46 protein-coding genes, 3 tRNA genes and 1 riboswitch are annotated in these 57,671 nt (G+C 29.4%); of the genes, 36 read left to right on the plus strand and 13 right to left on the minus strand.

The window, feature by feature from the left end; all coding sequences use genetic code 11:
* The first annotated feature begins 1 nt into the window (after window position 1).
* The 7 genes from BLS77_RS11220 to BLS77_RS11250 all read left to right on the plus strand — a co-directional run bounded on the left by BLS77_RS11220 (window position 2) and on the right by BLS77_RS11250 (window position 9,686).
* Window positions 2-92: transfer RNA gene (locus BLS77_RS11220), tRNA-Ser, on the plus strand.
* 24 nt (window positions 93-116) lie between these two features.
* A tRNA-Ser gene (locus BLS77_RS11225) sits at window positions 117-207 on the plus strand.
* A gap of 140 nt (window positions 208-347) precedes the next feature.
* Window positions 348-1,292 (plus strand): ROK family protein, encoded by a 945-nt coding sequence (locus BLS77_RS11230; protein ID WP_089969578.1) that lies wholly within the window; start codon window positions 348-350, stop codon window positions 1,290-1,292.
* Window positions 1,293-1,559: 267 nt separating this feature from the next.
* The gene (locus tag BLS77_RS11235; protein WP_341423452.1) at window positions 1,560-2,045 is read left to right on the plus strand and encodes a GNAT family N-acetyltransferase; all 486 of its coding nucleotides are present in this window, start codon (window positions 1,560-1,562) and stop codon (window positions 2,043-2,045) included.
* A gap of 71 nt (window positions 2,046-2,116) precedes the next feature.
* Window positions 2,117-5,551: a helicase-exonuclease AddAB subunit AddB gene (gene addB, locus BLS77_RS11240; protein WP_089969586.1), complete on the plus strand. Its 3,435-nt coding sequence runs from the start codon at window positions 2,117-2,119 to the stop codon at window positions 5,549-5,551.
* Window positions 5,552-5,553: 2 nt separating this feature from the next.
* Window positions 5,554-9,309: a helicase-exonuclease AddAB subunit AddA gene (gene addA, locus BLS77_RS11245; RefSeq protein ID WP_089969588.1), complete on the plus strand. Its 3,756-nt coding sequence runs from the start codon at window positions 5,554-5,556 to the stop codon at window positions 9,307-9,309.
* A gap of 20 nt (window positions 9,310-9,329) precedes the next feature.
* On the plus strand, window positions 9,330-9,686 hold the full coding sequence (locus tag BLS77_RS11250) for a hypothetical protein (RefSeq protein ID WP_089969591.1): 357 nt from the start codon (window positions 9,330-9,332) through the stop codon (window positions 9,684-9,686).
* Window positions 9,687-9,785: 99 nt separating this feature from the next.
* On the opposite strand, the gene BLS77_RS11255 is transcribed toward BLS77_RS11250, so the two are convergent.
* Together BLS77_RS11255 and BLS77_RS11260 are read right to left on the minus strand one after the other, a co-directional pair.
* The gene (locus BLS77_RS11255; protein WP_089969594.1) at window positions 9,786-11,147 is read right to left on the minus strand and encodes a CCA tRNA nucleotidyltransferase; all 1,362 of its coding nucleotides are present in this window, start codon (window positions 11,145-11,147) and stop codon (window positions 9,786-9,788) included.
* Between the two features lie 197 nt (window positions 11,148-11,344).
* Complete coding sequence (locus BLS77_RS11260) at window positions 11,345-12,619, minus strand: L,D-transpeptidase (protein ID WP_089969597.1); 1,275 nt, start codon at window positions 12,617-12,619, stop codon at window positions 11,345-11,347.
* Between the two features lie 170 nt (window positions 12,620-12,789).
* On the opposite strand from BLS77_RS11260, the gene BLS77_RS11265 reads away from it, so the two are divergent.
* From BLS77_RS11265 to BLS77_RS11285, 5 genes are all read left to right on the plus strand, one after another.
* A complete protein-coding gene (locus BLS77_RS11265; RefSeq protein WP_167866973.1) occupies window positions 12,790-13,548 on the plus strand; it encodes a DUF1189 family protein in 759 nt (252 codons plus the stop codon).
* Window positions 13,549-13,744: 196 nt separating this feature from the next.
* On the plus strand, window positions 13,745-14,653 hold the full coding sequence (locus tag BLS77_RS11270) for a sensor histidine kinase (protein WP_242873972.1): 909 nt from the start codon (window positions 13,745-13,747) through the stop codon (window positions 14,651-14,653).
* 82 nt (window positions 14,654-14,735) lie between these two features.
* Window positions 14,736-14,812, plus strand: a tRNA-Arg gene (locus BLS77_RS11275).
* A 202-nt stretch (window positions 14,813-15,014) separates the two neighbouring features.
* Complete coding sequence (locus BLS77_RS11280; protein ID WP_207720435.1) at window positions 15,015-16,196, plus strand: Card1-like endonuclease domain-containing protein; 1,182 nt, start codon at window positions 15,015-15,017, stop codon at window positions 16,194-16,196.
* 166 nt (window positions 16,197-16,362) lie between these two features.
* Window positions 16,363-17,727, plus strand: coding sequence for a 6-phospho-beta-glucosidase (locus BLS77_RS11285; protein WP_089969605.1), 1,365 nt, complete (start codon window positions 16,363-16,365; stop codon window positions 17,725-17,727).
* Between the two features lie 48 nt (window positions 17,728-17,775).
* Here BLS77_RS11285 and BLS77_RS11290 read toward each other — a convergent pair whose 3' ends face one another.
* Complete coding sequence (locus BLS77_RS11290) at window positions 17,776-18,591, minus strand: MurR/RpiR family transcriptional regulator (RefSeq protein ID WP_089969610.1); 816 nt, start codon at window positions 18,589-18,591, stop codon at window positions 17,776-17,778.
* Between the two features lie 75 nt (window positions 18,592-18,666).
* Window positions 18,667-19,554: a phosphatidylserine decarboxylase gene (locus tag BLS77_RS11295; protein WP_089969613.1), complete on the minus strand. Its 888-nt coding sequence runs from the start codon at window positions 19,552-19,554 to the stop codon at window positions 18,667-18,669.
* Between the two features lie 338 nt (window positions 19,555-19,892).
* Between BLS77_RS11295 and BLS77_RS11300 the strand changes: the two genes are divergently transcribed.
* Together BLS77_RS11300 and BLS77_RS11305 are read left to right on the plus strand one after the other, a co-directional pair.
* Entirely contained in the window at window positions 19,893-21,623 is a 1,731-nt protein-coding gene (locus BLS77_RS11300) for a ferredoxin hydrogenase (protein ID WP_089969617.1), read from the plus strand.
* Window positions 21,624-21,764: 141 nt separating this feature from the next.
* Window positions 21,765-22,628, plus strand: a complete 864-nt coding sequence (locus tag BLS77_RS11305; protein ID WP_175490838.1) for a GNAT family N-acetyltransferase — start codon at window positions 21,765-21,767, stop codon at window positions 22,626-22,628.
* 107 nt (window positions 22,629-22,735) lie between these two features.
* On the opposite strand, the gene BLS77_RS11310 is transcribed toward BLS77_RS11305, so the two are convergent.
* Window positions 22,736-24,319, minus strand: coding sequence for an ABC-F family ATP-binding cassette domain-containing protein (locus BLS77_RS11310; RefSeq protein ID WP_089969624.1), 1,584 nt, complete (start codon window positions 24,317-24,319; stop codon window positions 22,736-22,738).
* Between the two features lie 454 nt (window positions 24,320-24,773).
* On the opposite strand from BLS77_RS11310, the gene BLS77_RS11315 reads away from it, so the two are divergent.
* From BLS77_RS11315 to BLS77_RS11345, 7 genes are all read left to right on the plus strand, one after another.
* Complete coding sequence (locus BLS77_RS11315; protein ID WP_089969627.1) at window positions 24,774-26,084, plus strand: sodium-dependent transporter; 1,311 nt, start codon at window positions 24,774-24,776, stop codon at window positions 26,082-26,084.
* Between the two features lie 347 nt (window positions 26,085-26,431).
* Entirely contained in the window at window positions 26,432-27,361 is a 930-nt protein-coding gene (locus tag BLS77_RS11320) for an ABC transporter substrate-binding protein (RefSeq protein ID WP_207721039.1), read from the plus strand.
* A gap of 86 nt (window positions 27,362-27,447) precedes the next feature.
* The gene (locus BLS77_RS11325) at window positions 27,448-28,419 is read left to right on the plus strand and encodes an ABC transporter substrate-binding protein (protein WP_089969634.1); all 972 of its coding nucleotides are present in this window, start codon (window positions 27,448-27,450) and stop codon (window positions 28,417-28,419) included.
* Window positions 28,420-28,430: 11 nt separating this feature from the next.
* Entirely contained in the window at window positions 28,431-29,462 is a 1,032-nt protein-coding gene (locus BLS77_RS11330; protein WP_089969637.1) for a FecCD family ABC transporter permease, read from the plus strand.
* Entirely contained in the window at window positions 29,459-30,472 is a 1,014-nt protein-coding gene (locus BLS77_RS11335) for a FecCD family ABC transporter permease (RefSeq protein ID WP_089969641.1), read from the plus strand. Before BLS77_RS11330 ends, BLS77_RS11335 begins: the two co-directional genes overlap by 4 nt.
* 13 nt (window positions 30,473-30,485) lie before the next feature.
* The gene (locus tag BLS77_RS11340; protein ID WP_089969644.1) at window positions 30,486-31,271 is read left to right on the plus strand and encodes an ABC transporter ATP-binding protein; all 786 of its coding nucleotides are present in this window, start codon (window positions 30,486-30,488) and stop codon (window positions 31,269-31,271) included.
* A gap of 17 nt (window positions 31,272-31,288) precedes the next feature.
* A complete protein-coding gene (locus tag BLS77_RS11345; protein ID WP_089969648.1) occupies window positions 31,289-33,013 on the plus strand; it encodes an ABC transporter ATP-binding protein in 1,725 nt (574 codons plus the stop codon).
* A gap of 75 nt (window positions 33,014-33,088) precedes the next feature.
* Here BLS77_RS11345 and BLS77_RS11350 read toward each other — a convergent pair whose 3' ends face one another.
* Together BLS77_RS11350 and trhA are read right to left on the minus strand one after the other, a co-directional pair.
* Window positions 33,089-35,083 carry a methyl-accepting chemotaxis protein gene (locus BLS77_RS11350; protein WP_089969651.1) on the minus strand — a complete coding sequence of 665 codons (1,995 nt, stop codon included), beginning with the start codon at window positions 35,081-35,083 and terminating at the stop codon, window positions 33,089-33,091.
* A gap of 369 nt (window positions 35,084-35,452) precedes the next feature.
* Complete coding sequence (trhA, locus tag BLS77_RS11355; RefSeq protein ID WP_089969654.1) at window positions 35,453-36,100, minus strand: PAQR family membrane homeostasis protein TrhA; 648 nt, start codon at window positions 36,098-36,100, stop codon at window positions 35,453-35,455.
* Window positions 36,101-36,316: 216 nt separating this feature from the next.
* Between trhA and BLS77_RS11360 the strand changes: the two genes are divergently transcribed.
* From BLS77_RS11360 to BLS77_RS11375, 4 genes are read left to right on the plus strand one after another with little or no spacing between them, the layout of a single operon-like run.
* Window positions 36,317-36,913: a DUF1836 domain-containing protein gene (locus BLS77_RS11360; protein ID WP_089969658.1), complete on the plus strand. Its 597-nt coding sequence runs from the start codon at window positions 36,317-36,319 to the stop codon at window positions 36,911-36,913.
* 15 nt (window positions 36,914-36,928) lie between these two features.
* Window positions 36,929-38,629: an ABC-ATPase domain-containing protein gene (locus BLS77_RS11365; RefSeq protein WP_089969662.1), complete on the plus strand. Its 1,701-nt coding sequence runs from the start codon at window positions 36,929-36,931 to the stop codon at window positions 38,627-38,629.
* 50 nt (window positions 38,630-38,679) lie between these two features.
* Window positions 38,680-39,087, plus strand: coding sequence for an acyl-CoA thioesterase (locus BLS77_RS11370; RefSeq protein WP_089969665.1), 408 nt, complete (start codon window positions 38,680-38,682; stop codon window positions 39,085-39,087).
* A 56-nt stretch (window positions 39,088-39,143) separates the two neighbouring features.
* Window positions 39,144-39,776, plus strand: a complete 633-nt coding sequence (locus BLS77_RS11375; RefSeq protein WP_089969668.1) for a YczE/YyaS/YitT family protein — start codon at window positions 39,144-39,146, stop codon at window positions 39,774-39,776.
* Between the two features lie 103 nt (window positions 39,777-39,879).
* On the opposite strand, the gene BLS77_RS11380 is transcribed toward BLS77_RS11375, so the two are convergent.
* Complete coding sequence (locus BLS77_RS11380) at window positions 39,880-41,265, minus strand: YjiH family protein (RefSeq protein ID WP_089969671.1); 1,386 nt, start codon at window positions 41,263-41,265, stop codon at window positions 39,880-39,882.
* Between the two features lie 252 nt (window positions 41,266-41,517).
* On the opposite strand from BLS77_RS11380, the gene BLS77_RS11385 reads away from it, so the two are divergent.
* The 8 genes from BLS77_RS11385 (at window position 41,518) to adc (ending at window position 50,699) form a co-directional block, all read left to right on the plus strand.
* Complete coding sequence (locus tag BLS77_RS11385) at window positions 41,518-42,585, plus strand: AI-2E family transporter (RefSeq protein ID WP_089969674.1); 1,068 nt, start codon at window positions 41,518-41,520, stop codon at window positions 42,583-42,585.
* 153 nt (window positions 42,586-42,738) lie between these two features.
* Window positions 42,739-44,301, plus strand: coding sequence for a GxxExxY protein (locus tag BLS77_RS11390; protein WP_089969678.1), 1,563 nt, complete (start codon window positions 42,739-42,741; stop codon window positions 44,299-44,301).
* 68 nt (window positions 44,302-44,369) lie between these two features.
* Complete coding sequence (proB, locus tag BLS77_RS11395) at window positions 44,370-45,179, plus strand: glutamate 5-kinase (protein WP_089969682.1); 810 nt, start codon at window positions 44,370-44,372, stop codon at window positions 45,177-45,179.
* A 21-nt stretch (window positions 45,180-45,200) separates the two neighbouring features.
* Complete coding sequence (locus tag BLS77_RS11400) at window positions 45,201-46,445, plus strand: glutamate-5-semialdehyde dehydrogenase (RefSeq protein ID WP_089969687.1); 1,245 nt, start codon at window positions 45,201-45,203, stop codon at window positions 46,443-46,445.
* Between the two features lie 586 nt (window positions 46,446-47,031).
* The gene (locus BLS77_RS11405) at window positions 47,032-48,462 is read left to right on the plus strand and encodes an aldehyde dehydrogenase family protein (RefSeq protein ID WP_089969691.1); all 1,431 of its coding nucleotides are present in this window, start codon (window positions 47,032-47,034) and stop codon (window positions 48,460-48,462) included.
* A gap of 93 nt (window positions 48,463-48,555) precedes the next feature.
* A complete protein-coding gene (gene ctfA, locus BLS77_RS11410) occupies window positions 48,556-49,209 on the plus strand; it encodes a butyrate--acetoacetate CoA-transferase subunit A (protein WP_089969696.1) in 654 nt (217 codons plus the stop codon).
* On the plus strand, window positions 49,210-49,875 hold the full coding sequence (gene ctfB, locus BLS77_RS11415; RefSeq protein ID WP_089969700.1) for a butyrate--acetoacetate CoA-transferase subunit B: 666 nt from the start codon (window positions 49,210-49,212) through the stop codon (window positions 49,873-49,875).
* A 77-nt stretch (window positions 49,876-49,952) separates the two neighbouring features.
* The gene (gene adc / locus BLS77_RS11420) at window positions 49,953-50,699 is read left to right on the plus strand and encodes an acetoacetate decarboxylase (RefSeq protein ID WP_089969704.1); all 747 of its coding nucleotides are present in this window, start codon (window positions 49,953-49,955) and stop codon (window positions 50,697-50,699) included.
* A 339-nt stretch (window positions 50,700-51,038) separates the two neighbouring features.
* On the opposite strand, the gene BLS77_RS11425 is transcribed toward adc, so the two are convergent.
* The 4 genes from BLS77_RS11425 to BLS77_RS11435 form a co-directional block, all read right to left on the minus strand.
* Entirely contained in the window at window positions 51,039-51,914 is an 876-nt protein-coding gene (locus tag BLS77_RS11425) for a hypothetical protein (protein ID WP_089969708.1), read from the minus strand.
* A 71-nt stretch (window positions 51,915-51,985) separates the two neighbouring features.
* Window positions 51,986-52,201: a hypothetical protein gene (locus tag BLS77_RS11430; RefSeq protein ID WP_089969711.1), complete on the minus strand. Its 216-nt coding sequence runs from the start codon at window positions 52,199-52,201 to the stop codon at window positions 51,986-51,988.
* A 244-nt stretch (window positions 52,202-52,445) separates the two neighbouring features.
* Window positions 52,446-52,637 (minus strand): ComC/BlpC family leader-containing pheromone/bacteriocin, encoded by a 192-nt coding sequence (locus BLS77_RS20770; RefSeq protein ID WP_423231033.1) that lies wholly within the window; start codon window positions 52,635-52,637, stop codon window positions 52,446-52,448.
* A 163-nt stretch (window positions 52,638-52,800) separates the two neighbouring features.
* Window positions 52,801-53,010 (minus strand): hypothetical protein, encoded by a 210-nt coding sequence (locus tag BLS77_RS11435; protein WP_089969715.1) that lies wholly within the window; start codon window positions 53,008-53,010, stop codon window positions 52,801-52,803.
* A gap of 1,282 nt (window positions 53,011-54,292) precedes the next feature.
* Between BLS77_RS11435 and BLS77_RS11440 the strand changes: the two genes are divergently transcribed.
* From BLS77_RS11440 to BLS77_RS11445, 3 genes are all read left to right on the plus strand, one after another.
* Window positions 54,293-54,556: a hypothetical protein gene (locus tag BLS77_RS11440; RefSeq protein ID WP_089969718.1), complete on the plus strand. Its 264-nt coding sequence runs from the start codon at window positions 54,293-54,295 to the stop codon at window positions 54,554-54,556.
* 390 nt (window positions 54,557-54,946) lie between these two features.
* A complete protein-coding gene (locus BLS77_RS20325) occupies window positions 54,947-55,066 on the plus strand; it encodes a DUF5412 domain-containing protein (RefSeq protein ID WP_242873973.1) in 120 nt (39 codons plus the stop codon).
* A 343-nt stretch (window positions 55,067-55,409) separates the two neighbouring features.
* A riboswitch (purine riboswitch) is annotated at window positions 55,410-55,510 on the plus strand.
* A 90-nt stretch (window positions 55,511-55,600) separates the two neighbouring features.
* The gene (locus BLS77_RS11445) at window positions 55,601-57,031 is read left to right on the plus strand and encodes an NCS2 family permease (protein ID WP_089969720.1); all 1,431 of its coding nucleotides are present in this window, start codon (window positions 55,601-55,603) and stop codon (window positions 57,029-57,031) included.
* A gap of 186 nt (window positions 57,032-57,217) precedes the next feature.
* On the opposite strand, the gene BLS77_RS11450 is transcribed toward BLS77_RS11445, so the two are convergent.
* Window positions 57,218-57,580 (minus strand): hypothetical protein, encoded by a 363-nt coding sequence (locus BLS77_RS11450; protein ID WP_089969723.1) that lies wholly within the window; start codon window positions 57,578-57,580, stop codon window positions 57,218-57,220.
* Between the last annotated feature and the right edge of the window lie 91 nt (window positions 57,581-57,671).

The following is a 57,671-nucleotide window of genomic DNA, read 5'->3' on the forward strand; positions in this document are numbered from 1 at the left end:
AGGAAGAATGGTCGAGTTGGTTTAAGGCACCGGTCTTGAAAACCGACGTGCGTGAAAGCGTACCGTGGGTTCGAATCCCACTTCTTCCTCCATTTTTTTATGTCCAGATATATTATGGAGAAGTACTCAAGTGGCTAAAGAGGCGCCCCTGCTAAGGGCGTAGGTTGGGTAACTGGCGCCGGGGTTCAAATCCCCGCTTCTCCGCCAAAAACATTTAACGAAAGTTAGATGTTTTTTTTGTTATAAAATACAAATCAAATTCGTTGTAAACATTTATATACAATGGTATACTAAAAATACATTTGAATAAAGTGAAAAAATAAAATTATTTATCTGGAGGGGACAAAATGGAAAAGAAATATGTTGTTGGTGTAGATTTAGGGGGAACTAAAATTTATACTGCATTAGTTGACTTAGAAGGTAATGTAAAGAATGAAATAGTAATTAAAACTGAAGCGGATCAAGGAGAAGTAGCAGTTTTAAATAAGATTTTAAATACAATAGATACTGTTTTAAATAATGTTGATATAAATGAAGTTGCAGCTATAGGAATAGGTTCACCAGGTCCATTAGACGTAGAAAACGGATTAATAGTGTACACGCCTAATCTACCATTTAAGAACTTTAATATAGTGAAGCCAATAAAGGAAAAATATAATGTACCTACTTATTTAGATAATGATGCAAATGTAGCTACATTAGGAGAATTTATGTTTGGTGCAGGAAAAGGTACTGAAAATATGGTTTTCGTTACTGCTAGTACAGGAATTGGTGGCGGTGCTATAATTAATGGAAAACTATTTAGAGGAAGTACAGGAAATGCTTTAGAAATTGGACATATGACTGTTATGAAGGGTGGTCCAAGATGTGGTTGTGGTAATGATGGCTGTGGTGAAAGCTTAGGCTCAGGAACAGCTATAATGAGAAGAGCCAATGAAGCTGTAAACAGTAATGCTGTAACATCATTAAAAGACTATAGTGAGGTTACTGCAAAAGAAGTGTTTGCAGAAGCTGAAAAGGGAGATAGAGTGGCTAATGAAATATTAACTAATGCTTTATCTTATTTAGGAATTACAGTAGCGAACATTGCTAATACTTTTGATCCTGATATGATAGTAATAGGTGGCGGAGTAGTTAATGGTGGAGACATTGTTTTAGAAACAATAAAACAAGAAGTTGAAAATAGATGCTTGAGAAGTATATCAAGCCATTGCAGAATAGAAAAAGCTATGTTAGATGGAAAAGCAGGAATGCTTGGAGCAGCAGCATTAGCAATATTAGAAACTAAATAAGGGCTCTGAAAAAAAATAATAGGCTAGTAAATTGGTCTATTATTTTTTAGAAAGTGCTTAATAGAATAGAAAAAATAGGTGGCTAATACTTAAATAAGCCACCTATTTTTTTATATATAAATATTATAAACAAATTAGTAATTTATATTGAAAAAGAGTATTATTTAAATATATATATATTTAGCAATAGTTGAAAAATTATAATATATATATATAAATTTAAGAATTAAAGAAGGTGTAGATATGCTTTATGGGAAAAAGGTATATTTGAGAGAGATAGTAAAAGCAGATATTAATATATTATATGATTTATGTACATCTAAAAATGTAATGAGATATAACGGTGGCCAAGGCTTTGTACCTAGTAGACATTATATTATTGAAAGTTTTACACATTTCAATAATCCTAATAAAAAGGCATTAGCAATAATTAATAATGAAATAGAAGTAGTAGGTTATATATACTTTAAGCAGAATAGCCATACTATAGATGTTTATACCATAGGGATAACTATAGGTGAAAAATATTGGGGACAAGCATATGGTGAAGATGCTATAAAAACGGTTATTAAATATTTATTTAATAAAAAAAATGCTCATAAAATCGAATTAGAAGTTGTGAGTCAAAATAGTAATGCTATTAATTGTTATAAGAAATGTGGATTTATACAAGAAGGTGTAAAACGTAGTAAATATTACTTAGAAGGTAAGTATATAGATACAATTATTATGGGATTATTATGGGATTATTAAAAATGGAATTTAAACCTTAAATAAGGGAATGATTTTAATATATAAGAAAAGTAATAAAGAGGAGGTTTAGTATGTCTATAAGGTTTGTTTTTGGAAGAGCAGGAAGTGGTAAAAGCCAATTTTGCTTAAACCAAATTAAGAAAAAGTTAGAAAATGATAAGAATAATAAATTAATATTGCTAGTTCCAGAGCAGTATACTTTTCATACTGAAAAAAAATTATTAGAAGTTGTTGGAGAAAGTGGTTTATTAAGAGCAGAAGTACTTAGCTTTAAGAGAATGGCTAGTAGAGTATTTAATGAATGTGGAGGGCGGACACTTACAAGAATGAATGATTCAGGTAAGAATATGCTTATTTATAAACTTCTTAAGGATAAGGGTGAAGAGTTAGAGTATTTTAATAGAATGGCAAAACAACAGGGATTCACAGGAATAGTATCCAAAACTATAACTGAATTTAAAAAATATAATATTTCCTCGGAAATGCTGGAAATAAAGAATGGTGATATAGAAGATGAGGAATTAAAAAAGAAATTAAAGGATTTAACTTTAATATTTAATGAATTTAATGAGACTCTTCATAAGAAATATATAGATTCAGAGGATGAACTTATTATTTTAGCAGAAAAATTAATAAATTGTTCTATATATGAAAATGCTGAAATATGGATAGATGAATTTACCACATTTACTCCACAACAGTTAGAAGTAATAAAAAGACTTGCTAAAACTAGTAAGACAATTAATATAACTTTATGCTCGGATAATTTAAGTGAAGGTGTACAGGGGGATGAAACTGATATATTTGATGCTATAAAGAACACCGAGAATAAGGTTTTAAGAATGATGCAAGATAATAATATAGGGTATATGGAACCTATAGATTTAAATAAGGGACATTCATATAGATTTAAAGATAGTAAAGAATTGCAGCATATAGAAAGTCATTTTTTCACTTACCCATTTAGAGAGTATAAGGGTGAAAATAAGGATATAAGATTATATAAGGCGAATAATAGCTATGAGGAAGTAGAAAATGTAGCTAAGGACATATTAAGGTTGGTTAGAGATGAGGGTTATAGATATAAAGACATCGCTATAGTGTGCAGAGATGTAGACAGTTATGAAAAAATTACATCAGTAATATTTAATGAATATAATATTCCTTATTTTATAGATAAAAAAAGAGAAGTGTTAAGTAATCCATTAATTATACTTATAATTTCTACTCTGGAAATATTAATAAGTAATTGGTCATATGAAAGTGTGTTTAAGTATCTTAAAAGTGGACTTATAGGAATTAAGACTGAGTATATTGATATTTTGGAAAACCATGTATTAGCGAATGGAATAAAGGGTTATAAATGGACAGGAGAATTATTATATAAGAGTAAAGAGGAAACAACTGAAAAAGATATATTAATAGCTGAAATTATGGAAGAAGTTAGATTGCCTTTAATTGAGTTAAATAAGAAATTAAGTGGTAAGAAGACATTAAAACAATTAGCTACAGGTTTATATGAGTTTTTAGTTAGATTAAAAGTATTTGATACTATGGAAGTTTGGCTTGATGAATTTAATGAAATTGGGCTTCAAGATAAAATAAAAGAATATAACCAAGTTCCAGCTATAGTTATGGAAATATTAGATCAAGCTGTTGATGTAATGGGAGAAGAAATAGTTGATATTAAAACTTTTTCTAAAATATTAGTTTCTGGTTTTGAAGAACAAGAAATAGGAGTTATTCCTATGGCTTTAGATCAGGTTAATATTGGTGATATAGCAAGAATTAAAGGTAGAGATGTTAAGGGATTATATATAGTAGGGGTAAACGATGGTGTATTGCCTTCTGCAAACAAAGAAGAAGGTATAATATCAGATAGAGAAAGAAATCTTCTAAGAGAAATAGGTGTTGAATTAGCTAGTGATACAAAGAGTAGAGCCTTCGAGGAACAGTTTATGGTTTATACCGCATTAACTATACCATCGGTTTATTTAATGGTTAGTTATCCTATGGCAGATTTTGAAGGTAAATCTTTAAGAGCATCTATTGTTATACCAAGACTTAAAAAGATATTACCTAACATGGAAGAAGAAAGTGAAATATATAATAAACAAAGTAAGACTGATAAGTTTAATAAAATTACAGCTCCAATTCCTACTTTTAATGAGCTTATAGGAGCTTTAAGAATGGAATTTGAAAAGGAAGAGGTTGAAGAGTATTGGGCGCAAACATTTAAGTGGTTTGAAAATAATGAAGATTTTAAAGAAAAGTCAAAGAGAATGTTTAAGGGATTAACATATACAAATTTAACAGAAAAGATGCCAAAATCAAAAATAAAGAAATTATATGCAACGGATAATGGAAAGTTAATGTTTGGGGTTTCTAGAATAGAAAAGTATGCACAATGCCCATTTGCATATTATATTCAGTATGGATTAAAAGCTAAAGACAGAAAGCTTTATGAATTTAATGCTCCGGATTTAGGATCGTTCATGCATGAAGTATTAGATTCTTTTACTAATAGAGTAAAAGATGAAAAAATAGATTGGTCTGATTTAAATAAAGAAAGATGCAAAAGTATGGTTGGAGAGTTAATAGAAAAGAAATTATTAGAAGACTCTAATTCTATATTAAATAGTAATAAGAGATATATGTATTTCGCAGATAGATTTAAAAGAACAATAACAAAATCGGTAATGGTTATTGCAGAGCAAATGAAGCGTGGAGAATTTGAAGTATTTAAAAATGAATTTGCTTTTGGAAGCTTTAAAGATGAAGACCCTATAAAAATAGAATTACCATCAAAGGAAACAGTTTATTTAGTAGGAAGAATAGATAGGATAGATACATTAGATATGGATGGAAACACATATCTAAAAATAGTTGATTATAAATCGGGAGCTAAGAAATTTGATTTAAATGAGCTTTATTATGGGTTGCAAATTCAACTGTTGGTATATTTAGATGCTTTAATTAAAAATTCACAGCATCTTTTGAATACGCAAGCAATTCCTGGCGCTATATTATATTTTAGAATTGATGATCCTATAATAAAATCTAAAAAAGAACTAGGAGAAGAAGAAGTTGAAAAGCAAGTTTTAGAAAAATTAAAAATGAATGGATTATTACTTAAGGATGCTAAATTAGTTAGGGCAATGGATAATGATATGGAAACTTATTCTTTAGTTATACCTGCAACTTTAAAAAAGGATGGAGATTTCTCAAGTAATAGTTCTGTTATTACAGAAGAACAATTTGATATATTAAGAAATTATGTTAATGAAAAAATGGTTGAGATATGCGAAGAGATGCTAAGTGGAGAGATAAAAATAGAACCGTGTAAATCACAAAAAACTACTTATTGCACTTATTGTGATTATTCATCAGTATGTCAGTTTGATACAGGAATTAAGGATAATAAATATAAAGTTATATTAAAGAAAGATAACGATACTTTATGGAGTGAAATGAAAGATAAAATTAAGAAGGTAGAGGAGGAATAATAATGGGGGATACTAAATGGACAAATGAGCAACTTCAAGCTATATCAACTAGAGGATGTAATCTATTGGTAGCAGCAGCTGCAGGTTCTGGAAAAACAGCAGTATTAGTTGAAAGAATAATAAGGATAATAAGTAATGAAGAAGCACCAGTTGATATTGATAGACTTTTAGTTGTTACATTTACAAGTGCGGCAGCCTCAGAAATGAGAGAAAGAATTGCAACTGCAATATCTAAGGCTTTAGAGAAATCCCCAAACTCTAAAACACTTCAAAGGCAGCTAACTCTTTTAAGTAGATCAAATATTACTACTATGCACTCATTTTGCTTAGACGTTATAAAAAATAATTTTCATACTATAGATTTGGACCCAAGTTTTAGAATATCTGATGAAACCGAAAATATATTGCTTAAGAGTGAAATAATAAATGAGGTTTTTGAAGATTACTATGAAGAGGATAATGAAGGTTTTAAGAAGCTAGTTGAGTCATATAGTGGTTCGCGTGATGATGAAAAATTAAAAGAAATTGTATTAAATTTATATAGATTTTCTATGAGTGGCCCTTGGCCAGAAAAATGGTTAAGTGATAAGGCTGAGGAGTTTAATATAGATACATTAGCTCAGTTAAATGCTACAGAGTGGATAAAGGTTTTAAAAGAAAGTTTAGAAGTTGAAATTCGTGGATATTTAAGTATGCTTAGAAAAGCCTTAAATATAATAAATGAAACTGATGGATTAGAACCATACTTAGAAGCTTTTAGTAGTGATATTGGATATTTAGAAAGAGTATATGCTTCATTAGATGGTGGGATAGAAGAACTTTTTGAAAGTCTTTCTACAGTAGAGTTCATAAAACTAAAAGTAGTTAGAAAAAACAAAGTTTCAGATGAAAATGCTCAAAGTATTGTAAAGAATATTAGAGATGGTGTGAAGAAAAAAATAGGGAAGCTAATAGAAGATAGTTTTTCTATGACTCCAGAGGAATCTCTTCAAGGTATTAAAAATGCATACCCTTATATGAGAATGCTTGGAGAAGTAACTTTGGAATTTGCAACAAGGTTTGCAGAGAAAAAGAAAGAAAAGAACATATTAGATTTTAATGATTTGGAGCATTTATGTCTGAAAATACTTATAAGTAAAGATGAAGATGGTAACATAAAACCATCAAAAGTAGCAGAAGGATTTAAGGAATACTTTGATGAAGTTTTAGTGGATGAATATCAAGATTCAAACAATGTGCAAGAAACAATTATAGAACTTGTATCTAGAAAAACTTCAGATAACCCTAATTTATTTATGGTTGGAGATGTTAAACAAAGTATATATAGATTTAGACAGGCAAAACCTGAACTGTTTATGCAAAAGTATAATGAGTATCCATTAGAAGAAGGCGGGTTAACAAGGAAGGTTCAATTATATAAAAATTTTAGAAGTAGAGATGAAGTAATTAGTGGAGTTAACTTTATATTTAAAAAAGTTATGTCCAATATAGTTGGGGAGTTAGAATATACGGATGAAGAAGCTCTAAACTTAGGAGCTAGTTATAAAGATGTTGAAGATAATGAAACACTATCAGCAGGTCCAATTGAGCTTCATATATTAGATAAATCGGGATTATATAATGATGATAGTAAGGGTGATCTTGAATCAGAGGGCGATAGCAGTTCAGATGAAGAAGAAAACTTAGATGCAATGACTTTAGAAGCTAGAATTGTTGCTAAAAGAATTAATGAACTTTTTAATCCTAAGGATGGAAAGACATACAAAGTAATAGATAAGGGAACCGGAGAGTATAGGTCTCTAAAATATAAGGATATAGTTATTCTTTTAAGAGCGACTAAAGGTTGGTCAGAAGTTTTCTTAGATGAATTAGGATGTAGAGGGATACCTGTATATGCAGATACAGGAGCTGGATATTTTGAATCAATTGAGATTAGAACAATTATGGCTATTTTGAAGATTATAGACAATCCAATGCAAGATGTACCTGTAATTTCGGTTTTAAGATCACCTATTATGGGATTTTCAGCGGAAGAGTTAGCGGATATTAGACTTTTAAACAAGGAAGACTATTTCTATGAAATTATAAAAAAAATATATATAAATGAATATGAAGTTTCCGAAGAATTGAAGAAAAAATGCGATTATGTTATTGAAAGCTTAAATAAGTGGAGAAAGAAAGCTATTTATACTCCAATAGATGAATTTATTTGGTATTTATATATGGATACTGCTTATTATGGATATGTTGGAGCAATGCCAAACGGAAAGATTAGACAAGCAAATTTAAAAATACTTTTTCAAAGAGCAAAACAATATGAGCAAACAAGCTTTAAAGGTCTATTTAATTTTATAAACTTTATAAATAAGCTAAGAAAATCTTCAGGAGATATGGGTAGTGCTAAAATATTAGGTGAAAATGAAGACGTAGTTAGAATTATGAGTATTCATAAAAGTAAGGGACTTGAATTTCCAGTAGTATTTACTTCTGGTGTTGGAAAACAGTTTAATCTTATGGATTTAAATAATTCAATTTTATATCATGATGAATTAGGGTTTGGACCTGAATATGTAGATTTAGAAAAGAGAAATTCATATAGTACTTTGCCAAAGGAATCTATAAAGAAAAGAATAAGACTTGAAACACTTTCAGAAGAAATGAGAATATTATATGTTGCCTTTACAAGAGCTAAGGAAAAATTAATTATTACTGGAGCAACAAGAAATTTAGAAAAAACTTTAAGTTCATGGACTTCTTCAGCTGCATTAGATGATGAAATAATTTTACCTTCAGAAGTACTAAAAGGAAAAAGCTATTTAGATTGGATTGGTATGGCTTTATGTAAACATAGAGATGGGGATAAGTTAAGAGATTACGTTGGAGCGTCATTAAATCTAGTTACAAATGATTTATCCACATGGGAAGTGTCTTTTTGGACCAAAAGTGATTTAATTGGGGATGAAAAAAACGAATCTGTGGACAATATTGAAGAAAAAAATCTGTTGATAAATAAAAAAATTCAAGTTGTGGATAAAGAAATAGAGAGACGGCTTGGGTATAACTATAAATATTCAGCCAGCGGAAAACTTCCAAGTAATATTTCTGTATCAGATTTAAAGAGAGCTGCTTATGAAGAAGAAGAAAAAGAGTTTCAAATTGTAAAAATATATGGTGACAAGGAAATAATAAAACCAAGATTTATGAGAGAAGAAAAGGGATTATCAGCAGCTGAAAGAGGAACTGTAATTCACTTTGTAATGCAGAAAATTGATTTTAATAAAATAAAGACAGTAGATGAAATAAGAGAACAGTTAGAAGAACTAAAAAATGCTGATTTACTAACTGAAGAAGAAATAAAAGTTGTAAGACCTATAAAAATTCAATTGTTCTTTAAGAGCTCCCTTGGAAAAAGAATGTTATATGCGTATAATAATAACTATATGGTTCAGAGAGAATTACCTTTCTTTACAGAAGTATGTAGTACTGAAGTTGATAAGAGTTTACCAAAAGAAATCTATGAAAATGAAATGGTAAGACTTCAAGGGATAATAGATTGTTTCTTTGAAGAAGATGATGGAATAGTACTTTTAGATTATAAGACTGATTATGTAGAAGAGGGTAATGAAGAGGAAATGAAAGAACGATATAAATTACAAATGAGATATTATAAAGAAGCTATAGAAAAAATTACAGGTAAGAATGTTAAGGAAAGCTATTTATATTTATTTTATTTAGATAAAGAAATTAGTATGAAATAACGTTAAGGGGGATCAATTTTATGGCAAAGAATAATACTAAGAACAAAAGCAAAAATAATAAAAAGAATAAAACTAAAAACAATAAAAAGGTAATAGATAATAAAGTAATAGATAAGAAAAAAATTACTGGATGGAAAGGAAAAGTATCGTTATTTATTTTAATATTAGAGGTTCTAGTTGAAGTTGGAATGCTAGGAATAATATTTGCTAGAGGGTCATTTAACATATCTCAAGGTAGTAAAATAATATGGATTATATATTTAATAATTCAAATAATTTTGGGATTCACTATATTAAGTAAGAAGAAAGATGATAGTAAAGGAACTTTCCATCTTCAAACTGTATTAGTGACAATAACTTATTTATTAGTGGCTTAAAAATAAATAGTAAAAAGGCTAAATCTAGGTTTTAATTAGATTTAGCCTTTTAGCTTAGTTTATTATTTTTTGAATATGTATTAAGTCATCTACAAATAATTAACTAGTTATTTTGGATAGATGATTTAGATAATCCTTAGTTAATTGTAAAAGTGTAGATTTAGTATTTAAACTACTATTATCTAAAACTTTTTCTAATAAAAAATTAAGAAGTTCACCTATTAGTTTACTAGGTTTCAAATTAAGTTCAGACATTAAAAAAGTACCTGTTATATTTAAATCTTTAATAATAAGAGGTTCTTTATTAGCTAAAATAACTTGAGTTCTTTCATTCATAAAATCAACTTTCTTTAAGAATGGAACAGGGTCCCACAATGCATTTATATCGGCTCTTTGAAGATCATAAAGTAAACTTATGTTTTCAGAACCTACTTTATTAATAAGTCTTTTAATTTCACCATCTGTAGGCATATAAGAAACATTAAGCACAAGATGCTCATAGATAATAGAACAAACTCTATTAATAGTAATATTATCAAAAGCTAATTTAGTTAATATTGATTTTGTCATGATAGCACTTTCTATGCTGTGCTTTGGGAAATAACAATGGCCATTTTCTAAGAATGTCATTGTATTAATTTTACCAACATCATGAAATAAAGCTGATAATCGTAAAATTAAATTAGAATATGTGTTATCAATGACTTTAAGGGTGTGTTTAAATACATCTCTATTATGGTTATTACATTTAGGGGTATATTCAACTAGGTTATTAATATCAGGTAATATAATTTCTAGAATTCTTGTAGCCTTAAGAAGTTCTAATCCTTTAGTTGAATTTTGGGATATTAGAATTTTACATAATTCATCTCGTACACGCTCAGAACTTATATTTTCAACTAGTTTATAATTTCTTTTTATAGATTCATAGGTTTCAGATTCTATTATAAAATCCAACTGACAACTAAATCTTATGGCTCGTAGCATTCTAAGAGCATCTTCATTAAATCGTTTATCTGGATTACCAACACACTTTATTATTTTAGATTCAATGTCTTTTAAACCATTAAAGCAATCAATTAAACCATCATAGTGGTTATAAGCTAAAGCGTTAATAGTAAAATCTCTTCTAGATAAATCTTCTACTATATCGCTAACAAATAAAACGGAATCCGGGCGTCTATTGTCTTTATAATCGCCGTCAGTTCTAAAAGTTGTTACTTCATAGGGTTCTTTATTAATAAGTACAGTTACAGTACCGTGTTGTAAGCCTGTAGGAATAGTTTTTTCAAACAGATTAATAGTTTCATCTGGCAGAGCAGAAGTTGTTATATCATAGTCGTTAGGTATAGTTTGTAATATACTATCTCTAACACATCCACCTACCAAGAATGCTCTATGTTCATTTTTATAAAATTTGTCTATTATATTTTTAACGTCTTGCGGAATAAATAGTTCCATAAAAAATCCTCACTTGAAAAATTTAATTACAAATATTTTTAATTTATATATGTAAAACAATAATAACATAAATTAAAAATATATTTTAAAGAAATTAGTAAAAAAATCATGAAAAAATGTAAGAGGAATTTTAAATAATATTTATGAGTTCCGATATAAGTAATACTATTTTTAAAAGACTACTAAATAATAAATATCTAATTAATTATTACTTTTGTTCCATCATCAATATTATCATAAATCCATTTTGAATCTTCTACTTTTAGCCTTACACATCCATGAGATGCGGCTGTACCTAAAGTTTCATCAACAATTTTAGTTTGTTTTTCGTCAAAAGGAACTGAATGGAAGAGATAGTCACCCATAAATCTAACCCAATATTTTCCGCCTTGCTGAAATTCATTTGAGAAAAACCAGGAGTCTCTACCGCTTACTGAAAAAATACCTTTTGGAGTTTCTTCTCCAGGTATACCTGTTGAAGATGAAAATGATTTATCCAATTTCCAATTGTTTAAGGAACCTTCATAAATATAAGTTGTTTGATCAGATAAGCTTAAATAAATGAAATAAGGTGTTTTACTTTCTATGTTCAAGTTATTTACGTTATTAATGTTTATAGTCTGCAATATAGCACTCGAAGCATAAGTAGAAGCATCATTAGGATAAGCTTGAATATGATCCGTATATTCATCTCTAAACATCTCAACAGAATTAATTTTATTTGATATATCTTTATCTTCAGAACTTAAAATAGAGGTATCGTATGAAGATAAAAATGCGATTGCATCAGTATAATATTTATTAGCTATGAGCTCTTCAGCTTCGGCTAATAGATGAGTTTTATAATTTTTTTTGCAATTTAGTATATAATCTTTAGCTTTATTAAAATCACTTGAGGAGCTTTTTGATATCTTATTAAAATAAGATATCGCAGTAGAGTAATCTTTATTTTCAAAAGCTTCTATACCGAGTGTTAAATTATCACTTTCAGTAATAGAAGAATTAGTATCATTATTATCTATATTAGTATTAGTATTATTACTATTAGGTTTTGAGGTTGGATTATACTTATAATTAGAATCTAAAGAAGCAAGTAGGCTATCTAAAGACGAATTTAAAATATCATATTTTTTTATTTCAGATAATATAGAAATTGCATCTGATTCGGGCATATCACCGGAAGCAATAGATTCAATAATCATACCTACAATACCTGTAAAATAAGAGTTTAAATCAGCCTTAAGTTGCTTCTTTTTTAAGATATTTGAATTGTTAGTAGTATCTATTATATTAAGAGCTTTATCAAAATCATATTTATTAAAAGTAGAATAGAATTCGTTCATATTATTGTTATATGTATAGCTTGAGTAAGTATTAACTCCAAACCCAAGTGTTATAAATATTATGCAAAGCAAGAAAAATCTAAATAAAGTAAAATTATTTTTTTGTTTATTATTTATAGTACTATTCATATAGACCTCCTTAAATAAAATGTATATATATAATTATTAACCCAAATTACAAAGTTTAATCTTAAAAAGTTAAATTAATAAAAATTACAAATGTTTATTAATAAATATAGGTATGATAAAATAGAGTGCAATATTAAAAATCAAGGATAAATATTAACATGGAGGTTGTAATGGAAGAAAAATTAAACTTTTTATCAAGATTGAAAATAAGTATATTTAAAGTTAAACAGTATTCATTATTTTTAAAAGAAGGCTTAAATAAATCTATGGTATATATACTTATGTTAAGTATAATAGTAGGCTTTATTTTAGGTGTATCGCAATTTAGTATGTTAACAACACTAGAAAAAAGTACTAAAGTATTATTAGAGCAAGAAGATTTTAAATTTGAAGTGAATGATGGAATATTAGATTTCAAAGACTCGCCTTATAAACAAGAGGAAGGGCCAAGTGTAGTAATTATAGATAGTAATAAAACATTGGCTGATTCAGAAAGCTTTAGAAGTATTACTATTCATAAAGATATGTCATCTGTATTTTTAAAAGATGGAATTGTAGCTAGACTTAATGGGACTGAATACAAAATTAAATATTCAGATACTCCATTATTAGATAATAATATTAATAATGAAGTAGCGATTAATGTTTTAAATAAGGCTAAGCCTATTAAATATGTAACAGTTATATGTATGATTCTAATAACTTATCTAGTAGCATTATTTAATGGATTATTAATATCATTAGCAGGAATAATGTCTAATAAAATGAATGGTTCAAAACTAAAATATAAAGAGATATTTATAATATCTTTATATTCATTAACATTACCAATGATAGTTAAATTAATAATGCCTATTGGAAGTTTAACAATTATAATATCTGGAATATATGTAGTAATGGTTATAAGTAATATAAGCAAAGAAGCATAAATGGGTTTATGAGATTATCTATAGGGGTAACTATAAACAATAAATAGGTATTTTAAAAAAAAATATTATAAAATACCTGTTTATAATTAAAGATTTAAGCTAAATTACAAAAAACATATTGTTTATAAAAATTAAATATGTTAAAATCAAATTATGGAATAATAAGTATTAAAAGGAATTGAAAGGATTTTGCGTTATGATAGAAGAAATTTTTAATAAAGATAATTATAGTGATTATTTAAATATGGGTAAATGCAGTAATGATCATAGATATGCCCAAAAAACATTTAGTTATAGTGAATTAAATAATACAATAGAAACTTTAAAAGAAAAGAATTTATCACAAGAAGAATTTTTACTAAATATAACTCATGATTTAAGAGCTCATCTAAGCATAATTCTAAGTGTTATGCAGTGTATTGATTGTGGAAATGCTAAGGTTGCAGATGAAAAGGCTAGAGAATACCTAAAGATGATAAAAAGAAATAGTTTGAAAATGCTTAAATTAATAAATAATTTGATAGATACAACTAAATTTCAAAATAATTATTATGAATTAAATAAAACTAATATAGATATAGTATCTATGATAGAAGGCACTATAAACTGTATAGATAAATATGCTATACAAAAAAACATACATTTAATATTTGATACAAATAAAGAAGACTGTATAATGGCTGTAGATCCAGAAGTTATAGATAGAATAATAATGAATTTAATTTCTAATGCTATTAAATTTTCATGCAAAGATAAAAATATATATATAAATTTACTTATTAATAGTGAAGAAGTTAAAATATCAGTTAAAGATGAAGGCCCAGGAATATCTGAGGATGATAAAGCGAAGATATTTAATAGGTTTTATCAAGTGACTAAACGAAAAGATAGTGAACAGGCTGGTTCGGGAATAGGATTAGATTTAGTAAATTACTTAACTAAAGCTCATGGTGGGTCGGTTATATTAAATAGTGAATGTGGTGTTGGATCAGAATTTATAGTTACATTACCAATTACCAAGACTAATGAAAAAGAAATAATTAGTCAAAGTCAAAGTAGTAAAATCGAAATGCTAGAGATAGAATTTTCTGATATATATTTATAAAATAACAATAGTTAGTACTGAATAATAACTCAGTACTTGATTTATGTATTTCTTTATGATAATATGAAAATTGTTGAAATATGCGGTGGTAGCTCAGTTGGATAGAGTAGCTGGCTACGAACTAGTTGGTCGGAGGTTCGAATCCTCTCCGCCGCACCATTTAAAGGCCTTACTTATAGTAATGTCTTTTTTTTATTACCTTTTTTAGCATTTATAAATATTAGATACTTTCAAAAAAAATAATAAATTAAGTTAATAAGTTACTATTTTTTGAATTTACTTATTTTTAAGTAAAATATACATTTAAATTAAAAGTCTCGAAAGAGGCTTTTTTTATGTTAATTAATAAAAATATAAAATTATGGGGAAATATAAATATAAATATAAATTTAAGGGAGGGATTTTTATAAAAGTCGATATTTTAATAAATCAATTAGATGAACATAATGAAGGAAACATATTAGCAACTAAAAAGTTTCAGGCAAAAGAAGTTATATTTTTAAGAGCAACTGATGAAGATAAGGATATAAAGGCTATAAAGACTTATTATGAAAATTATATGTCTAATGTAATTTTTAGTGAAATTATAGTAAAAGAGGGTGATATAAAAGAGTTAACAAAACTGATTATAGATAATAAAGATAAAAATGTTTTGGTTAATTTAACTGGAGGTAAAAGAATTAATTCATTAATTCTTTTAGAATTATGTAATGAAAATTATGTTAAATCTATATATGTAGATATTAAGAGTAAGCATTTATATACTATGGATAATAAAATAGAAATATTAAAAGAACAATTTGGAGACTTAGAAATAGTAGATATAATAGAAGCTTCGGGAGGTTCTATTATAGAGGATTCTACAGATTTATGCCAAAAGAAAGATTTAATATATTTAACAAAACAAATATATAGTAATTTACCTTTGTGGCATAAATATAAACAAAAATTATACGATGCAAACATATTCTCTCATGAGTATAAAGATTCTAAAAAAATAGTTGTAAATATGGAAAACTTACAAAATGAAGAAAAAAATCTATTAAATAAAATTATGAAAAAGCTAATTGAAATGGGAGAAATAGATTGTTTGAATATTAACAATAGTAAAATAGAGGTGTTATTTTTAAATAATTATCTTAAAGCTTTCTTATTTAAAAGTGGAACATGGCTAGAGCTTGCAACAAATATTTTAGTTAAAGAAATACAAGAAGTAGATCAAGTTAAAAATGGAGTTATATTCTTATGGAATGATGATATTAAAGGTGTTAGAAATGAAGTTGATGTAGTTGCTGTAAAGGATTCTATACCAATATGTATATCATGCAAAGATAGTGATAAATATAATGAAAATGCTTTAAATGAGTTAAATGTTTATAGTGCTAAAATTGGAGGAAAAAAGGCATATAAGATTTTAGTATCAACTAAAGAACCAATTAAAGTTGCTGTAAAAGAGCGGGCAAAGGAAATGGGGATAAATATAGTTATATTTGATGGCAACGAAGAGGACTTTAAACGCAAAATAAAAGAAATTATTAAATGATTAGTAATACAACAAATACGTATTTTCAAAATTTGAAATTCTTATTAATTTAATTGATTTATAATAAGAATATAGAAATAAAGGATCTCTAAATAAATAACAAACTAAAGATTTTGGGATGCCTAAAAGTTCTTGTTATAAAATTTAATTAATAGGGGGATTTGAGATGGGAAAGAATGGTTTGAAAATAGTTACTATAGGTGGAGGATCAAGTTACACTCCGGAATTAGTTGAAGGGTTAATTAAAAGATATGATGAGCTTCCAGTTAGTGAATACTGGTTAGTTGATATTGAAGATGGAAAAGAAAAATTAGAAATAGTAGGAGCACTTGCAAAAAGAATGGTTGAAAAAGCTGGAGTTCCAATGACTATACATTTAACATTAGATAGAAGAGAAGCTTTAAAGGATGCAGATTTCGTAACAACTCAATTAAGAGTTGGTTTATTACCAGCAAGAGGAAAGGATGAGAGCATTCCATTAAGTCATGGGTTCTTAGGTCAAGAAACTAATGGTGCTGGTGGTTTATTTAAAGCATTAAGAACAGTTCCGGTAATATTAGATATAGCTAAGGATATTCAAGAGTTATGCCCAGAAGCATGGTTAATAAACTTCACTAATCCAGCAGGAATAGTTACAGAAGCATTACTTAGATATAGCGATCATAAAAAAGTAATAGGTGTATGTAATGTTCCAATTGGTTTAGAGTACTCATTTGCTAAACTATTAGGCGTTGAAAATAATAGAGTAACAGTTGATTTCGCTGGTTTAAATCACATGGTTTATGCTGAAAGAATTTATTTAGATAGAAAAGATGTTACGGCAGAGGTTATTGAAAAAATGACATCACCAGATAGCGAAACTCAAACTATGGCAAATATTAAGGGGTTCGAGTGGGATGTTGCATTTATAAAAGCATCAGGATTAATTCCTTGTCCGTACCATAGATATTACTATAAAAAGAGAGATATGTTGGAATCAGAATTAGAGGAATTTAAAAAAGGTGAAACTCGTGCAGAAGTTGTAATGAAACTTGAAAAAAGTTTATTCGAACTTTACAAAGATGTTAACCTAAAAGTTAAGCCAGAAGAACTGTCAAAACGTGGTGGAGCACATTATTCAGATGTAGCTTGTAACGTAATTAACGGTATATATAATGATAAAAACACAATAATAGCTGTGAATACTAAGAACAACGGAAAGTTAAAGCAATTTGATGATAACTCAGCAGTTGAAATAAGTTGTTATATAGGAAAAAATGGACCGGTTCCAGTAGAAACTGTTACAGAACTCCCTATATTTGCACAAGGGTTAACATCTCAAATAAAATCATTCGAAAGGTTAGCTGCAGAAGCTGCTTTCACTGGAAATTATAACACTGCATTATTAGCAATGGTTACAAATCCCCTAGTTTTAGATGATATTAGAGGCCGAGAATTGTTAAATGAAATGTTAGTAGCACATAAAAAGTACCTACCTAAATTTAAAAATGTAATAGATCAAATAGAAAAGGTACAAAGAGCAGAATTTTAATTAAGGCATCTTCAAAATACCCCTACTGTAATTACAGTAGGGGTATTTTTAATTCATATAGAGGCTTCCGTAACGTACATAAATATATTCGATAAGATAAGTAAGAGCATATCTATGAGAATCGATATATACGCTAGGCTCTTCTTTATTAGGTAAATATATTATATAATTACTACGCTTTTTATATTCAATATTTATACCTTCAAGGTTTTTATCTTCAGTAATTATTACTACAGTAGCTTTACTATTTTTAATATTATTCCAAAGTTTCTCGTGATATAAAGTAAATCTTCCTGTTGGAGAAATCAATATAGCTAGAGAGTTCTCTTTTAATGATTCAGCAAGCTTTTCTTGTTCTTGAACATCAATTGCATGAGATATAAGTTTTCCAACCATAACAAGTTTACGTTGAAGTTCTTGAGCCATTAATTGAGAAAATTGAGTTCCAAATATGCTTACATTTGGAGTAGAAAAAATAAGGTCTATAACTAAATCAACTATTTTTAAATCAAGAGAATTTTTTAAATCTAAAATCTCCTTATCTATTTCTGATGACATGTTATTTAAGATATTCTCACGTGAAATATTTAAGTGCATACCTTTAGCTTGCATAGTCCCTACAGAGTAAAGATTTTTGTTAATAAGAGCACTTTTTTTAAATTCTGATAGGCTAGAATAACCAATTTTACGACAAAACCTACTAATAGCAGCAGGGGACGTATAGCAAATATCTGCTAATTTATTTATATTCATATCTGAAATATGATTAATGTTATGAAGCATAGTAGTTGCAATTGTATAGTTAATATCTTCATTTTTGCTACTATTTAAGAATAATAGTAATCTATAAACTAAGTCCCCCAATATAAGGCCCCCTTTAGATAGTTATAAGGCGTTTTTAAGAAATTGGTTATATTATTTCGTCTCGCTAAAGTAATTTTAAAATTGCTTTCCTATGGTTTCACCCATAAAGACTTGAGTTTCAAATCCAAGACCAGATTGATCGAGAATATCTTCATCAATTTCAATGGTATTCTTTTTAAAGAATAATATCGTTGTTGAACCACCGAATTTAAAGTAACCTTTTTCATCACCTTTATTAACTCTTTCATTAGTAGTATAGCTTTGTTTTATAGTACCAACGCAAGTAGCGCCTACTTCTATATGAATAATGTCACTAAAATTATCAGATTTAAACAAGCACCATTCACGTTTGTTTTGACAATATAATTTAGCAACTCTTTCTAGAGCTATTGGATTTACTGAGTAGTAATTTCCTTTTATAAAGTGATTTTCTAAAGGAACTCCAGAATCTACAAAATGGAATCTATGATAATCAGTAGGACAAAGTCTTAAAACTAGACAAACGCCACCTTCATATTCTTTTGCAATTTTATTGTCACCAATTAATTCCGACAGGCTATAAGTAATTCCTTTAACTTGAACTAAGCTATCCGTTGATATATTAGTAAATGCAAAAAGTCGGCCATCTCCAGGGGAAGATAAAATATTTTTATTCATATCTATAGGTCTAGCATTTTTGTGTAAGGTTCTAATAAAGAAATCATTAAATGAGTTAAAATCATCAATGTTTTCATTAGATATATCCATATCAATATTAAAATTCTTAATAAAAGGACCTATTTTTTTCTTGCTTAAAGAAGTATCGCAATAACTTCCATATATCTTTGAAAAAAACTTTTTCTTTATTAAAAGCTCTAACAAACCTTTTCCAATCGGAGAAGAATAAGACCAATTTATATAATTTTCCCCAGCAACATTCTCAATTTCATAATTATTAGTTTTTCTATTATAAATTCTAATCATAATCATACCTCTTTTTTAATTAAGACATACTTAAAAATAATTTTTTAGATGCCTAATGATAACTTTCATAATATATATATTAACATAAATTATATGTAAAATTCTTTTTTAAATGATTTTACTTTGGTTTTTAAATATATAGTTGCTATATTTTCACATTGTTAAAATTATAAATTTAATTTACAATAAAATATGTATCTAAGTTAAGTGAAAATTGATAATTATTATTAAAAGATAATGATTTGAAAAAGGAAGTATGATAAACTTGGATAATTAAAGTTGTAAAAATAAGTGGTTAGAATCACTATAAGATACGTGATATATTTTGGAGGTATTTAATGGAAAATAATATTATGATTATTGATGGTAGAGAAATAGAAATTAATGAGGAAAAAAATATATTAAAATTAGCTAAAGAAAATGGAATAGATATTCCTGCACTATGTTTTTTAGAAGATTGTAATAACATAGGTCAATGTGGAGTATGTGTTGTTGAAATAGAAGGACAAGAAAGACTAGCAAGAGCTTGTTGCATTAAAGCTAAAGCTGGAATGGTAGTAAATACAAAAAGTGTTAGAGTCCAAGAAGAAGTTAAAAGTACTGTTTCATTATTATTGGATAAACATGAATTTAAATGTGGTCCATGTAAAAGAAGAGAAAACTGTGAGTTTTTAAAATTAGTTATAAAAACTAAAGCAAGAGCATCGAAACCATTTATAGTAGAAGATAAATCTAAATATGTAGATGACAGAAGTAAAGCAATAGTTTTAGATAGATCTAAATGCGTAACTTGTGGAAGATGTGTGGCAGCATGTAGAACTAAAACAGGAACTCGCGCTATAACTTTCCAAAAGGTAGATGGAGAAAGAATAGTAGGACCGGAAGCTTTAAAATGTTTTGATGATACAAACTGTTTATTATGTGGCCAATGTGTAGCTGCGTGTCCAGTTGATGCTTTATCAGAAAAATCACATACAGATAGAGTTAAAGAAGCATTAGCAAATCAAGAAAAACATGTAATAGTTGCAATGGCACCATCAGTTAGAGCAGCAATGGGTGAACTATTTAAAATGGGATATGGAGTAGATGTAACTGGTAAATTGTATACAGCATTAAGAAAACTTGGTTTTGATAAAATTTTCGATATAAACTTTGGTGCTGATATGACGATTATGGAAGAAGCTACTGAATTAGTTAAAAGAGTTAAAGAGAATGGACCATTCCCAATGTTTACATCCTGTTGTCCAGCTTGGGTTAGACAGGTAGAAAACTATTATCCGGAGCTATTAGTTAATTTATCAAGTGCAAAATCACCCCAACAAATATTTGGAGCTGCGAGTAAAACATATTACCCAACTATTTCAGATATTGATCCAGCTAGGGTGTATACTGTAACTATAATGCCTTGCACAGCTAAAAAGTATGAAGCAGATAGAGAAGAAATGCAAAACAATGAATTGAGAAATATAGATGCAGTAATAACTACAAGAGAACTAGCTAAAATGATTAAGGATGCAAAAATTGATTTTGCAAACTTAGAAGATAGTGAAGTTGACCTAGCTATGGGTGAATACAGTGGAGCAGGAGCTATATTTGGTGCTACTGGTGGAGTTATGGAAGCCGCACTTAGAAGCGCTAAGGATTTCTTAGAAGGGGAACACTTAGAAAATATAGAGTATGAAGAGGTAAGAGGGTTAAAGGGAATAAAAGAGGCGACAGTAGAAATTGCAGGACATAATTATAATGTTGCAGTTGTTAATGGTGCATCTAACTTATTTGAATTTATTAATAGTGGAATGATAAAAAACAAGCAATATCACTTAGTAGAAGTAATGGCTTGTCCTGGAGGATGTGTAAATGGTGGGGGACAACCTCATGTAAGCGCAGATGAAAGAGAAAAAATAGATATAAGAACTGTAAGAGCGTCTGTTTTATATAATCAAGATAAGAACTTATCAAAGAGAAAAGCTCATGATAATGTAGCTTTGAAGAAAATGTATGAAACATATATGGGAGAACCAGGACTAGGTAAAGCTCATGAATTACTACATATTAAGTACAATAAATAGTTGCAAAGAAGTATAGAGAATAAGAATACTGACTTGTTTTTTTACAATGCCTTATTAAAAGAAATACATTATTCAATAACATAAAATTAGGAGCTAAGAGATGTAGTATGAAATATTTAGCAAATGAATGGAGACTATAATATGATAATTAAACAAACAAACAGAGCGAATAAAGATTTAATAAAGCAAATAAAAAAAGTTCAATCAGTTTGTAAAAAACATGATGAATTAGACGGTGATGTTTTTTTAGATAATAGCATTAATTTTAATTCTGATATGAATAATATATTTGTTTTCTATAAAGATAATAAGCTAGTTAGTTTTATATCGCTATTTGTACCTACGAGCAAAGAAGCAGAAGTATCAGCATACACATTACCTAAATACAGAAAAAAAGGTTGTTTTAAAGAATTACTTAATAAAGTAATCGCTGAAGTGAAAAAATACGAAGTAAAAGATTTATTATTTGTATGTGAACCTCAATCTGTAGATGGAATAGCGGTAGTTAAAAAATTAGAAGCTGAATATGAATTTTCAGAATATCTTTTAGGATACAATTGTGAAAGTGATAACGCAAAAGTAGGATGTATTAGCAGGTTAGAATTAAATAAATGTAAAACAGAAGATTTAGATAAACTTATAGAACTAAATAAAAAGATATTTAATGAGGATTATCAGCAATCTAAAACCATGGTTGTTAAAACTTTTGAATCAGAAACAAGAGAGCAGTATTTAGCCTCATTAAATGCTGAATTAATAGGAGTTGTTTCTACAAATATTGATGATGGTGAATGTAGCATATTTGGACTTGGGATACTTGAAGAATATAGAGGCGTTGGTAATGGAAAAGCTATGGTTAGAGGACTGTTAAAACAATTAGAAGAAGACCATATTGAAGATATAATAATAGAAGTTGATAGTAAAAATGAAATAGCATATAACCTATATTTATCATGTGGATTTGAAGCTGAAATGACATTTGGTTATTATAGAAAAAGTATTTAGAATTGAATTCAGTAGATAAGATCAAACTAAAAAAGGAACCTATTAAAGAAAGGTGTGACATGCACATTCTCTTTAATAGGTTCTTTATTTATAACTTAATAATTAAATTATAAAGATAAGTATTCGTCATAGCTCATAACTTGATCTGCTATGCTACCATCAGCCTTAATATCAATAATTCTATTTGATATTGTTTGAATGAATTGGTAATCGTGAGATGCAAATAGTAAATTACTCTTATAATCTCTAAGACCATTATTTACTGCTGTAATTGATTCAAGGTCTAAATGGTTTGTAGGTTGATCTACTATTAATACATTCGCATTTGAAAGCATCATTCTAGATAACATACATCTAACCTTTTCTCCCCCTGATAATACATTAGCTTCTTTTAAAGCGTCTTCTCCGGAGAATAACATTCTACCTAAGAATCCTCTTATATAACTTTCTGATTTTTCTTCTGAGTATTGTCTAAGCCAATCAACAAGACTTAAGTTACAATTTTCGAAGAATTCATTGTTATCTAATGGGAAGTAAGATTTAACTATAGTTACACCCCATTTAATTTCTCCAGCATCAGGTTCCATTTCTCCTGCCATTATCTTAAATAAAGCTGAAATTGCAATTTCGTTATCTGCAATGAAAGCTATTTTATCATCCTTGTTAACCCTGAAGCTTACGTTATCTAAAACTTTAACACCGTCAATTGTCTTAGTTAAGCCTTCGACTGCTAATATTTCATTACCAACTTCTCTATCAGGTTTAAATCCAACAAATGGATATCTTCTAGTTGATGGTTGAATATCATCTAAAGTAATTTTTTCTAAAAGTTTTTTACGTGAAGTCGCTTGCTTAGATTTTGAAGCATTAGCACTAAATCTTGCAACGAAGTCTTGTAATTCTTTAATTTTTTCTTCTTTTTTCTTGTTTTGATCTTTTGACATAGCAAGTGCTAGTTGGCTTGATTCATACCAAAAGTCATAGTTACCAACGTATAATTTGATTTTTCCAAAGTCAACGTCAGCCATGTGAGTACATACTTCATTTAAGAAATGTCTATCATGGGATACAACTATTACAGTACCTTCAAAGTTACCTAAGAAGTCTTTTAACCAATTAACAGACTTAATGTCTAAATGATTAGTAGGCTCATCTAGTAGTAATATTCCTGGGTTACCAAATAAGGCTTGAGATAAAAGAACCTTAACCTTTTCTCCACCAGTAAGTTCTGAAACTTTTTTAGAATGTAACTCAGTTGCAATTCCAAGCCCTTGAAGTAATGATGAAGCTTCAGATTCAGCTTCCCATCCGTTCATATCAGCAAATTCACCCTCAAGTTCAGATGCCCTTATACCATCTTCATCTGAGAAATCAGCTTTTGCATATAAAGCTTCTTTTTGTTCCATTATTTCAAATAATCTTTTATTTCCCATCATAACTGTTTGCAAAACTTCAAATTCATCATATTCAAAATGATTTTGCTTTAAAACAGACATTCTAACGTTAGGAGCAATTGATACCTCACCAGTATTGGGTTCAATTTGACCTGAAAGAATATTTAAAAATGTTGATTTACCAGCACCGTTAGCACCAATAACTCCATAACAATTTCCTGCTATAAACTTTAAGTTAACATCTTCGAAAAGTTTACGTCCGCCAAATCTTAAACTAACATTTGATACATTTATCACTAAAAAACGACCTCATTTCTAAATTTATTTATTACGTTATTATAACATAAAATTAATATCTTTTCATTGGAAGCGTCGAAAAAACAAGAAAATATAATTGACAATGTATAGAAGCAGTGATAGTATTTGTTAAAAGATAACATTTAGGAGAATTAAAATGAGTAATAAAATTGACTTTCAAGCAATAAAAGTTAATAACGCATATTATCTTAGCTATTATAGATAGGCTTTGTATTTATAAAAATAATTATAGATACGGGCCAAGTAACAAATTTGGTTTGTATCTATGATGGTTAAGAAATTTTGCTATACTCAAATTTTTAGCAATTTACCACATAGATAGTTCTATGAGGTTTTTATATTTTAAGGTCTTTTGATTTTAAACCGCATAGTATAAAACTATGCGGTTTTATTTATTTTAGGAATCTTCAAAAAAAAAGGAGAATGGTAGGATATGAAGAAAAGAGAAAATTTCACAAGTAGGACAGGATTTATTATATCTTGTATAGGAGCAGCAGTAGGACTTGGAAACATATGGATGTTTCCTTATAGGTTAGGGCAAAATGGAGGAGGCGCATTTTTAATACCATACTTCATTTTTGTACTTACGTTAGGATCAGCAGGATTAATAACAGAATTCGCATTTGGTAGATCAGCAGAAGGTGGAGCATTAACTGGAATTAAGAATGGGTTTAAAAATAAAGGATTAAAAGGTGGAGCATTAGTTGGAATTATTCCAGCAGTAGGACTCGCCGGAATATTTATATTTTATAACATAGTAGTAGGATGGATAATTAAATACTTAGCTTTAAGTGTAAGTGGAGATATTAATAAAATAGATATATCAACTTATTTTGATAGTTTTTCAGGTAGCTTTGAAACTATACTTTGGACTATGTTAGCTATAGGACTAGCGGTAATAATTGTATGTATGGGAGTTTCTAAAGGTATAGAAAAAATTAATAAAATTATAATGCCATTACTTTTTGTAATATTTATATTGCTAGCAATTAGATCATTAACATTACCTGGAGCAATGGGGGGAGTTAAATATTTATTAACGCCTCAATGGGAATACTTATTTAAAGTAAACACTTGGGTAATGGCGCTTGGTCAAGCGTTTTTCACAGTATCACTAAATGGATGTGGAATGGTTGTTTACGGTAGTTATATTAAGAAGGATTTAGACATACCAAGAGCAGCTTTTAGCACTGCTACAATCGGAATTGGAGCATCGTTACTTGCAGCATTTGTTATAATGCCAGCGGTATTTGCTTTTGGATTAGATCCATCAGCAGGACCAGAATTATTATTTATAACAATTCCAATTATATTCAAGGCAATACCAGGTGGACAAATACTAATGATATTATTCTTTATAAGTTTATTATGTGCATCAATAAGCTCAACAATAAATATGTTAGAGGGCCCGGTAGAATCATTTATGGCACAAACAAAATTAAGCAGAAAAAAATCTACTATATTAATAGCAGTAGGATCATTTATATTTTCAATACCATTAAGTTTAAATATGAATTTATTTAACGGGGTCGCAGATTTTATTACAATTGTAGTGTCACCAGTAGCAGCATTAATTGTATTTATAGTATTTTACTACATGTATGATAAAAGAAAAGTACTAGAAGAAATAAATATGGGAGCAGAGAAAAATATGGGGGAGAAATTCTACTTATTTGCTAAATATGGATTTGTAGTTATAACAATTTTAGTTATAGTGCTTGGAATAGTTTACGGTGGAATATAAAAAAAATATATTTTTAGATATGATTAAAGGGATGCAAACATTTGTTGCATCCCTTTATAATATTAAAAATTTTTATTTAGGATTTCATAATTACTAGGAGTGGCTAGCATAATTTCATCATCCTTTACTATAAATACATAACCATCGGTTTCTTTAATAGGAAAAATATTGACATTATCACTTGATACTGATAATCTATATCGATAAGGGGAAGCAGAATTAGTAATCAAGTTTAGCGTGATTACAGAAAGTAAATTATAAAAAGTTAAACTAACAAAAGTGAGCAGCGGTAGGAACTAACTGGTTTCGATGAATGCTCAATTATATAAAAGGAGGAAATATGTATAATGAAAACTAAATTGATTTCTGTGTTATGTGCAGGAGTTCTTATAGTATTCGGACTAACTGGATGCACAACTACAAGAGCATCAAAGTCATCTGAAGATGCTTCAAAAACACGCATTATATCTACTAAATTGGGGGATGTAGAAGTTCCTGCAAATCCACAAAGGGTAGTGAGCTCATATGTTGAGGGTGACTTAGTTGCACTTGGGATAGTACCTGTTGCAGGTATAGCCCCGTATGAATTTAAAGGATCTGCTTTTTACGAAGAGGTGAAAGATATTACGTTAATAGAATCACTGGAACCTGAAACAGTAATGGCTCAAAAACCTGATTTGATTGTTGTTATATCTGAAGATGATGTAGAAAAAATGTCAAAGATAGCACCTACAGTATTTGTTCCCTTTACAGAATTATCAATGGAGGAACGTATTACATTTTTGGGGCAGGTTGTAAATAAAGAAGAAGAAGCTAAAAAGCTTATTAAAGATTTTAATTATAAGCTTGCAGATGCTAAGAAAAAACTTGATAAAACTGGTATTTTAAATAAAAAGGTAAGTATTTTTGAGGGTGCTGATGAAAGTGGAAGTATTTATGTTTATGGTGATAAATGGGGCCGTGGAGGTGATTTAATTTATAATAAGTTAGGATTTAAGGCTCCAGATGTTATACAAAATGAAATCATTAATGGTGAACAGTATCGTGATATTTCACTGGAAGTTTTACCTGAATATTCTGGTGATTATATAATCTTTGCAAGTGATATTCCAAATAGCCTTAAAGGAAATAGCGTTTGGGAAAATATACCTGCAGTAAAAGAAAATCATATAATACCAATTGATGAAAAGTTGTTTTATTATATGGATATTTATTCAGCAAATGTTCAACTAGACTATTTTGTGGAAAAATTCTTATCGGTTTCTAAATCTAATTAATATTATGAAGAATTATAAATGTTAAAAAAATTGATTTTACAAAACAGTTGTGCAAAAAAATCTATTTTTTATCTAGGAGGAAAAAAATGAAAAATAAATTAATAAAACCAATTTACTTATTGTGTGTGGGAATAATTCTGGCATTTGGACTAATAGGCTGCACAAACACGGGTACTGCAAAGTCAGATGAGGATGTATCTGTTGAAAACTCGTCGAAAGACGTTTCAGAAAATCGTACAATATCTACCATACTGGGAGATGTAGAAGTTACTGCGAATCCACAAAGGGTTGTTGTACAGTATCTTATGGGAGATGTTATATCCCTTGGCGTTGAACCAGTTGGTATGTCTGAAGTATATGATGGTGCGGCATATCAGGAGATAACTAAAGACATTAAAGATTTAGGACACTTTGCAAGTTGGGATCTTGAAGCGGTTATGCTTTTAAAGCCTGATTTGATTATCACTATAGATAAAGAACAGGTTGAAAAGCTTTCCAAGATTGCACCTACGGTTTATGTTCCATATGGAGATATTTCCACAGAAGAAAGAGTGAAACTGATTGGACAAGTATTAAACAAGGAAAAAGAAGCTAAGGAAGTTATTGAAAATTATTACTCCAATATTGAATCATCAAAAAAGAAATTACAAGAAGATGGATTTAAAGATTTAACAATCTCGGTATTAGAAGGTGATGAAAAAAGTATGGGAGTAAAGGGGAAAAAATTTGGTACAGGAATGGTAGCATACGATGCTCTTTCTCTTAATGCACCAGAAAAAGTTCAAAAAAATATTATTGATAAAGATTCTTTCGCAGAAGAAATTTCCTTTGAAGTTCTCCCTGAGTATTGTGGCGATTTTATTATTCGTAATGTATATGAAGGTGTTGCGGATTTAACTAAAAATGAAATATGGAATTCGCTTCCCGCAATTAAAAATAATCGATTAATTGAAATGGAATTTGGGTTGAGCTATTATACAGATATTTATTCATCAAATGCCCAAGTGGATTATATTACAAATGCTTTGATTGAAGCTAACAGTAATAAGGGACTTTGAAAGGAGATACAATGAAGAGTATAAGTTCTATACAATCAAAAAAAAATGGGAGTCTCAACTTCACCATGTATATGATAGGCGGCGTAGTACTCCTTGTGATCGCAACTTTAGCATCAATTTCATTCGGGGCTGCACAAATGGATTTATCAGTGGCGTGGGGCGCAATTTTTAGCTTTGACTCTAGTCTCACAGAACATCAAATTATACAAACGCTACGATTTCCGCGTACTGTAGCAGATATGATTGTAGGGGCAAGTCTAGCAGTAACAGGTGCAATTATGCAGGGAACTACTCGAAATCCCCTTGCGGACTCTGGGGTGATGGGTATTAGCTCTGGAGCAACTTTTGCAATGGCATTATGTTTTGCTTTTTTACCAGGACATAATTATGGTCAAACTATGCTCTTTGCATGTCTTGGAGCCGCAATAGCAACTGGTTTAACGTATTTAATTTCATCTATGGGCAAAAGAGGTATGACACCCCAGCGACTTGTTTTGGCAGGGATGTCTATATCTATGCTTTTCGCAGCCTTAAGTTCTGCAGTTGCAATTAAGTATAACATCGGACAGGCGTTAACATATTGGACAGCAGGCGGTACAGCTAGTGCAAAATGGGGCGAACTACTTGCAATTAGCCCTTTGTTTTTAATAGGGACTGTGGCGGCAATTATTATCTCGCCTTCAGTCACTGTACTTAGCCTTGGAGATGAAGTTGCGGCAGGGCTTGGGCTTAATACAACGGGAGTCAAATTAGTTTCCACTCTCATTGTATTAGTACTTACTGGACTTTCCGTAGTAGTGGTTGGTCCTGTTGGTTTTGTTGGTCTTATAGTCCCTCATATAGTGCGTTATATGGTAGGTGTAGATTATCGATATATTATTCCTGCATCTGCATTGTATGGAGCTGGTTTTTTGGTTGTAGCGGACTTACTTGGTCGGCTAATTAACCGACCTTATGAAACACCCCTAGGCGTTATCTTTGCTATTGTAGGAGTGCCATACTTTCTTTATCTTTCGAGAAAGCAAAGGAGGGAATTTGAATGAAGAAGCAAAGGTATACCCTTGGGAAAGGAGTGTTTACGCTATCAATTCTTTTTATACTTATAGTGACTGTATCGATTTTTAGTATTAATTTTGGAAAAATGAATCTATCTCCGGAGGCAGTAGTAAATGTGCTTTTAGGTAGAGGTACTGAGGCACAGAACCTTATTGTATTTCAGTTTCGTATGCCTCGCATCGTGCTTTCTATACTTGTAGGTATGGGTATGGGGGTATCTGGATGTATTATGCAGAGCTTGTTAAAAAATGATATGGCGAGCCCTGGTACTCTTGGAATTAGTTCTGGATCTGGATTATTTATGCTAATTTTTGTAGCAGTGTTTTCTGTTAAGGGATATTCATCTAGATTTATGCTGCCTATAATGTCCTTTCTTGGAGGGGTAAGTGCTGCTTTACTGATTTTTATATTATCATATCGGAAGGGTAAAAATATATCTCCAACGGGACTAATTCTGACAGGAGTTGCTATGAGTAGTGGATATGGAGCTCTATCACTACTGTTGACACTTAAGCTTGATAGAACACAGTTCGAGTTTGTTCAGAGGTGGCAAGCTGGAAGCTTGTGGGGTACTGATTGGAAATATATTGCGATATTGCTCCCTTGGATACTGATAATATTTTTATATGTTTTTTATAAATCACGAATGCTAAATATATTGAATTTAGGAAATGAGACTGCTACTGGATTAGGAGTTATGGTGAAAAAGGAGTTTTTAGGATTATCTCTAGCATCAGTGGCGTTGTCTTCTGGTAGCGTGGCACTGGGGGGGGATTTCTTCTTTGTAGGAATGATTAGTCCTCACTTAGGACGTAAACTAGTTGGCCCTGATCATAGGGTACTTATACCTGCTTCTGCACTAATTGGGTCACTAGTTGTACTAGCTGCAGATACAATAACTCGTACGGTAAGTTTAGGTGAGGATATTCCAACGGGTATTATTATCACCGTTTTGAGTACTCCATACTTTCTTTACCTACTGGCTAAAGCGAATTAGGGAGGGGATAGAGATGAACAGTATTGTAACAAATAATTTAGATATATCTTACGATGAAGCATTGATTGTAAAGGCGTTAGATATGAATATTCCTCATGGGAAGATAACATCTATTATAGGTCCTAACGGATGTGGTAAGTCCACGGTGTTAAAGGCTGTGGGGCGAATCTTAAAACCCAAAAACGGCTTAATTTATTTGAATGGAGAAGATATTCACAACTTATCTACAAAAGCTATTGCTCAAGCAATGGCTGTGCTTCCTCAAACACCAACAGCTCCTAGTGGATTAACAGTGGAGGAACTGGTAGCTTATGGACGCTTTCCTCATCAAAAAAGATTTGGAAGGCTTACAGTTGAGGATAATAAAATTGTTAAATGGGCAATTGATATAACAAAGCTTACGAAGCTTGAACATCGAGAAGTAGATACACTTTCGGGGGGGCAGAGGCAGAGAGTATGGATAGCCATGGCTCTTGCACAGCAGACAGATTTGATCCTTCTGGATGAACCAACAACCTACCTTGATCTTTCACATCAATTAGAGGTATTAGAGCTTCTATATTCTTTAAACAAAAATCAAGGTTGTACAATTGTAATGGTTCTGCATGATTTAAATCTTGCGGCGCGTTTTTCCGATTATATGATTGCAATTAGAGATGGTGAAATAATAAAGGAAGGAACTCCAGAAGAGGTTATGACTGTTCCTGTGCTAAAGGAAGTATTCACTATAGATGCGCAAATTATTAATGAACCCATTACGAAAAGACCGGTATGTATTACATATAACTTACTAAAATAAGGGAAGGAGGTTATCTTTTGAATGTTTGTCTAAGAGTTCTGAAAGGTGCGAAAAAATATTGGATTTATATCTTTGTCGGCATGATTTCTGTAATTATATCTACACTACTTCAACTTTATTCTCCTTGGGTAATTCGAGAGCTTACGGCTCTTGCTACCAACGGAGATTCAGAAATTGCGTCTAAATCACTTGGAATGGGACTAACATTGCTTGCAACATACGTTATGATGTGGGTTTGTTCTTTTACTAGAGGGTATTTCACTCACTATGCTGCATATCACTATGTTGCAGATTTGCGTACAGATTTGTATAACAAAATGCAACATCTTTCCATGGAATATTATAATGATAAGCAGACAGGTAATTTAGCTAGTCGCATAATGAACGATGTGGTTAATACTGAACTTTTAATTGCGCATGCTATACCTGATTTGATAGTTAATGCGTTAACTTTTCTAAGCGTTGCTATAATTCTTTTTTTAATTAATGTTAAATTGGCTTTTATCAGTATAATTGCCATTCCATTTTTGATGGCTGCTAATGTTGGATATTCTAAATACGTTCTTCCTCAATGGCGTCTGAATCAAGAGGCACTTGGAGACTTAAGTGGTGCCCTTCATGATAATCTTTCAGGAATGAAAGAGATACAGGTATTCAATCAACAGGATTATGAAACAAAAAAAATTGCGAAGCTTGCACGTCGACAAACTAATGCTTTTCTTAATGCTACAAAAATGGGTGAACTTTTTCATCCTTCTATTGTGTTTCTTAGCTCGATAGGTTCTGTAGCGGTTATTATTTACGGAGGATATCTTAACTCTATAGGGGAGGTTTCTATCGCAGATATAGTAGGATTTATTATGTATCTTACACTGTTTTATCAACCAATTACTAACTTGTCTACAGTTAACGAAAACCTAAACAATGCTATTGCTGGCTGTGAACGGGTATTCGAGGTTATAGATGAGGTTTCTAGTGTACAGGAAAAGTTGAACCCAATAGAATTAAATAATGTAAAAGGCGCAGTGGAATTTTGCAACTTGACATTTCATTATAACCCTGTTTTACCAGTGCTTAGTGGACTCAATCTAAAAATCAAGCCAGGTCAGACGGTGGCGCTGGTAGGTACAACAGGAGTAGGAAAAACTACAATTGCTAGCTTGCTAAACCGTTTTTATGATCCTATAGAAGGTGAAATAAGAGTAGATGGCATCAATATTAGAGACGTATCTCTTAAAAGTCTACGTGAAAATGTAAGCATGGTGCTTCAAGATACTTTTCTATTCAACAGCACAGTATACGATAATATTGCTTACAGCTGTAAAAATGCATCACGTAAAGAGGTAATAGAAGCATCTAAAGCAGCCAATGCCCATGGATTTATAGAAACATTGGAGAATGGTTATGAAACCATTATTGGAGAGCGTGGAGTTCGCCTATCTGGAGGACAGAAACAAAGGATTTCTATTGCACGAGCTTTACTACGAAACGCTCCTATTCTGATTTTGGATGAAGCAACATCTTCGTTGGATAGCAAAACAGAAATGGAAATTCAGAAATCTTTAGAATACTTGTTTAAAGGGCGCACAACACTGGTTATTGCTCATAGACTATCCACAATCTATTCAGCAGATAAGATTGTAGTTCTGGATGGAACCGGTATCGCCGAGCAGGGGACTCATGATGAACTTTTGAAAAAAGGCGGTTCTTATGCTGATTTGTATTCTATGCAAGATTCATAACCATGGATAACTTGAAACTAATTAAAGGGATGCAAACATTTGTTGCATCCCTTTATAGTATTTAAAATTTAAATATTATATTTTAAATATGTTTATTTTATCAGTTAGAGATATAGATACATTATCCATATTTTCAGCTAATAAGGCTAATTCATCACTAGAAGCCATTAGTTCCTCAGAAGCCGCTGCGATTTCCTCAGCAGAAGCTGAAACCTCTTCAGAAACGGCTGAAACTCCATGAAGTTTATCGTTTATTATACTATTAGAGTTATTAGCGTTATCTAAAGAATTTTTAGTTTGTGTCATTAAAGGTGTAATATCATTAATTGAAGAAATTATGTTTTCAAAAGCTTGGAAAGTATTTGTTGTAATTTCTTCTTGGTTAGTTAATAGATCTCTAACACTTTTAGTAGTATCTATAACATCGGTAGTTTCTTTAGAAATAGATTTTATAAGGCTTAATATTTTCACGGAAGAACTTTTAGATTCTTCAGCAAGGTTTCTGACTTCATCAGCAACTACTGCAAAACCTCGGCCTTGTTCTCCAGCTCTTGCAGCTTCTATAGCAGCATTAAGTGCAAGGAGATTTGTTTGTTCAGAAATTGAATTTATAACATCAGTAATACTTCCAATTTGAGAAACTGTACTAGAAAGATCTGAAATCTTTACAACCACTGTGTCAAAGGACTCAGCAAGTGTTGTAATAGAAGTTTTTAATAAATCTATAGAATCTTTACCTAGAATAGCTTTATTTTGAGACTCATTGGCCTTTGTAGTTACGTTTAAAAGATTAGACTCAACAGTTTTAATATCATTATTGAAGTCATCTAAAATTGACATTATATCCATAAGTTCTGAAGCTTGATCAGTAGTACCTTTTGCTACATCTTGAATAGCCGATGCAACCTCACTAGCTGAAGTAGACATTTGAAGAGCACTATTTTTCAAGTTTGAAGAATCTTCAGATACAATTAAGGAAGTATCTTTAACTCCTTTTATTGTGTTTCTTAAGCTTTCTAAAGTTGTATTAACATGTGAAGACATTAGAGCAATTTCATCATTACCTTTAATATCAAGTAAAACTGTGAAATCTCCTTTGGATACATGGTTCATAGCATTTGAAACATTTAATATAGGAGCAGCAATTCCTTTTGATATAATTAATGCAAGTAATAAAACTACTATAGTAACTATGAAAATTATAATAAGCATAGTTTTTGTAATTGAATCACTAGTGGCTGTAAGTTCATCCATAGGTAGTGTAGATATGTATGTCCATCCAAGATTTGGATCAGTTTTATAAGACATCTCTTTAGTAACACCATCATAAGTGTACTTAGTTAATCCGTTAAGGTTTTTAAAAACTTCAGTAGATTCATCTATTTTAAGAAAATTTTGATTTAAAATTTCATCGTTATTAGGATGTGCTATCATAGTTCCATCATCTTGCACTATAAATACAGAACCATTAGTTCCTATTTTCACATCCTTAATATAAGAGTTTGATATGGAAGTTAAATTTATAGTAGATAATAAAGTTCCCTGTAATTCATTATTTTTTATTATAGGAACAGCTATAACACTAATAGGATTACCAGAACCTATACTTTTTTTCACTTTTGAAACTTGGATCTTTTTAGCTTCTTTTAAAGATTTATAATAATCCATCGTGGATAAGTCTTTACCAACTAAACTTTCAAGCGAGTCAATAATAACAGTACCATTTTTATCTAAAACTAAAAGTGTTTCCAAGTCAGAAAAACGTTCAATATCAGACTTAAATCTAGTAGTTATTTTCTCTTTCTCCTCAGGAGAAGAGCCCTTGGCATTAATAGTAGTAAGATATTTGGTAACATCATCTCTTAGCGAAATATCAGTACTTATATTTTTTAAGAGGTCAATGACATCACCTATACTATTACTAGTAGTTGTAGTAATGCTTTCTAATTGTTCAGTAGAATCCTCAAAAGTATTAGTTTTAACCATATAGTTACTTATAACTCCAAATAGTATTAATGGAAGTAATGCAAAAATAGTAAAAAGCGCAATGAATTTAGATTTTAATTTCAATTTTAATTCCTCCCTTTTAAGTTTTAGTATTAAATTTAGATACTAATATTATCGTATAAATAATTAAGCTACTTAATAGAGAAAGTAATATGTATTTTTTTACTATAAGAACAATTTAGAATATTGTAAATTTATGTTATTATTTATATATAAGAAATATGTTGAAATAAAATTAATGCGATTAAGGAGAAATTATGGATTGTTTAAGATGTAATACAGAAATTAAAGTTATCTTTCAATAATGAAATGTTATAATAATATTATGGTAAAATCATTGATTGTTAGAGAGCAATTTAAGAAAATAGGTATAAAAAAACAGAAGGAGTATGAATTATACACCTTCTGTTTTTGATTTATAAATGACTAGAATTATAAGAAATATGTGTAAACACATATAAAGTGACTTAAACTACCTAGTATAATGAATATGTGGAAAATCTCATGGAATCCAAATGCTCCAAATTGAAGTTTCTTTGGTTTTAAACCATATAAAACACCACCAATGGTATAAAGCACACCACCAACTACTAGCCATATTACAGGTGCTGGGCTTAGTGCTAATGATAATGGTTTTATTACGAAAACTGCACTCCAACCCATCGCTATATACAAAGCTGTTTGAAGCCATCTTGGGCAGTCAAACCAACACATCTTAAATATTACACCTGCAATTGCAACACAGACCATTACTGTAAAGAATATATTTCCTGTTCGGTTACCAAGTCCTATTAGACAAAAAGGAGCATAAGAACCTGCAATAAGTATAAAAATCATAGAATGGTCTAATCTTCTAAAACCTTTAATAACTTTATCTGTGGAAATAACAGAGTGATAAGTGGCTGATACAGTATATAAAAGTATCATGCTAACACCAAATATAATAACGGATACTAAGCCTTTTGTAGAAACATCATTTGAAATTCCTTTGATTAACATTACAACAAGAGCAAAAACTGCAAGTATTGCACCAATCCAATGAGTTATACTATTTACTGGTTCTCTAAAAAATTTATTCAAAATTTACACCCCTTACGTCACCATGTAGTTATGGTAACTATGTTTTGTTATACTCATATTATCTGCTAATGAATGCAGATAGTCAAAGTCTATATAAAGCAGTTTTAAGTAAAATATTGATGTTTTTAATAGTTTTACTTGAAATATCTAGCATATACTATTATTATTAATATATAGGCGATAACAAATAGTTATCAAAACTACGTGGAGGCAATTATGTATAAAGAAGAATTAATAGCAAAATTTCAAGAATTAAAATTAGAAGAACAAATAACATTAGAAGATATACCAGAAATAGATTTATATATGGATCAGGTAATACAATTATTTGAAAGTAATTTAGGATCGGCCAAGAGAACAGAAGAAGACAAGGTGTTAACAAAGACAATGATTAATAATTATTCTAAAGCTAAGTTGTTAATGTCTGTAAATAATAAAAAGTATAGTAAAGAGCATCTTATATTAATGAGTATTATATATAACTTAAAGGGCTCACTTTCAATAAATGATATAAAAAGTTCAGTAAGCAAAATAGTTGAGAGTAATGAAAGTGAAGAAAAGTATAAATTAAGAGATGTATATGAATGTTACTTAGCGCAATATAAGGATGATTTAGTTGATGTTGAAATATCATTAAGTGAAAAAGCAGATGCAATTGAAGAAAAAATAAATGAAAAGGATGGGACAACAACAGATTTTGATAGAAACTTTTTACTTTTATGTTCAATGGTAAATATGAGCAATATGTATAGAAGAATTAGTGAAAAGCTTGTGGATGATTACTTTAGTAAATTAGTAGAGAAGCATAAGTAAAGGAAGGTGATTAAGATGAAGAATTCAGAAATATTAAAAAAAGATTTAGATAGAATAGATGGCAAAAGTTATAGATTATATAAGGAATTAGAAGGTCAATATGATTTTGGAAACTATACTCTTAGTATAGATCATGTTCAAGGTGATCCTTTTGCATCTCCATCAAGAGTTAGGGTAATAGTGAATCAAAAGTTTGCAGGTTTTCCAAGTGAACTTTTTAATAATAAACATAAAAACATTGCAGTAGCAGATTACTTAACAAGACAATTTTATTCTAATGTAAACAAATGTGGAGAAAAGGCCTTTGGGTCAGGTAAAAGTGGTTTAATATCTATAAGTAAATGTCCACAAGAAATATTAGAAAGAACTTCTGTTATTATAGATAATAGTAAAATAGAAGCAAGGTTTTATGTTGGGTTCCCAGCAAGGGGAAGAAGTGTTTTATCAAAGGAATTGGAAAAAATATTATACAATGTCATTCCAAGTATAGTAGATAAAACTTTAATACATAAAAATATAAATAAAGAGGAGTTAATAAATAGAGTTAAGCTTGTAGAAGATCAAGAATTTATAAGACGTGAATTAAGTAGTAAGGGTTTAGTTTCATTTGTTGCCAATGGATCTATGTTACCAAGGGAAAGTGGAGTTTCTACAAAAGCATTAAAAGTTGGGAAAGTATTTTTATCACCACAAAATTTAGAAGTAGAATTTAATACACCTAGTAGGGGAATAATTAAAGGGATGGGTATTAAAAAAGGTATAACACTAATAGTTGGTGGTGGATACCATGGTAAATCAACATTGCTTAAAGCTTTAGAACTTGGTGTGTATAATCATATTGAAGGTGATGGAAGAGAATTTGTTATAACAGATGATTCAGCATTAAAAGTAAGAGCAGAAGATAGCAGATGTATAACTAAAACAGATATATCACTATTTATAAGTAATCTTCCAAATGGGAAAGATACTAGAGGATTTTGTACAGAAAATGCAAGTGGAAGTACATCACAGGCTGCAAACATAGTTGAAGGCATAGAAAGTGGAGCTAAGTTATTCCTAATTGATGAAGATACTTCAGCTACTAATTTTATGATGAGAGATGACTTAATGCAAAAATTAGTATCTAAAGAAAAGGAGCCTATTACACCATTTATTGAAATAGTTAAACCAATTTATGAGCAAATGGATATTTCAACTATAATAGTAGTAGGAAGCTCAGGAGATTTCTTTGATATAGCAGATTGTGTAATTCAAATGGATAACTATCAGACAAAAGATGTTACAAAAGAAGCGAAGGAATTAAGTAAAGGACATATTTTAGAAAGAATTAAAAATAGAAAATTAAAAATAGATATTAATTTTAATAGAGTAGTAAAAAGAGGATCTATAGAAGAGGGTCCAAAAGGAATTAAGATTAAAACTATAGGCGTAGATACAATAAGCATTAATAGAGAAGATATTAACTTAAGAGCAGTTGAACAAATAGTGGATATAGAGCAGCTTAATGCAATAGGATCAATGATGAAATGGGCAGAAAAAAATCTTATGGGTAAAGAATTAATACTTAAAGATATTAGCGATAAAATTATAGCTGAAGTTTGCAAAGGTGGATTGATGTCTTTAGATAATGTAAAAGGTGGAACAGGAAGTTTAGCAATGCCAAGAAAGCAAGAACTAATGGCTGCCTATAATAGATATAGAAAATTAAAGATATAATTGGGTTTGTTGAGTAATTATAAGATAATAAATATGAGAGGGGAAGCGAAATGAGTTTAACAAAAATTAAAGTGAGATATGCAGAAACAGATGCTATGGCAATAGTTCATCATGCTAATTATTATATATATTTTGAGGTTGCAAGAGAAGATTTAATTAAGGAGTTTGGAATTTCGTATAGAGAGATTGAAGAAAGTGGGCTTATGATGCCACTTGTAGAAACACAATGCAGATATATGGATGCTGCTAAATATGATGATGACTTAATTGTAGAAGCTTCCATTGATGAAATAACCTCTATAAAAGTTAAAATAAAATATATTGTAAGAAGAGAAGTAGATAATAAAATTTTAGCTAAGGGAAGTACTCTTCAAACATTTGTAGATAGTAAAACCTTTAAGATAATTAGCTTAGAGAAAACAAATATAGATGTATGGAATAAATTTACTGGGAAATAAAATAAAAAAATATATGCATTTAAGTATGTGTTATAACAAATGAGGGAAAAAACAAAATGAAAAATAAAATATTAATTTTAATAAGATTATTTGTAGGATTCGTTTTTTGCGCAAGTTCAACAACAATAATGTTAAATTCGAATTTAGGACTATCACCATGGGATGTTTTTCATCAAGGAGTTTCAAACGTGGTAGGAGTCACTATAGGACAAGCAAGCATAATAGTTAGTATTGTTTTTGTTATTATAGGAATGATGCTTGGGCAAAAATTAGGATTAGGTACAATATTAAATATGATAATAGTTGGAAAACTTATAGATGTAATTATGGCTATGAATATTATACCAGTAGCTACAAATATTATAAGCGGTATTATTATGATGATAATTGGAATGCTAGTTATGGGATTTGGATGTTATTTATATATAGGATGCGGGCTAGGTTGTGGGCCAAGAGATGGTGTTATGATTGGGCTTAGTAAAAAAGTAAAGAAACCAATTAAATATGTTAGAACAAGTATAGAAGTAACAGTTTTAATACTTGGATATATATTAGGTGGAAATGTAGGTGTTGGTACACTAATAAGTGCAATAGCACTTGGTTATAGCATGCAATCAATGTTTAAATTATTTAAATTTGATGCAATAAAAGTTAATCATAAATCATTAATTGAGAGTATTAATTTTTAAAAGATAAAAGGGGGCATAAGTTTTAAAACTTATGCCCCCTTTAATGTTAGGTCGCTGAAAAAAATAATATGCAATTTGCTAGTATATTATTTTTTCAAGAACCTTAGAATAGTAAGTTTGCTATTAAGACTATAACCGGTAATGTTATAAGTGTTCTTTCTAAGAATATTATTAATAGCTGTTTTATGGATATAGGAATTTTTGATCCGAGTAAAACACCACCTACTTCTGACATGTATATTAGCTGAGCAACCGATGTACAGGCTACTATAAATTTAGTCATTTCACTTGTTATTGTGTTAGCAGCTAATACTGATGGTAATAGCATATCTGCAAAGCCTACTACTATTGTTTGGGAAGCTGCTACAGCTTCTGGAACTTGTAATAACATTAGTAGTGGTACAAATGGTAAACCAAGTATTTTAAATATTGGAGTAAACTCTGCAATTACGAGTGCACTTGTTGCAAGAGCCATAACAACAGGGAGAACTCCAAGCCACATATCAATAACATTTGCGAATCCATCTTTAAAGAACTTAGATACACTTACATTAGTGGCAGCTTTATTTAAAGCTTTGTTATATCCCCATGATAATGAGGTGTAACCTTCAGGAATTTCCTCAGAATCTTTATTTGGCTGATTATTATAATAAGTATCAGGTATCTTTGAAAGTGGTGCAATTCTTGGAATAATTATTGCAGCTACAATTCCAGAAAATGTCACTGTTAAATAAAATGGTATAAACATATGAGACAAACCCACTTGGCTTACAACTATTAAACTAAAAGTAATTGATACCGCTGAGAATGTTGTACTAATTATTGATGCTTCTCGTCTTGAGTAGAAGCCTTCCTCATATTGCTTGCTAGTTAACATAATACCTAAAGTTCCATCGCCAAGCCAAGATGTAATACAATCTATAGATGAACGTCCTGGAAGTTTAAATAAAGGTCTCATAATTTTTGTTAAAATAGCCCCGAAGAATTCTAATAATCCAAAGTTAAGTAATAGTGGCAAAAATAATCCTGCAAAGAAGAATATGGAGAAAAGTATATTTAAAAGACTATTTAATACAAATCCTCCAGTAGACTTACTTAATATAAATTCTGGTCCTATACCTGTTAAAACAAAAAGACAGAAAATAGAGCCAGATACTCTAGCTATAAACCATGTTGGTTTAAGGTTGAAAAGAGTATTTAAAAATTCGTTTTTTAGAATAAATTTTGGCTTAAAAATTACAGTGATTATACTGCCTAAGGCAGAGATGCAAATAGCGGAACTTATTATATAAGGTAAGCTCGGACCTAATAAATGTGCTAATTTGCCAGATAGTATAGCTATAGGAATTGTAATGTTTCCCTCAAATTTAATAGGAATCATAAATAATAAAACACCTATTATCGAAGGTATTATAAATTTTAGATTATTTTTAAATGAAGCTTGTATTTTTACAGCTTCTTTATCTTGCGTTTCTACAGAATAGTTCATTATGTGCTCCTTTTATACATTAAAATTAATATTTATACAATAATACTTATTTTAATACAAATAAAATAATAATCAAGAGTATATTTTGTATAATTTATTTTAAATTTAAGATAGAAAATTCAAATAATTTCTTAAGTAGCTATTTTAAAGGGATTTCTATAAAAATTCAAATAAATATAATTAAAAATTTAATTATAAAATTAGATTAAAAGGACAGACTAAGGATAAGCTATACAAAGGAGGTGGGCTATTATGGATAAAAAGAAGGTTATTCAATATTTATTAATTGCAAATTTAGCAGTTATATTAATAATGCTTATAGGTAAGTTTGAAATTGTTTTGAGTTTTATAGATGTTATATTTAGTATTGTTGTTGTACCAATTGTATTTGGAGTGTTTTTATTTTATATATTAAAACCGTTAAACACTTTATTTAGAAAGAAAAAGATGAAAAAAGGAAAAGCTGCAATGCTAACTATGATTATTTTTTTCTTTATAATGACTGGAGTTGTAAAATACTTTGGTGATTACTTTATACAACAATTTATAATACTTAAGGATTTATTTTTAAGAATAGCTAAGGAAAGAGGAATAGTAGAGCAAATAAATAAAATGTTTAATTCGGATTTTAATAATGTAGATTATTATGGAAGGTTTGTAGGACACTTAGAAAAATATATAGGATTAATAATTGTAAGTGGAAGACAAATATTTAATAAAGGAATGCAGATGTTTTCTGATATATTATTAGTAATATTAATATTATTTTATCTTCTTAAGGATGGAGATAAGGTTGAAGATCTTATTTTAAAATACACACCAAATAAATACAAAAATACAATGGATAAAACCTTAGGTCAAAGCAATAATGTTTTATCCTCATATATATTAGGTCAAGCAACTGTAGCTGTATCCCTAGCAATCATGGTTTACATTGGGTATAGGGTAATAGGAATGACTAGTCCTATATTTTTAGCATCTATTACCTTTATATTAGCTTTTATACCTTTTATAGGTTTTTTAATATCTATGATAATACCATTTGCTTTAGCTATAAGTATGGGAATGCCAATGGTTATTAAATTATCAGTATTATTTTTAGTAGCACAAACATTAAAAGGAAGACTTGTAGTTCCATTAATAATGGGGAGAGCTATGAAAATACATCCTATAACAGATATATTCTTAGTTGTTGGAGCTGCAACTTTAATAGGCCCAATAGGAGCATTTGTAGTTGTTCCAATATATGCTTTAATTAAAGTTTTTTATAGAAACTTTAAACCTTATATACTGAAAGCAATCCCTAAAAAAACTAGTTAGGAATTGAGAAAAAATAATAGTTAAAAAACTAAAAGAAAACAACAAGTCAAATATACTAATATATTGGCTTGTTATTTTTTTCATGATACATTATGTTATAATTAAAATATGGAGAAAATTATAAAGTAGTAGTAAGAAGGTAGGCGTTAAGCTATGAAAAAAAGATTTAATAGCACAGGAGTTTGTGTTTCTAGAAAACATTATATGGTAGATATAATTAATAAACTTGAAGAAATAAAGGAACTTATAGATAATGAGTTTTATTTTACTATAAACAAGCCAAGACAATATGGAAAAACAACAACTTTAAATGAAATTAAAAAAATGCTAAATAAAGATTATCTAGTTATTAGTATTAGTTTTGAAGGTATTGGAGATAAAGTATTCGAATATGAAGACTTATTTTCAAATACTTTTATTGAATTGTTAAGTGAAAATATGGCATTGTTATATGAAGATGAAAGCAAAAGGCTTAGATCATTAGCTATTAATATTAATAATATTAATGACCTATCTAGAGTTATAACTAAATTTGTTAAGGAATCTTCGAAAGAGGTTATATTATTTATAGACGAAGTAGATAAAAGTTCTAACAACCAATTGTTTCTAAGCTTTATAGGAATGCTTAGAAATAAATATTTAGCTAGAGAAGTAGAAGAAGATTTTACATTTAAATCTGTTATATTAGCAGGGTTACATGATGTGAAAAGCTTAAAATTAAAGTTGAGAAAAGAGGAAGAAGCAAAATATAATTCACCTTGGAATATAGCTGTGAACTTTAATGTTGATATGAGTTTTTCTCCAAAAGAGATAGAAACTATGTTGAAAAGTTATAGCGAAGAAAATAATATAACTATGGATATTAAAATTATTAGCGAAGAATTATATTTTTTTACAGACGGATACCCTTATTTAGTGAGTAGGCTTTGTCAGATTATAGATGAAAAAATATACAAAGATACTAAAAGAACGTGGACTAAAAATGATGTAAAGAAAGCTGTTAAGATAATTCTAGAAGAAAGAAACACTTTATTTGACACGTTAATTAAGAATTTAGAAAACGATAATGAATTATATAATTATATAGAGGATATTACTGTACGTGGAATTGAAAGAAGTTTTAGTAATTATAATCCTATTATTGATATCGGGACAACATATGGATATTTTAAAAATGAAAATGGAAAAGTTTCCATAGCTAATAAAATATTTGCAGAAACAATATACAATTATATGGCATCAAAGCTAGAAAATGTTTATAGTAAAATGGATGGGTATAATTTGAAAAGCGAATTTATAGAGCTAAATGGAGGCTTGAATATAGAAAAAGTTCTTTATAAATTTCAGCAGTTTATGAAGGAACAGTATTCAGAAAAAGATAAAGATTTCATAGAACACCATGGAAGATTATTATTTTTAGCATTTATAAAACCTATAATAAACGGAACGGGATTTGATTTTAAAGAAGTTCAAATATCAGAAGAAAAAAGATTGGATTTAGTAATTACCTATAATAATTTTAAATATATAATTGAAATGAAAATATGGAGAGGTGCTAAATATCATAAAACGGGGCAAAAACAACTTTGTGATTATTTGGATATACAAGGTGTAAGTCAAGGTTATTTACTTATATTTAACTTCCTTAAAAATAAGGAGTTTAAAGAGGAACGAGTATATATTAAAGGCAAGGAAATTTTCGAAGTATATGTTTAAGGCATCATAAAATAAATTATAATAAATATACTGAAAACAATATAGAGATTTATTGGGGAGTGTAGAAAATGGATTATAGAAATGAAATAAAAGATTTAAAAAGAATAGTAGTAAAAGTAGGAACTTCTACCCTAACATATGATAATGGGAATATTAATTTAACAAGAATAGAGAAGCTAACAAGAATATTATCAGATATGATGAATTCTGGAAAAGAAGTTGTACTTGTTACTTCAGGGGCAATTGGTGTTGGCGTTAGTAAGTTAAAGCTTAAAAAGAAGCCTAGTAGCATAAGAGAAAAACAAGCTGTGGCAGCCGTAGGACAATGTGAACTTATGCATATATACAGTAAGTTCTTTGGAGAATACAGTCACACTGTTGGTCAAGTATTACTTACTAGAGATGTTGTTGAAGATGATCATATAAGAGAAAATGTATGTAATACCTTTGAAACATTATTAGAGAATGGAATTATACCAATAGTTAATGAAAATGATACTGTAGCAATTGATGAAATTGAGAATATAGTAAGGTTTGGAGATAATGATAATTTATCAGCTATAGTTTCAGGGCTGGTTAAGGCTGATTTATTAATTATATTATCTGATATAGATGGGTTTTATGATTCGGACCCAAGAAAAAATCCAAATTCAAAATTAATAAAACAAATAGATGAAATAACACCAGAACTTGAAAGTTGTGCAGGTGGTGCTGGTAGCACTTTAGGTACGGGCGGAATGGTTACAAAGTTAATAGCTGCAAAAATAGCTACATCTTTAGGCGTACATATGATATTAGCTAATGGAAAAGAACCTGAAATTTTATTGAATATTATAAATGGTGAAGAAGTAGGAACTTTATTTGTGAAAAATAAATAGTAAAGATAGGGGGAATTTTAAATGAGTGAATTAATTTTAAAAGGACAAAAGGCTAGAGAAGCTTCTTACGTATTGGCAAATGCATCAACAACTGAAAAAAATAATGCATTAGAAAAAATGGCAGAGGCATTAATAATAAATAAAGATAAAATATTAAAAGCTAATGATTTAGATTTAAAAGCATCTATGGAAAAAGGAACTTCAAAAGCTATGTTAGATAGATTAGCTTTAAGTGAAGAAAGAATAGAAGCTATGGCTGATGGGCTAAGACAAATAGTATCACTACCAGATCCAGTTGGAGAAGTTATATCAATGTGGAAAAGACCTAATGGGCTTCAAATTGGACAACAAAGAGTTTCAATGGGAACAATAGGGATTATATATGAGGCAAGACCTAATGTAACTTGTGATGCAGCTGGGTTATGTTTAAAAACAGGAAACACTGTAATTTTAAGAGGTGGAAGCGAAGCTATAAATTCAAACACTGCAATAGTTAAGGTTTTGTCTAAAGCAGTAGAAGAAGCGGGACTTCCTAAGGACTGCATACAATTAGTTGAAAACACAAGTAGAGAAGTAGCATTAGAGATGATGAAGTTAAATGATTATATAGATGTTTTAATTCCAAGAGGTGGAGCTGGGCTTATTCAAACTGTAGTTAAAAATGCAACAGTTCCTGTAATTGAAACTGGAATAGGTAACTGTCATATTTATGTTGATGAAGAATGTGATTTTGAAATGGCTAAAAATATAGTAGTAAATGCTAAAACTTCAAGACCTGGAGTATGTAATGCAGCTGAAAAATTATTGGTAAGTGAAAAAGTTGCAGAAGAATTTTTACCAATAGTAATAAGAGCTTTAAGAGAAAAAGATGTTGAAATTAGAGGCGATGAAAAAGTTAAAGCTATTATTTCAGATGTAGTAGACGCAACGACAGAAGATTGGGGAAAAGAATATTTAGATTATATAATGGCAGTTAAAATAGTTGAAAATGTTGATGAAGCTATTAGTCATATAAATAAGTATGGATCAGGGCATTCAGAAGCCATAGTTACAAAAAGCTATGAAAACTCACAAAGATTTATGCAAAGAACAAATGCAGCAGCAGTTTATGTAAATGCATCAACAAGATTTACAGATGGATGCGAATTTGGATTTGGAGCAGAAATAGGAATAAGCACACAAAAGCTACATGCTAGAGGCCCAATGGGACTTAAAGAACTTACAACTATTAAATATATTATTTATGGAAATGGGCAAATAAGATAAATTACAGATTTTAAAGAAAATAATAAATGGTAAAATTTATTAAATAGATTGCAAAAAAAGGGTATTTCGTGTCTACATACACGAAATACCCTTTTTTATATTATAAAGATTTATGTTTAACTCTTTATTTTGCATATTTAAAAAAATAAAAAACTAATTGCCTAAAAAAATTGAATTTTTAGGCAATTAACCATAGAATCCTTCTTTACAGATTATAGGAAGAAAATATCTCACCTCCGCGTGGTTTGGCAACGTTTAAAATACTTTATATTACATTTATTGTATTTATAGGTTTCTTTTGGATAAAAAAGTGGTAATATGCTATTTATACCACATTAAAAACCTCTTATTCGCTATAACATATTTGTTATAAAATGAAGAACTAAGTTATTAATCCTAGGATTAGTTGATAGGATAATTGATTAGTAACTAGAACAACTACTGAGTAAGAAGTTAACAATGAAATTAGGGAAACACTTTTTATAATAAGTACCACCGAAGTGGCGAACAAGGAGAAAACGAATAGCCCTAGGTTAATTCTTCATTAAAAACTAAATGCAAAATTAATTATACAAGGAGGAAAACTATGACTAAAGATGTATTAGTATCACCACAAACAGAAGGTTTAAAAGTAATAACAAATGTTGAAGGTACCAAATTTAATAAATCTAACAATGATGGTTTATATTTAGGAGTGTTTGAAGCTGTTGAAATTGCTATTTCAAAAGCAATATATGCACAAAAGGTGTTAACTATTTCCTATAAAAAAGAAGATAGAGAACGGCTTATAAGTAGTATAAGAAAGGCTACATTGGAAAATAAAGAGATACTGGCAAAAATGATTTTAGAAGAAACAAAAATGGGACGATATGAAGATAAAATATTAAAACATGAATTGGTAGCTAAATATACTCCAGGTACAGAAGATTTAACTACTACAGCTTGGTCTGGAGACCAAGGGCTTACAGTAGTAGAAATGTCTCCTTATGGTGTCATAGGTGCAATAACACCCTCCACAAATCCAACGGAAACTGTTATATGCAATAGTATAGGAATGATAGCTGCCGGAAATTCTGTCGTGTTTAATGGACATCCAGGGGCAAAAAAATGTGTTGCTTTTGCTGTAGATATGATAAATAGAGCCATCATCTCATCTGGGGGTCCAGAAAATTTAGTAACTACTGTAGAAAATCCAACTATGGAATCCTTAGATGTAATTATGAAACACCCATATATAAAACTTTTATGTGGGACTGGAGGACCAGGATTAATAAAAACACTTTTAAATTCAGGTAAAAAGGCTATAGGGGCAGGTGCAGGAAACCCTCCTGTTATAGTAGATGATACTGCAGATATAAAGAAAGCTGCAAAAAGCATAATAGAAGGTTGTTCTTTTGATAATAATTTACCTTGTATTGCAGAAAAAGAAGTATTTGTTTTTGAAGATGTAGCAACTGATTTAATAAATAATATGATTCAAAATAATTCTGTACTTCTAAACAAAGAGCAAGTATCAAGATTATTAGAATTAATACTACTAGAGAAAGATGTGAAAAGTTATAATTGCAACAAAAAGCTAGAATATACTATAGATAAAAAATGGGTAGGAAAAGATGCAAAATTATTTTTAGATCAAATAGATGTAGAATACCCTACTAATGTCAAATGTATAATATGTGAGGTAGATAGAAATCATCCTTTTGTAATGACAGAGCTTATGATGCCAATACTTTCAATTGTAAGGGTTAAGGATATTGATGAAGCTATAGAGTGTGCAAAAATAGCAGAACAAAACAAAAAACACAGTGCATATATATATTCAAAAAATATCGATAACTTAAATAGATTTGAAAAAGAAATAGATACAACTATTTTTGTAAAGAATGCTAAATCCTTTGCTGGAGTAGGTTTTGGCGCAGAAGGATTTACAACTTTCACTATTGCTGGACCTACTGGTGAAGGGATAACCTCTGCAAGAGATTTTACAAGACAAAGAAGATGTGTGCTTGCAAACTAATTTTTTAATTAAGTCAGTGCATTTACGTGCATTGATTTAGTCTACCTACATTACATTTAAAATATTTTACACTATTAGAAAGGAGATATTACTGTGAATAAGATAGTTAAACTGGAAGATTTAAAATCTATTTTTAAAGATGGAATGACAATTATGATTGGTGGTTTTTTAGACTGTGGAACACCGGACACTATAATTGATATGTTGGTTGATTTAAATATAAAGGATTTAACCATAATTGCAAATGATACAGGTTTCCCAGATAAAGGCATAGGGAAATTGGTTGTGAATGGTCAAGTAAAGAAAGTGATTGCCTCACATATTGGAACCAATCCTGAGACTGGAAGAAGGATGAATACTGGCGAAATGGAAGTAGAGCTTTCTCCACAAGGAACATTAATTGAAAGAATCCGTGCAGCTGGATCAGGTCTAGGTGGCGTATTAACACCAACTGGACTAGGAACCCTTGTAGAAAATGGGAAAAGAAAAATTACAATTAGTAACAAGGAGTATTTATTGGAACTTCCATTAAAGGCTGATGTCTCACTTGTAAAAGGCAGTATAGTAGATGAAATTGGGAATACCTGTTATAAAGCAACTACAAAAAATTTTAATCCTTATATTGCAATGGCTGCAAAAATAGTAATAATGGAAGCAGAAGATTTAGTAAAATGTGAACAATTAAGAACCGAAGATATAATGACTCCAGGTGTACTTGTAGATTATATTGTAAAGGAGGCAATTTAATTGATTACAGATAGTAAGTTAGCAAAAGAAATTATTGCTAAAAGAGTTGCAAAGGAATTAAAAGATGGGCAGCTCGTAAATCTTGGAATAGGACTTCCAACTTTGGTGGCAAGTTATGTGCCAAAGGAAATACAGATTACTTTTCAATCAGAAAATGGTATGGTTGGCATGGGTCCAAAAGCAAAAATAGGGCAAGAAAATACAGATTTAACTAATGCAGCTGGACAGTGTGTAACAGTACTACCAGAGGGTTCATTCTTTGATAGTTCTATGTCTTTTGCACTAATTAGAGGTGGACATGTTGATGTAACTGTGCTTGGAGCTTTAGAGGTAGATGAAGAAGGAAATTTAGCCAATTGGATTGTTCCAGGCAAAATGGTACCTGGAATGGGCGGCGCTATGGATTTAGTAATAGGTGCAAAGGTAGTAATTGTAGCGATGCAACATACTGGAAAAGGAAAACTTAAAATCCTTAAAAAGTGTAGACTTCCACTCACTGCAAAATCTCAAGTAAATTTAATTGTTACAGAGCTTTGTGTAATTGAAGTAACAGCTAAGGGGCTACTCTTAAAAGAAATTTATAAGGATACAACCATTGATGAAATTAAATCTGTAACAGAAGCAAATTTAATTATTCCAGATGATATAAAGATTATGGATGTATAAAAATTTACCTTTTAAAATATAGTATTTATAAAAAAATGTAATGATAATAATAAATAAGAAGAGAGAGTGAACATTTTATGTTAGAAAGTGAAATATATAAACAAATTACAACACCACTTACTGCTCCAGCATTTCCTAAAGGTCCATATAAGTTTCATAATAGGGAGTACTTGAACATAATATACCGTACTGACTTTGAGGCACTTCGAAAAATAGTACCAGAACCATTAGAATTAGATGAAGATGAGCCCTTAGTTAGATTTGAAATGATGGCTATGCCAGATGTGACTGGATTGGGATCCTACACTGAATGTGGGCAGGTAATTCCAGTAAAGTATAATGGGATTAAAGGTGATTATCTACACATGATGTACTTAGACAATCATCCAGCTATCGCTGTTGGAAGAGAGGTTAGTGCCTATCCTAAGAAACTTGGGACTCCAAAGCTATTTGTTGACTCAGATACCTTAGTTGGTACATTAAACTATGGATCTTTACCAGTTGCTACTGCTACAATGGGGTATAAACATGAACCTCTAGATATTAAGGAAGCTTATAATCAAATTTCTCGTCCTAGCTTTATGCTGAAAATTGTACAAGGATATGATGGGAAACCAAGAATTTGTGAGCTTATATGTACACAGAATAAGGATATTATCATACATGGGGCATGGACTAGTTGCGCACGTCTGCAATTATTTAGTCATGCATTAGCTCCTTTGGCTGATTTACCAGTCTTAGAAGTTGTATCTGCATCACATATTCTTACAGATTTAACTCTTGCACCAGCTCATGTTGTGTACGATTATCTTGCAAAGAATTAGAGATAACTAATTAAATGCAAGAGTTCTTGCTTTAAAAGAATTTAGAAAAAATTATTCAGGGAAGCGATGTTGAGAAAAAAAGAAAATATACAAATAGTAAAATCTATTAAATAGATTGCAAAAAGGTGGTATTTCGTGTCCACATACACGAAATACCACCTTTTTTCTGATTGTTTAGAGATACTAAACAGTTAACTACTATTTTATAGTATATCATACTCTATAAATGGCTTAAAACTGTTGATTTTTAACTATTCGCTAAAAGACTAATTTAGCGAAATTTAGATACGTATTAGATTAGTAACAGAGTGAATTTTTTTTGTAGTATTTATATTTTAATTAAAAAACTATTCTATCGCCTATAGTTTTTAAATCTTGTGATCCTTTTACCTTGAACTCAACTGCACCAGTTGAAAGAAATTTACACGCATCAGCGATATTATAATCTAAAGCTAATTGTGAATGTCCATACGATACTTGTAAATTTCCACTTCCATTAAGAACTGTACCCCGAACATACATCATTCCATTGTCATACATCTTGTTAGGAAATTTTTCGCCAGGAATGTTAATACCATGTGAGTCTCCAAGTCTAAATTTATAAGCCACGCCTGAAGTACCACTTAAAAATTTACTTTTATTTGAACGATCAATAGTTTGTGTTGTTTGGATATTTTTTTCACGTACCGAATCAAAAGATGGAGACATAAAAGCTCCAAAACAACTTTGAGTATCAAAAGTAATAGTAGCATCATGTCCTATTGCCAAAACATCACTTCCACTAAAATTAGGTTGTTTTAACCAGTCATAAAACCCCCCTGCCATAAAATTTCCTCCTTTGTCCTTGTACGCTTCTAATGTTAGCTTTATCCATCCAAAGTCCTGAGTTATAGGTAAATTTCTTGGCATTATTTTATTTTTTTCTTTTAAGTATTCACTTTCCGTATAAGCCTTTTCAGTTTGATTACCCTTAGAATCTTTACCTATTTTAAAATATGTTTCGACGATATTTGATGATACGGCATTTTTGCTTATATCATCAATTAGAGCTTTTACTTCTGGAATAGAAGAATACTCATTTAATTTAGAATTCTCTAAATTAACCTTAACAGTATCTGGTGAAGTATTTGTTGCAGCACTTGCAGTTGAACCCATAACAAAAGTTGTAATAGTAATAGCAGCTAAAAACATTGAAAATAATTTCATTTTTCTCATAATGTACCCCCATTTTTTTATTTTGTAATTACTAACCCATAATAACATTTTTTATTATTTTTGTCAAAAAATTACTCGCTTTTACAAAAACCTATAACTGTTAGCATAAACCCTAAAAGGACAAAAACCACAAATAAATTTGAATTACTGTTATCAGATAATCCTATTACTGTTAATTCTAAACCAAATATTGAATATGCTAACCAAGATTTTTTGAACTTTTTAGTTATAAATAATAAAAAAATAAATAAAAAAATTACTATCAAAATAGATAAAATATTAGGCATTTATATATACCTCCAAATGATTTTTTAATTTAATTATACCAATATTTATATTTTAAAATAGACTTATTATACAAAAATATAAATTATTACTTAAATGTTTTTCGCTAAAATTTGATTTAACGAAGAAGTGAATATTACAATTGTTTTAATGAAAGCTAGGACAAGAACCATATGATAGTAAAAAATTAAATGATTTTATTCTTAAAACTAAAAAAATATTAATTAGATACTATAATATGTAGAGTTATAGTAGATTCATAAAGAATTTCACAAATCGCACGACAGGTATAGCAACACCACCATTAATATTTTCAAGTTGATCTATTTTTAATGTTTGGAAATTATTGATTGATAATAATTTCATAAAAAAACATCCTTTCACTTGTATTGTAATTATCTTTAAAATGAAACATAATATGAAATTATAAATTGACATGAAGTTTAGACTTCAAAGTATATTAAAATGGCTTAGAGTGGGTTGTCTTGCAATTGTAACCTCTACCCTATAAAGAAAAAAGATTAAAGGTAAGAGGTTAATAACTGTCAATGTGATTAACCTCTTAGTGCTTTAGTTCAATATAACAGCCGTGTTAATCCACTTAACTTCTTTTAGATATTCCAGTATCTTCTTTAGTATAAAAGAACCAACCTAATGCTGCAAACATCTTAAGAAAAACTATTAAAAATTCTTTTAAATTAAACTCATTATTTCCAATAGAGAAAAGCATACCAACAAACTGTATAAGTAATATTAAACCAATTAATAATATGGATATGCGCCATATTTTCTTTATTAGTTTAAAAAACATAATTATCCTCCTAGTATATGAACTCTTAAATTCAATGCATATTTTATTTAAGGTCTATAAGCTCTCATATCCGTTATTAAAAGAATTATAAGCACTTCCTGCAAAATTAACGACTTCAGCTACGACACCTACAGCAGCAACAACTTTTAGGCAGCCTACAATAATATGAATACATAATATTCCTATGTTAACTTTATTTGATTTATTATCACTTATATTAACTAATTTTATAATATACCGCCTAATACGTTTGAGTCAAGTAAAAGTTGGAAACAATTTTCTTGTTTTCGCTAGCCATTATTTTACAGTGTGTTTGTATTATTTACCTACCCATAATAGTCCTCAAACAAGTTTGCTTACGACCTTTATTACGATAGATTTTTGTATCTCTTTCATTAAGTAGTTTCTCATCTAAAGATTCTATTTTGTCTCACAACTTAATTATAATGGATAATTTATGTATTGGGGAGATGCTTTTGCATCTCCTTTATTATTTACATGATATTATTTACGGACACTTACTGTTCAGATAAATCATGCAGTTTCAGATGGATATAATACATCAATGTTATTTAATGATATACAACAAATTTGTTTTTCATACCTAGAAAGTTGAAAATAATCATAATATAATTAAAGGAAAGGGTTCTTGTTTTAAAAGAATTTAGAAAAAATTATTCAGGGAAGCGATGTTGAGAAAAAAGAAAATATACAAATAGTAAAAGTTTAGTTCCAGTAAACCTAATTTGATAATTTTAAATTATTTAGTTAGCGACAAATGGCTTAAAATATATGGTATAATTTTCATGTTGAATAATGATGCTTAATATACAGCTGTAATCTTTTATGCATTATATAAGAAGGGAATGAAAGCTTTTGTATATATTTTTATTTATAAGTATTATTGCTATTATAGTGTTTTTTAATAACTTTGTAGCAATATTAAAGAAAGTTAAAGATGGTCAAGAAACTGGTGGCAATACATTTCTATGTTGTATTACATTGATATACATATGGGGATGTCTAATAATTTGTGTTGCGCCTTAAAGACTTTATATTATAAGCATAAGTTTAATACCAACAAGGTTAGGGTATAATTTTCTGTAATGATTTATATGAAAGGAGTAATTTTAAATAACTGAAAACTCAGAATATTAAGGAAGTTTGGTAATGATTAAAAAGCTATATGTAGTAAAAATGAATGCATGGTATAATTTGTATGAATAGAAGCTGAAATTAATGAATAATTGTAAACTTATCATGAATTATAGGAGAATAAACTATGAAGGTAATTATATATATAAATACAGTTATATTGGCTGTTGTTGTAAATATGCTTTCTTTAATTATGTATATTTACTTAATAAAAGAAGGGAACGTTGTATTTATCATGTTTTTAGTACTTATAGGAGTTGTTAATAGACAAATTATTGATAATGGTAAGAATCTTAATAAAAAAAAGAAAACTATAATTTATAGTAGTTTCTTTTTAATGCTTGCTATAGGTCTTGCCTATGGAACGTATTATTATAAAATTAATATATAATCAAATTATTAATGGTTTGTAATGTACAATATTAATGTAAGACTAGTTAGTTAGATTAATAGAGCCAATGCTGGAGCATTGGCTTTTGTAGAGTCTAAAAAAATAATGCTTTTAAGCCATTTTTTAAGTGTGAAAATTAGATTTTGAATTTAGTATTTATAAAATACCTTTTTTACTTACTAAAAAGTTAATCCTATTAACTAAAAATAAAGAAAGTAATGCCTAGAATGGCTTCAACACCATAAAAACTTATAGAAGTCAATATATGTTGTTTTTTTGCCCTCAAAATCGCAATCAATCCAATTCATTTAGAGAAATTAATAGATTTAATTATAATCAATTTATTAGTAGAAAAATAAGGTGATAAAATTATAAAAAAATAGAATCTTAATGCAGTTAAATAATGTAATAAACTCAAGACGTCCAGTACGAATACCAAGAGGTTTTAAAAATGAAGAGCTATTAAACGAATCTACTTCACCAAATGGAACATATACAATAAATAATTGAAGAAAAAGAAAGACTAGTAGGTAAAAAGTAGATTGTTAGAATACTATTGAAACTAGAAAATAATAATCTATGCAAAATTAAGGCATCATAAAAGAAGTGGATAGTTATAAAAAAGATTTTGAGGTACATAATAGCTAAAGGGGGGAGAGGTTTACACTGGAAATTAAATATAAAAATAAAGTTGAAGATATAGAATTTTTAATAAATTTTACAAAAATGAAACTTTCAAAGGAAAATAATATATATAAATCAAATTACATAAACAATTTAACGAATGATCAAAAATTGGAATTAATTAATGTTCGTAAAACATATTGATTATTTATAGTTTACTGATATAATAAAAGTAACGAAAGACACCATCCATATAATTTCGACAATACGGGTCGAGAGTTTCTACAAGAAGCCTTAAACTTCTGAGCTATGGGTGAATCCAAAGTTACTAATATAATATTTCTTCTAGAAATGTTACTATTATTGGATTTACCTATATCCAATGATAGTTTTTTTTCGTCTATTTTTAGGAGGTAAGATATGAGTAAAAATATTAATGATAATTCAAAAAGTCAAAAAGGTTTATTAGAAAGACTGTTTAAGCTAAAGGAAAATGGCACAAGTGTTAAAACTGAAATACTTGCAGGCCTGACTACTTTTATTACCATAGCCTATGCACTTTTGGTAATTCCCAACATTCTAAAGGGTGCGGGTATGAATTCACAAGGGGTTTTTGGGGATGCAGCAAATAATCTAGGGATACTAAATGATCCTGTGGTTGGAGCTATATTTACAGCAACTTGTGTTATATTTACAATATCAACATTATTTATGGGTTTGTATGCTAATTTACCTTATGCATTAGGACCAGGTATGGGACTAGTTGCATTTTTCACATATGGAGTATGCTTAACCATGGGATTCACATGGCAGGAAGCATCCGCAGCAGTATTTATTTCGGGTATTGTATTTATTATATGTACAGTAACATCACTAAGACAATTAATAGTTAATGCACTTCCCAAAAATATAAAAATAGCTATGACCTCTGGTATAGGACTATTTATAGCATTAATAGGTTTTAAAAATGGGGGAATAGTTACTTCAAACCCCGCAACTTTAGTACAACTTGGTAAATTCACGGATAAGGGAACTTTACTAACAATAATAGGTGTTTTAATAATGGCTATATTAATGGCTCGAAAAGTAAGGGGCGCAATGTTAATAGGAATTGTAGCTACAACTATAATAGGAATTCCTATGGGAATAACTAATGTAAGTAATATTAAAATATTTTCATTGCCACCATCTTTAGCTCCTACATTTTTAAAAATGGATTTTTCAGGATTATTAACTCATAATGGAGCAGGGATAATAGGTGCTATAACAGCAGTTGTTATGGTTATTTTAACATTTTCTTTAGTTGATATGTTTGACACTATAGGAACTTTAGTTGGGACAGCTCAAAAAGCTAATTTAATAGGAGACGATGGAAATCCTAAAAATATGAATAAAGCATTGATAGTTGACTCTATAGCAACTACAGTAGGTTCAATGTTTGGATTGCCAACAGTATCAGTTTACATAGAGTCAGCCTCAGGAATAGCTGATGGAGGAAGAACTGGATTAACAGCTGTAGTTGTTAGTTGCTTTACAGCACTTACTCTTTTCTTCTCAGGAATTGTAGGTATAATTCCATCACAAGCAACAGCTCCAGCTCTTATTATAATTGGAGTGTTGATGCTTGAAACTATAAAAAATGTTGATTTTTCAACATTTGATGAAGCTATACCAGCATTTTTAACTATAGTAATAATGCCATTTAGTTATTCAATAGCTAACGGTATTGCTTGTGGGATAATAACTTATCCTATTATGAAATTAGCTGTGGGAAAGAGAAAAGAAATTCATCCACTTATGTATATATTAGCGGCATTATTCATTTTACGATATATATTGATACCGCAATAGAATAGTATTTGGTGAAAAAATAGTTATAATAAAAGAATATTTTATAGTTACATTAAGTACCCATTATTATATAATAAATAATAATGGGTACTTAAAATATTTTAAATATATATTATTTAAAATGACTGAAGATATAGGGACTGTATATGGTTATACTCAGTCACATAATAAATGTTATATAGCAAATTATACAATAAAATTTAGTAATATTAATAATAATCCACCTAAAATTAAAGCTATTGAGCTTAATGCAAAGGAAACAGTTTGTTTAATAGGATTTTTTTCTCTTTCAGATCTTGTTGTTTCTAAATTAGTATAGGATGTAAGGGTAGGGTTACTTATACCTTGCATAGATAATCCAGTAGGGTTACCACCTATTGATGATAATATTGAAATAGCTATTAGTAATATTCCTTCAATAAAAAGAATATCTTTTAAATTATAGTGTTTTAGTTTAACTAATATTATAGCTAACACAAAGGCTATAGACGCCCAAACAATACCAAATAGTAAAGATTTAAATAGAGTTGATACTAAATTTTTATTCATAAGAGCCTCCTTATAAAATACTTTATTTTCATTATATCAGGAACAAAGGATGCAAAATACTTTTTTAAAAGAAAATTACAAAAAAAGATAA

Origin of the sequence: Clostridium gasigenes (assembly GCF_900104115.1) — a bacterium.
GTDB lineage: Bacteria > Bacillota > Clostridia > Clostridiales > Clostridiaceae > Clostridium > Clostridium gasigenes.

Bases quoted from the DNA above. Each gene is read 5' to 3' on its own strand.
- BLS77_RS11230 (WP_089969578.1), top strand. From the start codon at position 348: ATGGAAAAGAAATATGTTGTTGGTGTAGATTTAGGGGGAACTAAAATT.
- addB (WP_089969586.1), top strand. From the start codon at position 2,117: ATGTCTATAAGGTTTGTTTTTGGAAGAGCAGGAAGTGGTAAAAGCCAA.
- addA (WP_089969588.1), top strand. From the start codon at position 5,554: ATGGGGGATACTAAATGGACAAATGAGCAACTTCAAGCTATATCAACT.
- BLS77_RS11250 (WP_089969591.1), top strand. From the start codon at position 9,330: ATGGCAAAGAATAATACTAAGAACAAAAGCAAAAATAATAAAAAGAAT.
- BLS77_RS11255 (WP_089969594.1), bottom strand. From the start codon at position 11,147: ATGGAACTATTTATTCCGCAAGACGTTAAAAATATAATAGACAAATTT.
- BLS77_RS11260 (WP_089969597.1), bottom strand. From the start codon at position 12,619: ATGAATAGTACTATAAATAATAAACAAAAAAATAATTTTACTTTATTT.
- BLS77_RS11265 (WP_167866973.1), top strand. From the start codon at position 12,790: ATGGAAGAAAAATTAAACTTTTTATCAAGATTGAAAATAAGTATATTT.
- BLS77_RS11270 (WP_242873972.1), top strand. From the start codon at position 13,745: ATGATAGAAGAAATTTTTAATAAAGATAATTATAGTGATTATTTAAAT.
- BLS77_RS11280 (WP_207720435.1), top strand. From the start codon at position 15,015: ATGGGGAAATATAAATATAAATATAAATTTAAGGGAGGGATTTTTATA.
- BLS77_RS11285 (WP_089969605.1), top strand. From the start codon at position 16,363: ATGGGAAAGAATGGTTTGAAAATAGTTACTATAGGTGGAGGATCAAGT.
- BLS77_RS11295 (WP_089969613.1), bottom strand. From the start codon at position 19,554: ATGATTAGAATTTATAATAGAAAAACTAATAATTATGAAATTGAGAAT.
- BLS77_RS11300 (WP_089969617.1), top strand. From the start codon at position 19,893: ATGGAAAATAATATTATGATTATTGATGGTAGAGAAATAGAAATTAAT.
- BLS77_RS11305 (WP_175490838.1), top strand. From the start codon at position 21,765: ATGATAATTAAACAAACAAACAGAGCGAATAAAGATTTAATAAAGCAA.
- BLS77_RS11315 (WP_089969627.1), top strand. From the start codon at position 24,774: ATGAAGAAAAGAGAAAATTTCACAAGTAGGACAGGATTTATTATATCT.
- BLS77_RS11320 (WP_207721039.1), top strand. From the start codon at position 26,432: ATGAAAACTAAATTGATTTCTGTGTTATGTGCAGGAGTTCTTATAGTA.
- BLS77_RS11325 (WP_089969634.1), top strand. From the start codon at position 27,448: ATGAAAAATAAATTAATAAAACCAATTTACTTATTGTGTGTGGGAATA.
- BLS77_RS11330 (WP_089969637.1), top strand. From the start codon at position 28,431: ATGAAGAGTATAAGTTCTATACAATCAAAAAAAAATGGGAGTCTCAAC.
- BLS77_RS11335 (WP_089969641.1), top strand. From the start codon at position 29,459: ATGAAGAAGCAAAGGTATACCCTTGGGAAAGGAGTGTTTACGCTATCA.
- BLS77_RS11340 (WP_089969644.1), top strand. From the start codon at position 30,486: ATGAACAGTATTGTAACAAATAATTTAGATATATCTTACGATGAAGCA.
- BLS77_RS11360 (WP_089969658.1), top strand. From the start codon at position 36,317: ATGTATAAAGAAGAATTAATAGCAAAATTTCAAGAATTAAAATTAGAA.
- BLS77_RS11365 (WP_089969662.1), top strand. From the start codon at position 36,929: ATGAAGAATTCAGAAATATTAAAAAAAGATTTAGATAGAATAGATGGC.
- BLS77_RS11370 (WP_089969665.1), top strand. From the start codon at position 38,680: ATGAGTTTAACAAAAATTAAAGTGAGATATGCAGAAACAGATGCTATG.
- BLS77_RS11375 (WP_089969668.1), top strand. From the start codon at position 39,144: ATGAAAAATAAAATATTAATTTTAATAAGATTATTTGTAGGATTCGTT.
- BLS77_RS11380 (WP_089969671.1), bottom strand. From the start codon at position 41,265: ATGAACTATTCTGTAGAAACGCAAGATAAAGAAGCTGTAAAAATACAA.
- BLS77_RS11385 (WP_089969674.1), top strand. From the start codon at position 41,518: ATGGATAAAAAGAAGGTTATTCAATATTTATTAATTGCAAATTTAGCA.
- BLS77_RS11390 (WP_089969678.1), top strand. From the start codon at position 42,739: ATGAAAAAAAGATTTAATAGCACAGGAGTTTGTGTTTCTAGAAAACAT.
- proB (WP_089969682.1), top strand. From the start codon at position 44,370: ATGGATTATAGAAATGAAATAAAAGATTTAAAAAGAATAGTAGTAAAA.
- BLS77_RS11400 (WP_089969687.1), top strand. From the start codon at position 45,201: ATGAGTGAATTAATTTTAAAAGGACAAAAGGCTAGAGAAGCTTCTTAC.
- BLS77_RS11405 (WP_089969691.1), top strand. From the start codon at position 47,032: ATGACTAAAGATGTATTAGTATCACCACAAACAGAAGGTTTAAAAGTA.
- adc (WP_089969704.1), top strand. From the start codon at position 49,953: ATGTTAGAAAGTGAAATATATAAACAAATTACAACACCACTTACTGCT.
- BLS77_RS11425 (WP_089969708.1), bottom strand. From the start codon at position 51,914: ATGAGAAAAATGAAATTATTTTCAATGTTTTTAGCTGCTATTACTATT.
- BLS77_RS11430 (WP_089969711.1), bottom strand. From the start codon at position 52,201: ATGCCTAATATTTTATCTATTTTGATAGTAATTTTTTTATTTATTTTT.
- BLS77_RS20770 (WP_423231033.1), bottom strand. From the start codon at position 52,637: ATGTCAATTTATAATTTCATATTATGTTTCATTTTAAAGATAATTACA.
- BLS77_RS11435 (WP_089969715.1), bottom strand. From the start codon at position 53,010: ATGTTTTTTAAACTAATAAAGAAAATATGGCGCATATCCATATTATTA.
- BLS77_RS11440 (WP_089969718.1), top strand. From the start codon at position 54,293: ATGAAGGTAATTATATATATAAATACAGTTATATTGGCTGTTGTTGTA.
- BLS77_RS20325 (WP_242873973.1), top strand. From the start codon at position 54,947: ATGCAGTTAAATAATGTAATAAACTCAAGACGTCCAGTACGAATACCA.
- BLS77_RS11445 (WP_089969720.1), top strand. From the start codon at position 55,601: ATGAGTAAAAATATTAATGATAATTCAAAAAGTCAAAAAGGTTTATTA.
- BLS77_RS11450 (WP_089969723.1), bottom strand. From the start codon at position 57,580: ATGAATAAAAATTTAGTATCAACTCTATTTAAATCTTTACTATTTGGT.